Source organism: Variovorax sp. P1_G12, from assembly GCF_056405555.1.
Genome location: NZ_JBFUBW010000005.1, coordinates 55993 through 112692, shown reverse-complemented (window position 1 = coordinate 112692; position 56700 = coordinate 55993). Strand labels below are relative to the sequence as shown.

The following is a 56700-nucleotide window of genomic DNA, read 5'->3' as shown; positions in this document are numbered from 1 at the left end:
GCCCGCGCCCACCTGACGCACGGACGGAATCCGGCATCATGGCGGGATGGAAAACATTCCCCCTCGCCCGCTCGCGATCATCAAGGTCGGCGACACCTTCGACGCCCTGCGCGAACAGCGCGGCGACTTCGAACACTGGATGGCGGCCGGCCTCGGCGACACCCGGCTGCCGGTGGTGGTGCTCGATCCGCGCCGCGGCGACAAGCTGCCCGCGCCCACCGAGATCTCGGGCGCCATCGTGACCGGCTCGCATGCGATGGTCTCGCACCGCGAGCCATGGAGCGAGGCCACCGGCGCCTGGCTCGCACAGCTGGTCGGCCACGGCACGCCGGTGCTGGGCGTCTGCTTCGGCCACCAGTTGCTGGCCGATGCGCTCGGCGGCGAAGCCGGCGATCACCCGGGCGGCCTGGAGATCGGCACGGTCGAAGTCGAGCTCCGGCCCGAGGCCGCCGCCGATGCGCTGATGCACGACCTGCCGGCCCGCTTCGAGGCCCAGGTCGTGCATCGGCAAAGCGCGCTGCGGCTGCCCGAAGGCGCCGTCCGGCTCGCGGGCAATGCCTTCGAGCCGATCCAGGCCTTCCGGGTCGGCGAGAACGCCTGGGGCCTGCAGTTCCACCCCGAGTTCGACGCCGAGATCATGCGCGGCTACGTCGACCACCTGGCCGACACGCTGCGCGCCGAGGGCAGCGACCCGGCGGCGCTGCGCGAACGCGTGGCCGCGACCGCGGCGGCGGCACAGCTGCTCGGCCGCTTCGCCCGGATCGCCGAAGCCCACGACGCCTTGGCGACAGCGCCCCCGGGTTAGCACGTATCGCGGTCGGGGGCCCGCAACATGTAATCGACGGCTCGTTTCCACTCCGAAGCCTCGATACATGAATGCCATGACAAGCCCGCGCTGCGCTCCAGGCGCCTCCAGCGCCGTTGCCCTCGCGCTCGCCGCCCTGCTCGCCGGCTGCGCCAGCACGCCGGCCCCCGGCACGCGCAGCGTGACGATCGAACGCACCACCTATGGCATTGCCCACATCACCGCGCCCGACTACGAGGGCGTCGCCTACGGCGTGGGCTACGCCCATGCCCAGGACAACGTCTGCCAGACCGCCGAGCACCTGCTGACCGTGCGCGGCGAGCGCTCGCAGTTCCTCGGCGCCGACGGCACGGGCGAGCTCGGCCTGGGCCGCGCACCGAACGCGCAGATCGACCTGTTCATCCGCGCGCACATGGACGACGCCGCGCTCGCACGCGCCGCCGCCGATCTCAAGCCCGACGTGCGCGCCTCGCTGAGCGGCTATGTCGCCGGCTACAACCGCTATCTGCAGGACGCCGGTCCGAACGGCCTGCCCGAGGCCTGCCGCGGCAAGCCCTGGGTACGGCCGATGACGCAGGCCGACCTGGCGCGCGCCACCGAGATGTCGATGATCCAGGGCGGCATCGGCGCGCTGGCCGGTGCAGTGCTGGCCGCCGCGCCGCCGGCGCCGGGCACCAAGACCTCGGCCGCCCCAGTCGACCTGCCGCAGGCCGTGGCGGAGATCTCGCGCCACAGCTTCAACGCCAATCCCGAAGGCGGCGAATTCGGCTCCAATGGCTGGGCCTTCGGCCGCAACGCCACGCCCGACGGCCGCGGCCTGCTGCTCGGCAATCCGCACTTCCCGTGGACCGGCACCAACCGCTTCTGGGAGCTGCACCTCACGATCCCGGGCAAGCTCGACGTGATGGGCGCGACCGGCGGCCTGAGCCCGGTGGTGTCGATCGGCTTCAACAAAGACGTGGCCTGGACCCACACCGTCTCGACCGGCAAGCGCTTCACGCTCTATGAACTGAAGCTCGACCCGGCCGACCCGACCGTCTACATCGTGGATGGCCAGCCGCGCAAGATGACCGCCAGGACTGTCGTGCTGCCGGCCGCTTCGGCCAAGGCCGGCACGCCGCCGGCGCAGAAGACCTTCTATGCCACCGAGTGGGGGCCGGTCATCTCGATGCCGCGCGCCGGCCTCGACTGGGGCGCCACCAAGGCCTACGCGATCCGCGACGTCAACACGCTCAACACGCGCTCGGCCCAGAGCTGGATGCAGATGGCGCTGGCGCGCAACGTGGCCGAGCTGCGCGCCGCGATGGGCAACCAGGGCATTCCGTGGATCAACACCCTGGCGGCCGACCGCGAGGGCAATGCGATGTACGCCGACCTGTCCGTGGTGCCCGACGTGTCGGCCGAACTGCTCAAGTCCTGCGCCCCGTCGCCGGCCGCCGCTGCGCTGCTCGCCGCGGCCGGCCTGCCGGTGCTCGACGGCTCGCGTTCGGCCTGCGCCTGGACGCGCGACCGCGCCGCCGCGATGCCCGGCGCGATCCCGCCGGCGCGCATGCCGGTGATCGTGACGCCGGACTGGGTGCAGAACAGCAACGACAGCTTCTGGCTCAGCAACCCGCGCATCGCGCCGCCGGCCGGCATCTCGCCGCTGGTCGGCTTCACGGGCACGACGCAGCGGCTGCGCACCCGCAGCGGCATCATGGAAATCGAGAGCCGGCTCGCCGGCAGCGACGGCCTCGCGGGCAACAAGATGGGCGGCGCCGAGCTGCGCAGCGTGATCTTCCGCGACAGGAACCTCGCCGGCATGCTGGTGATGGACGATCTTGCCGCGGCCTGCGGCGCCAACGCCGCGGCGCTAACGCCGGACCAGGCGCAGGGCTGCCGCGTGCTCGCGGCCTGGGACCGGACCAGCAACAGCGCCTCCAAGGGCGCGCCGCTGTTCCGCGAATTCTGGCGCAAGGCCAAGGAGGTGCCGAAGGTCTGGCGCGTGCCCTTCGATCCGGCCCGTCCGGTGGTCACGCCCAGCGGCCTCGAGATGGCCACGCCGGCCACGCGCGATGCCGTCTTCAAGGCGCTCGGCGATGCGGTCGGCATCGTGCGCGTGGCCGGCTTCACGGTCGACGCTCCGCTGGCCGAGGTGCAGACGCGCATGGTGCGCGGGCAGAAGGTCACGATCCCCGGCGGCGACGAGTTCGAAGGCGTGCTCAACAAGGTGGAAAGCCAGGGCCAGGCCACGCTCGACCCGAAGGGCTACAACATCAACTACGGCAGCAGCTACATCCAGACCGTGGGCTTCGACGAGCGCGGCCCGGTGGCGCAAGGCCTGCTGACCTATGGCCAGAGCAGCGATCCGGCGTCGCCGCACGCCTACGACCAGCTGCCGCTGTTCTCGGCCAAGAAATGGCATCCGCTGCCCTTCCACCGCGCCGACATCGAGGCCCAGCGCGTGGGTGCGCCGCTGCAGCTGGCCTATTGAGCGCGCAAGACCGGGCGCGGAGGGGCCTGGCGGAACCGGCCTCCCGCGCGGCATCGGAATGCGCCTTCCCGCGTCCGCCCGGTTACGCTCGGGTGCGTCGCAGTTTGTCCACGGAAGCCACCATGCCCACTCCAGCCCCCGCCCCCGCGCGCAAGCATTTCTCGATGATCCGCGGCTTCCACCTGGCCGATGCGTTCACGCTCGGCAACGCGGCCTGCGGCGTCGGCGCCATCTTTCTCGCGATGGCCTACATGCGCAGCCAGTCGCTCGCGCACTTCCTCTGGGCGGCGGCGCTGGCGCCGGCCGCGTTCGTGTTCGACGTCTTCGACGGCCGCATCGCCCGCTGGCGCCAGACCCATTCGGCGCTCGGCCGCGAACTCGACTCGCTGGCCGACGTGATCTCCTTCGGCGTGCTGCCGGCCGCCCTGGCCTTCGCCGCCGGCCTGGACGGTGGCTGGGACTGCGTGCTGCTGATCTATTTCGTCTGCTGCGGCGTCAGCCGCCTGGCGCGCTACAACGTCACGGCCGAAGCGCTCTCCGAGGGCGCGGACAAGGTCAAGTACTTCGAGGGCACGCCGATTCCGACCAGCGTGGTCCTGGTCGGCGTGCTGGCGCTGGCTGCCTGGCAGGGCCGCATCGGCGATGCGATCTGGGGCGGCGCCTGGATGATCGGGCCCTGGGTGCTGCACCCGCTCGGCCTGCTGTTCGGGCTCTCGGGCACGCTGATGGTCAGCAAGACGCTGCACATTCCCAAGCTGTAGCGGCGCCAGGGCCCGGCCCCGATCTGCCTAGAATGGCCGAACTCTTTGCGGGAAACGCGCCGTGTCCACCTTTGCATCACGCGTCCTCATCGTCTTCCTCTTCGGCTTGCTCGTCACGGGCTGCTCCAGCCTGCCCGCGAACGTCGACCGGACCGAGACCCAGGCCGTCGCCAGCACGAGCGATACCCGACTGGCCAAGGCCTTCGGCCCCGCCGTGTCGGCCCATCCCGGACGCTCCGGCATCCATGCGCTGGCGGCGGCGGAAGATGCCTTCGCCGCCCGCATCCTGCTCGCGCGCCATGCGGATCGCAGCCTCGACCTGCAGTACTACATCTGGCGCAACGACATCACCGGCAAGCTGATGTGGCAGGCCGTCTGGGAGGCCGCCGAGCGCGGCGTGCGCGTGCGCATCCTGCTCGACGATGCCAACACCAGCGGGCTCGACACGACCCTGGCCGCACTCGACGCCCATTCCAACATCGAGATCCGCCTCTTCAATCCGTTCGCGAACCGGGGCTTCCGGGTCAGCGACTTCGCCTTCGATTTCTCGCGCGTCAACCGGCGCATGCACAACAAGTCCTTCACCGCCGACAACCAGCTGACGATCGTCGGCGGCCGCAACATCGGCGACGAGTACTTCGGCGCCAACATGGAGCTGGGCTTCCAGGACCTCGACGTGATGGCGGTCGGGCCCGTGGTGCGCGAGGTCTCCAGCGCCTTCGACCTGTACTGGAACAGCGCCTCGGCCTACCCGGCCGCGCGCCTGCTCGCACCGCCGCCCGCGAACGCCCGCGCCGAACTGCAGGCGGGATGGGACACCCTGCACCAGGACCCCCAGGCGCTGCGCTACCGCGAGGCGGTGCGCCAGACCCCGCTGGTGCGCGAACTCGACGATGGCCGGCTCACGCTCGACTGGACCACTGCGCACGTGATCCACGACAACCCGGCCAAGGTGCTGGAGCCGACCGATCGCCGCGACCTGCAGATGTCGCCGCAGCTCGAGGCGGCCTTCGGCCATCCTAGGCGCGAGCTGGACCTGGTGTCGCCCTACTTCGTGCCCGGCAAGGACGGCACCCGGTCGCTGGTGACGATGGCCAGATCGGGCGTGAAGGTGCGCGTGCTGACCAACTCGCTGGCGGCGACCGACGTCAGCCCGGTCCATGCCGGCTACTCCAAGTACCGCAAGGAACTGCTCGAAGGCGGCGTCCAGGTCTACGAGCTGAAGCCGGGCGACGCGGTGCCGCCGCCGGACAAGGAAGACAGCAAGGCCCGGGGCCTGCCGGGAAGCGGCAGCTCCGGCAGTTCGGCCGCCAGCCTGCACGCGAAGACCTTCGCGGTCGATCGCGAGCGGATCTTCGTCGGCTCCTTCAATCTCGACCCGCGGTCGGCGCGGCTCAACACCGAGATGGGCGTGATCATCGACAGCCCGCAACTCTCGAGCCGACTGGCCGAGCAACTCGACACCGCGGTCCCGGCCAAGGCCTACGAAGTGCGCATCCAGCCGGATGGGCATGGCATGGAATGGATCGACCGCACCCCGCAGGGCGAGACCCGCTACACCACCGAGCCCGGCGCCGGCGCGCTCAAGCGGGCGTGGATCGAACTGCTCGAGACGCTGCCGTTCGAGTGGCTGCTGTAACCCTTCACCCCGAGACCCGAAATCGATGAATCCCGGCCTCCGCCTGCTCGCCACCCTCGCCGAAGCGCATCCGCTCGCCCCGGCCTGCGACCATTTCTATTTCCTGCGCCACGGCCAGACCGAGTGCAATGCGCGCCGCATCTTCCAGGCGGCCGACGAGCCGCTCAGCGCACTGGGCCTGCAGCAGGCGGCACGCGCCGCCGAACTGCTGGCCGGCGAGCCGATCCGCAGCATCGTCAGCAGCAACGTGCATCGCGCGCTGACCACCGCGCACACCGTATCGGCACCGCACGGGATCGCGCCGCTGGTGCATGAGGGGCTGCGCGAGCGCCACTTCGGCGCGCTGATCGGCAGCTCCTCCGCCCACATCGACTGGGCCTGCGCGCCCGAGGGCGGCGAGACCCTGCCCGAGTTCGTCGAGCGAAAGCGCGCCGCGCTCGAGCAGGCGCTGGCGCAGCCGGCGCCGGTGCTGGTGGTGGCGCACGGCGGCTCGCTCTACGTGCTGGCGGCGTTGCTCGGCGTGCCGGTCGACCTGGGCCTGATGGGCAACGCGCAGCCGCTGCGCTTCGAACGGGACGGCGCCGCATGGCGTGTCAGATCACTGCTGCAGCAGGTCGACGGCGGCGCCGCCATCGCCTGAAGCCCACTTCGCGGATCCACCATGGACTTCAAGGACTACTACAAGACACTCGGCCTCGAGCGCGGAGCCTCGGAGGACGAGGTGCGCAAGGCCTACCGCAAGCTGGCGCGCAAGTACCACCCGGATGTCAGCAAGGAAGCCGACGCCGAGCTGCGCATGCGCGACGTCAACGAGGCCAACGACGTGCTGCGCGACAAGGAGAAGCGCGCCGCCTACGACCAGCTTGCCGACCACGTGGCGCGCGGCGGCAGGCCCGACGGCAGCTTCCAGCCGCCGCCCGGCTGGGACGAAGGCTTCGAGTTCCATCGCGGCCCGAACCAGGGCCCGGCCGACCATGCGGACTTCAGCGAGTTCTTCTCGTCGGTGTTCGGCGCCGCCGAGCGTCGCGGCGCCGAGCGCCGCCACTACCGCGCGCGCGGCGAAGACCACCACGCCGCGATCGAGATCACGCTGGAGGATGCGCTCAACGGCGCCGAGCGCGAGATCTCCCTGCGCTCGCAGGAGATCGACGCCCATGGCCGCCCCGAACTCAAGACCCGCACGCTCAGCGTGAAGATCCCGGCCGGCGTCCGCCCGGGCCAGTACATCCGCCTCGCCGGCCAGGGGATGCCCGGACATGGCGGCGAGCCTGCGGGCGACCTGTATCTCGAAGTGCGCATCTCGCCGCACAAGCTGTACCGGATCGAGGACCGCGACCTCTACATGACGCTGCCGATCACGCCGACCGAAGGCGCGCTCGGTGCGCAGGTGAAGGTGCCGACGCCGGGCGGCGGCGTGGTCGAAGTGACGGTGCCGCCCAATGCGCGCAACGGACTCAAGCTGCGCCTGAAGGAGCGCGGCCTGCCCGGCAAGCCGCCGGGCCATCTGTATCTGCTGCTGGAGATCGCCTTGCCCCCGGCCAGCACCGAGGCCGCGCGCAAGGCCTATGAGCAACTCGCACAGGCCGCGCCCTTCGATCCGCGCCGCCATCTCGGAGTGTGACGATCATGACTTCCTCTGTGTCCATCACGACCCTGAGCGCCTCGCACCCCCTGGCCGCCAACGAACTCGCGCATGCCTGCGGCGCGCAGATCGAATGGGTGGTTCAACTGGTGGAGGTCGGCATCATCGAATCGCAAACGCCGGCCGAMCGGCCGGACGACTGGCGCTTCCACGGCGCAGACCTGCAATCCGCGCTCGAAGCCCGGCGCCTCGAGCGCGACTTCGGCGTCGGCCTCGAGGCGGCGGCGCTGATCCTCGACCTGGAGCACGAGGTGCGGCGCCTGAAGGCCGTGCTGCACGCGCAGGGCCTGGGGCGCGAAATCTGAGGGCGCCCACCCGGCCCGGCTACTGCATCGTCTTCAGGTTCCCGATCCGCACCAGCATCTCGGTGAACATCTGCATGTCCGCATCGAGGTCCGCGATCTCCTTGTATTCCTTGGCGTTGTGCGCCGTGTACTTCTTGCCCGGCATGGCCGGGCCGAAGTTGATCGCGTTGGGCATCAGCTTGGCGGTGGTGCTGCCCGCGGTCGGCACCGGAAGGGCTTCGAGGCCGGTTGTGTCGCCGAAGATGTTCAGCAGCGTCGACAGCCACGCGCCCTTGGGATCGCGCGCCATCCAGTCGCCCTGCTGGTAGTCGATCTCGGCCCGCGCCTGGCTCGCCGCGGCCCAGGCGCTGATCTTTTCCTTGATGCTGGCGGTCAGCTGGTCGGGCGTGCTGCCGCGCGGCATCCGCACATTGGCGGTCACTTCGAGCCTGCCGTCCTTCTCGCGGATCAGGTTGGGCGACATCGTGAGCGGCCCCATGAAGTCGTCCTTGTAGCCCACGCCCATCTTTTCGCCGAGGTAGCCCGTGCCATAGAGATCGACCAGGTACCTGACGGCCTTGGTGTAGTGATTGCCCGCCGTCACGACGCCGGACTCCTGCAGGAAGAGCGCGAGCCGCGGCAGCGGGTTGATGCCCTCCTCGGGGCGCGAGCCGTGCGCCGACACGCCCGTGACCTTCACCTCGATGCTGTCGGCGCCCTTCGCGATGTCGATGCCGAACCTGCCGCCCTGGCTTTCGTACTTCTGGAGGAACGGCCCCTTGACGAATTCCAGCCTCGTCGCCACCTGCGCCAGATCGCCGCCCTTCAGCGTGGCGGTCGCGGTCTGCGGCACCGCGTTGGCTGCCGACGCGCCGGCCATCGCGGTGATGGCCGTGCGCACCGCGCCGCTGCCGTCCGCGTCCTCGACCGGGAAGAAGACCTTCAGGGCGCCCGAGCCCTTCTCGGCGACCACCGCCGGGTACTTGCTGTCGAGCACGATGTTGTATTCGGGCAGCGGCGTCTTCGCCCGGTAGTACTTCATGGCGTCGCCGCCGGTCTCCTCGGTGGTCTCGATCATCAGGCGGATGGTGCGGGCCAGCGGCAGCCCGCTTTCCTTCACCGTCTTCATCGCATACAGCACCGCGGCGATGGAGCCCTTGTCGTCGATGGTGCCGCGCCCGTACAGCGTGTCGCCCACGCGCGTCATCTTGAAGGGATCGAGCCGGGTGCCGTCGTCGAGCACCCACTCGTCGGCCACGGCCGGCACGACATCCGCGTGGGTCAGGATGCCGAACTCGTCGGGGCCGCGGCCCGGCAGCTTGACCTCGAAGATCCGGTTGTCGACATTGCGGTACTGCAGCCCGAAGTCCTTGGCCATCTTCTCGATCAGGCGGCCGAACTCGATGATCTGCGGGCTCTCGTGCGGCGGCACCTTGTCGTCGCGAACGGTCGGAATCGCCACCATCGCCTCGATCGACGCGAGCACGGCCTTCTGGTTGTGCAGCCGGTTGTAGAGGCCGAGCAGGCGCGCGATCTGCGTCAGGTCGTCTCCCGAGAGCGGCCGCTTCGCTTCATAGGCCGCAATGCTCGGCCGGAGCTTGGGATCGGCCTTCGCGGCTTGCGCCAGGAAGGCGCGAAAGCTCGCCGACGGCGCCGCCTGCTGGGCCGCGGCGAGGCGGTCGAGCTGGGGCTTCTTGAGGGTGTCGGCGAGCACCGGTGCAGCGAGGGCCAGCGCCAGGCCCATCGAGATGGCGGAAAGGGTCGATCGGTTCATGGCGAGCGTCCGAAGTCGGAAGTGGGGCACAGGCTTGCAAGTCTACGACCGGCACCGGCGGTGCCGGACCACGTAGGCGCCGGCTGGCAGACATCAAGCGGCCGAATGTGGAAAGTACGGCTTGCCCCCGCCAACCGAGGAGTTCCGATGCCGGTGATCTGCGCCACTTGCCAAACCGAGAACCGCGACGCCGCGAATTTCTGCCACGGCTGTGCCCGCAAGCTGCCCCGCTTCGCCGCCACCGGGCCTTCCCTGCTGGATGCCGTGCGGTCGAAAAGGTTGACCGGCTCGCCGGAGCCGGGTGCCCGGCAGGCCCAGGCCGCGCACCCGGCCGAAGCGCGTGGCTTCTGGACCGGCCTCGGGCTGCTGCTGCTCGCCACCGCGCTCGGCTTCGGGGGCTGGGTCGCCTATGTGACGCGCAAGGTCCCACCGCCGCACGCGTTCGACGCCGCGCAGGCCGTGGTCGCACCACCCGCGCCCGCGGCGTCTGCGCGGCAGCAAGCCCCCCAGGATCCGGAACCCGTGCCGCTGCCGTCGTCGCTGGCGGCGGGCGAGTCGGAGGTGGGCGCCGACCCGCCTGCAGCGCCGCCAGGCTCGGCCGCGCCGACGACAGCGCCCGCGCCGCCCCTGCACCGCCAGCCGCCGCGCGTCGCCATGCCGACGCCCAGGGCGGCCCTCGATCCTCGGCGCGGCTGCGAAAACCTCAACTTCTTCTCCGCCGCGCGCTGCGAGGCCGCGCATTGCGACCAGCCGGCGTACACGCGCCATCCGCGCTGCGACGCCGTGCGCGAGGATCGCCGGCGCGACCAGGCCCGGCGCAACCCGACGCTGGGCTATTGAAGGCCGGCCACCGACCTGCAGGCCCTGCTTGAGGGCGCTGGGGGCCCGCTCAGACCGGCTTCGCCTGCACCAGCTTGATCACGCTCGAGAAGTCCAGCGCCCCATGGCCGCCGAGGCTGTGTGCGGCATACAGGTTGCGCGCCAGTCCGCCCAGCGGCGTCGAAGCGCGCACCGCGGCCGCGTTCTCCTGCGCCAAGCCCAGGTCCTTCAGCATCAGGTCGGTGCCGAAGCCGCCCGCATAGCCCTTGGAGGCCGGCGCGTTTTCCATCACGCCCGGCAGCGGGTTGTACTTTTCGAGCGCCCAGTTGCCGCCCGAACTGCGCCGCATGATCTCCGATAGCACTTTCGGATCGAGCCCGTTGGCGACGCCCAGCGCGATCGCCTCGGAGGTGCCGATCATCAGGATGCCGAGCAGCATGTTGTTGCAGATCTTGGCGGTCTGGCCGGCGCCCGCGGCACCCGCGTGGAAGATGTTGGCGCCCATCTTCTCGAGCACCGGACGGGCCCGTTCGAGGTCGGCCTCCGAGCCGCCGACCATGAAGGTCAGCGTGCCCGCGATGGCGCCGCCGGTGCCGCCCGACACCGGCGCATCGATCACCGCCACGCCGCGCTTGGCGCCCGCCTCGGCCAGCTTGCGCGAGGTCGCGGCCGCGATGGTGCTGCTGTCGATCACCAACGTGCCGGGGGCGATCTTGTCGAGCAGGCCGTCGCTGCCGAGGTAGAGCCCTTCGACGTGCGCGCTGGCCGGCAGCATGCTGATCACCACCTCGGCGCCGGCCACCGATGCGGCGGCCGAGGCGGCAATGGGCAGGCCCTCGGCCGCGAACTTCTTGCAGGCCTCGGCAGAGAGGTCGAAGGCGCTCAGCGTGTGGCCGGCCTTCTGCAGATTGAGGGCCATCGGGCCGCCCATGTTGCCCAGGCCGATGAATGCGATCTTCATGTCGTGTCTCCGTTCTTGTGGAAATGCGTGTTCGTGTTCAGGTCAGCCCGACCAGCTCGGGCGCCATCTCGCCGCGCGGGCGCAGATGGTCTTCGACGAAGGCCGGCGTGATCTCCTCGAGCGTGGCGGGGTTCCACTTCGGGTTGCGGTCCTTGTCGATCAGAACGGCGCGGATGCCCTCCGCGAAGTCCTTGTGAGCACAGAAACCCAGCGAGGCCCAGTACTCGAGCCGGAACACCTCGGCCAGCGACATGCGCTGCACGCGCTGCCAGAGGGCGAAGCTCAGCGCCGCAGAACTCGGTGCGCCCTTGGCGAAGGTCTTCGCCGCGGTCTGCAGCCATGGGTCGTCGCTTTGCAGATGGCGCAGGCGCCTGGCGATGTCGAGCAGGTCGTCGCCCGCCATCAGCGCATTGATCGTGTCGAAGTGCTCGCGCAGCTTCGAGGCGGGCAACGCGGCGCCCTCGCCGGCCTGTGCCAGCACGCGGGACAGCGTGGCACGGTCGGCCTGCGATTCCGCCTGCCATGGGGCCGAGGCGATCGCCTCGAGCACCTGCGCCTTGTTCTCGTGCGGCACCAGCAGATCGGCCAGGCCGCAGAAGAGCGCGTCCGCGGCATTGAGCGGGGCGGCCGTCAGCGCGAGGAACAGGCCGACCCGCCCGGGCATGCGCCGCAGGAACCAGCTGCCACCGACATCGGGGTACAGGCCGATGTTGATCTCGGGCATCGCGACGCGGCTCTGCGCCGTGACCACGCGGTGCGAGGCACCGGCCATCAGGCCGACGCCGCCGCCCATGACGATGCCGTGGCCCCAGCAGAGAAAGGGCTTCGGGAAGTTGTGGATCAGATCGTCGAGCTCGTATTCCTCGCCGAAGAAGCGCTCGGCGTACCCGTTGCGCTCGGGGCCGCAGTCCAGCAGCGTCTGGTAGAGCTGGCGCAGGTCGCCGCCGGCGCAGAAGGCCTTTTCGCCGGCCGCATCGAGCAGCACGCCGACGATGTTCGCATCGGCCGCCCATTCGCGCAGTTTCGGCGTCAGCAGCCGCACCATCGCGACGGACAGCGAATTGAGCGAAGCCGGCGCGTTGAGTGTGGCCACGCCGAAGCGCTTGCCGTTGGCGGCCTGGATTTCTTTGAAGAGAACGACGGAGTCAGTCATCGGATATCGCAATCGCCTTCGAGAAGTTTGCGCGCGACGATCACGCGCATGATTTCATTGGTGCCTTCGAGGATCTGGTGCACGCGCGCGTCGCGCACCAGCCGCTCCAGCGGGAATTCGCTCAGGTAGCCGTAGCCGCCGTGCAGTTGCAGCGCGTCGTTGCAGACATTGAAGCCCGCATCGGTCGCGAAGCGCTTGGCCATCGCGCAATAGGTGCTGGCGTCGGCATGGCCGGCATCGAGCTTGCTCGCGGCCAGCCGCACCATCTGGCGTGCGGCCACCAGTTCGGTCGCCATGTCGGCCAGCTTGAACTGCAACGCCTGGAAGCTCGCGAGCGGCTTGCCGAACTGCTGGCGCTCGTGCAGGTAGCGCCGGGCCGCGTCGAGCGCACCCTGCGCCGCGCCGACCGAGCAGGTCGCGATGTTGATGCGCCCGCCGTCGAGTCCTTTCATCGCGATGCGGAAGCCTTCGCCCTCGCTGCCCAGCAGGTTCTCGGCCGGCACCCGCACGTTGTCGAAATCGATGGTGCGCGTGGGCTGGCTGTTCCAGCCCATCTTGTGCTCCTTCTTGCCGTAGCGGATGCCGGGCGCATCGGCCGGCACCGCCAGGGCCGAGATGCCGCCCGCGCCGCCGCCGCCGGTGCGCGCCATCAGCACCAGCACATCGGTCGACCCGGCGCCCGAGATGAAGGCCTTGCCGCCGTTGATGACGTACTCGCCGCCCTGCAATTCAGCCCGCGTCTTGAGCGATGCGGCGTCCGATCCCGCGCCGGGTTCGGTCAGGCAATACGAGGCCAGCTTGCGCCCGCTGGTCAGCGCCGCGCCCCACTGCGCGCGCACCGCGGGACCGCCCCAGGTGCCGAGCATCCAGGTCGCCATGTTGTGGATCGTGATGAAGGCCGTGGTCGATGGGTCGACCGCGGCCATCTCCTCGAACACCAGCGTCGCATCGAGGCGCGGCAACGCCAGGCCGTCGATGCTCTCGGGCGCATAGAGCCCGCAGAAGCCGAGCTCGCCGGCCTTGGCGATCGCTTCCCTGGGGAAGATCGCCTCGGCGTCCCAGCGCGCCGCATGCGGCGCGAATTCGTTCAGTGCAAAGTCGCGCGCCGTCTGGGCAAAGGCGCGCTGCTCTTCCGAAAGTTCAAAGTTCATGGCAACCGACGAAAAGCTCACAGCCTAATCGGGAAACATCGCGGAACCGGCTTTGCCGGGCCGCTGGTGTTGCCCCCGGCAGGGGGGTGGGCGGGCTACACGAAGTGAGCCCAACCTGGGGGGGAGCAACAGTGCCACCGCGGAACCGGCTTCGCCGGGCCGCTGGTGTTGCCCCCGGCAGGGGGTGGGCGCCCGACACGAAGTGCGGGCAACCTGGGGGCGAGCTTAAGCTCACTTGAGACTGATCGTGGTATTGAGGCCGTGGGCGGTGCTGTCGTCGAACCAGCGTTCGGTCACCGTCTTGGTCTGGGTGTAGAACATGATCACCTGCTTGCCGTACGGACCCAGGTCGCCGAGCTTGGAGGCGCGCGAACCCGTGAACGAGAACATCGGCACCGGCACCGGGATCGGCACGTTGATGCCGACCTGGCCGACGTCGATGTCTTCCTGGAACCGGCGCGCCGCAGCGCCCGACTGCGTGAAGATCGCGGTGCCGTTGCCGTTCGGGTTGGCGTTGATCATCTCGATCGCATCGTCGATGCTGTCGGCGTTCGCCAGGCACAGCACCGGGCCGAAGATTTCCTGCTCGTAGATGACCATGCCGGGCTTGACGTCGGCGAACACCGTCGGGCCGACGAAGTTGCCCTTCTCGAAGCCGGGCACCGTCGGCTTGCGGCCGTCGAGCGCCAGCGTTGCGCCGTCCGCCACGCCGCGTTCGATCAGGCCGTTGACGCGCTCATAGGCCGCGCAGGACACCAGCGGTCCGACGTCGACGCCCTTCTCGGTGCCGGCGCCGATCTTCAGCGTCTTGGCCTTCTCGACCAGTTCAGGCACCCACTTCTGGGCCTCGCCGACCAGCACCGCGACCGACACCGCCATGCAGCGCTGGCCCGCGGCGCCGAAGCTCGCGCCGGCGATCGCATTGAGGGTCTGCTCCTTGTTGGCGTCGGGCATCACGATGGCGTGGTTCTTCGCGCCCATCATGCATTGCACGCGCTTGCCGGCCAGCGTGGCGCGGTTGTAGACGTGGGTGCCGACCTTGGTCGAGCCGACGAACGAGATCGCCTTGATGTCCTTGTGATCGCAGATCGCGTTGACCACCGCCTCGCCGCCGTGCACGACGTTGAGCACGCCGGCCGGAATGCCGGCTTCGAGCGCGAGTTCGCACAGGCGCATCGTGACCATCGGGTCTTGTTCAGAGGGCTTCAGCACGAAGGTGTTGCCGGTGACGATCGCCATCGGGAACATCCACAGCGGGATCATGGCCGGGAAGTTGAACGGCGTGATGCCGGCGCAGACGCCCAGCGGCTGCAGCAGCGTGTAGGTGTCGACGCCGTTGGCGACGTTGTTGGCCAGCTCGCCGAGTTGCAGGTTGCCGATGGAGGCCGCGTGCTCGACCACCTCGAGGCCGCGGAACACGTCGCCCTCGGCATCCGGCAGGGTCTTGCCCTGTTCGGCCGTGAGGATCGCGGCCAGTTCGGCCATGTTCTCGCGGATCAGTTGCTGGTACTTGAGGAAGATGCGGGCCCGTGCGCCGATCGGCGTCTTGCGCCAGGTCTTGAAGGCCTCCTTGGCGGAAGCGACTGCGGCATCGACCTCGGCCGGCGTCGCGAACGGCACCTTGGCGAGCACTTCCTGCGTGGCCGGATTGACGATGTCGCGCCACTCGGTGGTCTTCGACTCGACGAACTTGCCGCCGATGAGCAGCTTGACGGTGGCGACCTGGGTCGCGGGCGTGGTGGTGGCGTCCATGTGAACTTGTCTCCTTGGGGAATAGGGGTGCAGCAGGGTGATGCTAGCTTTGCACTTTTGCGATGGCAATAGACAAATTCGCACCTCCGATCTGCATAATTGCAGATCATGGATTGGGACAACCTGCGCTTCTTCCTCGAGCTGGCGCGCTCGGGCACGCTGGTGGGCGCGGCCCGCCGGCTCGCGGTCGACCACACGACCGTGGCGCGGCGCATCCAGGCGCTCGAAAAGCAGGTCGGCACCGCCCTCTTCTCGCGCGAAGCCGACGGCCATCGCCTGACCGAGGCCGGCCGGCGGCTGCAGCCGCAGGTCGAATCGATGGAAAACGCCTTCCTGGCCGTCGAGAGCGCCGCGCCGGGATCGCAAGAGGGTCTGTCGGGGCTGGTGCGCATCGGCGCGACCGAAGGCTTCGGCACCGTCGTGCTGGCGCCGAAGCTGGCGCTGTTCGCACAAGCGCACCCCAAGCTCGTGATCGACCTGCTCGCCATGCCGCGCCTGGTGCACCTGTCGCGGCGCGAGGCCGACATCGTGATCTCGCTCGAACGCCCGGCGCGCGGGCCCGTGGTGGTGACCAAGCTCACCGACTACGTGCTGCACCTCTACGCATCGAAGGACTACATCGCGCGGCGCGGCGCGATCCGCACCCGCGAAGACCTGCGCGGCCACACCTTCATCAGCTACGTGGACGACCTGCTGTTCAGCAAGGAGCTGCAGTATCTCGACGAGCTCTACAAGCCCGATTCGTTCGCGCTGCGCAGCACCAGCATCCTCGCGCAGCACCAGGCCGCCCTGGCCGGTGCCGGCATCGCGGTGCTGCCGGCCTTCATCGCGGGGCGCGACAAGTCGCTGCGCCGGCTGCTGCCGGCCGAGGCCAGCTTCACGCGCACCTTCTGGATGTCGGTGCCGGCCGAGACGCGGCATCTCGCGCGCATGAAGGTGGTGTGGGATTTCCTGCGCGAGACCGTCGTGGCGCAGCGGGAGGTGTTGATGCCGCCGGGGTCGGTGGGCTGAAGGCTTGCGGCGGCCCCCAGCGCATCCTCAATGCGTTTGCGCGCGCGCCACTACGGCTCGTCGGTGAGCCGTAGCACCACCCGACCCTCGATTTCGCCCTTGCGCATGCGATCGAGGATCAGGTTGATGTTCTCGATGCGGTCCTCGCTGTACACGGTATGCACCTTGCCCTCGCCGGCAAAGGCCAGCGCTTCCTGCAGGTCCTTGCGAGTGCCCACGATAGAGCCGCGCACCGTCTTTGCGTTGAGCACCATATCGAAGATAGGCAGGCCGAAGTCGCCCGGCGGCAATCCGACCATCGACATCGTTCCCCGCTTGTGCAGCATGCCCAGCGCCTGCGAGAAGGCGGCGCGCGAGGCCGCCGTGACGAGTACGCCGTGCGCGCCCTTCAGTTCGCGCTGAAGCTCCTTGGCCGGATCGGCATGGGTAGCGTTGACCACCATGTCCGCTCCTACTTGTTTGGCCAATTGGAGCTTGGCATCGTCGATGTCCACCGCCGCCACATGGAAGCCCATAGCCTTGGCGTACTGCACCGCCAGATGGCCCAGCCCTCCGACACCGGAGATCGCCACCCAGTCGCCTGGCTTGCAGTCGAGCACCTTGAGCCCCTTGTAGACCGTGACCCCGGCGCAGAGAATGGGCGCGAGCTCGGAGAAGCCGCGATTGGCCGGCAGGTGCCCGATGTAGCCTGGGTCGGCCAGCACATATTCCGCATAGCCTCCGTCGACGGTGTAGCCCGTCATTTGCTGCCCATCGCACAAGGTTTCCCAGCCAGTGATGCAGTGCTCGCAGTGGCCGCAGGCGGTGTGCAACCACGGCACGCCGACGCGGTCGCCTTCCTTCACATGCTTCACGCCGGCGCCCACGGCCGCCACATGCCCCACGCCTTCGTGACCGGGAATGAAGGGCGGCGATGGCTTGACCGGCCAGTCGCCGTCGGCGGCGTGCAGGTCCGTGTGGCAGACGCCCGAGGCCGCCACTTTCACCAGCACCTGACCCGGCACCACCTCCGGCACCGGCACTTCATCGATCACAAGCGGCTTGCCGAACTCATGGACCACTGCGGCTTTCATCATCTGCATTGCGACCTCCAGTAGGTTGTGGGTAGTAGCGCAGGCAAGGTTGAATTGTCGATGGCCGCAGCGTACGCCACAACCAGAGGGGCGAGGGCAAATACCGACGTTGCATTTCGGTACGAGGGCCGCGGTTTGGGCCGAAGCCGAAGCCCGCCCGGAAACTCGAGTCGATCAAGACGAATTGCCACGTCACCGGCCGATCCATGTGCCTGCCGCCGGTCCAGGAACTGACAAACGTCAATTCACAAGCATGCGTGATGGGCAGACAATTTTCCCCAGCGTCGTGTCAGAGGCGTCTCGCCGTTTCTGGTTCGGTCGAGAGCGAACATCTTGGATCTCTGGAGGGAATATGCGTGCAATGACCATCCGATTCGTGCGTGCCGTGATGCTCGCCGCTTCGTTGCTCCCGGCCCTGACGGGCGCGCAGTCACCGCCGAACTTCTCCAGGGAGCAGCTCGACCAGATGATGGCGCCCATCGCGCTGTATCCGGACGAACTGCTGTCGCAGGTTCTGATGGCCTCGACCTATCCGGCCGACGTCGCCGATGCGGCCAAATGGTCGAAGGCGAATCCGACCCAGAAGGGCGATGCGGCGCTGAAGATGGTCGCGAACCAGCCCTGGGACCCGAGCGTGCAGTCGCTCGTGGCATTCCCGCAGGTGCTGCAGACGATGGGCGATCAGCCTGACTGGGTGCAGAACCTGGGCGATGCCTTCCTCGCCTCGTCCAAGGACGTTCTCGACTCCGCCCAGCGACTGCGCGGCCAGGCCCAGAAGACAGGCAGCCTCAAGAGCACCGAGCAGCAGAAGGTGATCGTCGAGCAGGAGCCCCAGACGCAGCAGACGATCATCAAGATCGAGCCCACCAACCCGGAGGTGGTGTATGTGCCGGCGTACGACCCGACCGTGGTGTATGGCGCCTGGCCCTATCCGGCCTATCCGCCCTACTACTACCCGCCGGCGCCTTACTACTATGGCTACTACGGCGGCTACTACCCCGGCGCGGCGCTGGCGACGGGCATCGCCTTCGGTATCGGTGTCGCCGCCACGGCGGCGCTCTGGGGCAACTGCAACTGGGGAGGCGGCAACGTCAACGTCAACGTGAACCGCTACAACAGCGTGAACACCAACCGGCAACTCGCTGCGAACCAGACGAACTTCCAGCACAACGCGGGCAACCGGCGCGGCGTTCCCTACCGGGACTCGGCAAGCCGGCAACAGTTCGGCAAGGACGTCGGCGGCGCGAACCAGCGCAACGATTTCCGCGGACGCGATACGGCTGCTCGTGACGCGCAGCGCCAGCAGGCGCAATCCCAGTTGCAGCAGCGCGGGATGGACCCGGCCCAGGGCCGAAACCAGTTGCGCAACGACCCGGGCACTCGCGAGCGCGCGCAGGCGGCTGCGCGAGACACCGGCCGCGATCGAGCGGGTGCGGGCCCCGGTGACCGCGCGGGCGACCGGGCCGGCAGCCGAGCCGGTGACCGCGCTGGTGATCGGGCCGGCGATCGAGCAGGAGCCGGAGCCGGAGCCGGAGCAGGAGCAGGAGCAGGAGCCGGAGCAGGCGACCGCGGCGGCGCGGGCGGGCGCGGTGGTGCCGACCAGGGACTGTCGCGGACGCAGCACAGCGGCGGCGACAACGCATTGCGGGGTTCGGGCGATGTCGGTGGCCAGACCCGTCAGCAGACCAGTCGCGGCGACGCGAGTCGCCAGTCCATGTCACAGAACCGTGGCGGAGGCGGGGGGGCACAGATGGGTGGCGGCGGTTCGCACATGGGCGGTGGTGGAGGCGGCGCCCGCATGAGTTCCGGCGGAGGCGGCGGTGCACGCATGGGCGGAGGCGGCGGCGGCGGCGGCGGGCGCGGCGGCGGCGGCGGTCGTCGCTGAATGGGAGGCCCACATGACGCAATCCACCTGTTCGGGAGTCCGGACGATGTCCTTCGCCGCCCTATCCCTGAAGACGCTTGCGGCCTCCGTGGCGCTGTCGCTCGCCTCGGTCGCTTCATTCGCGCAAAAGGCCTTTCCCACGCCCGATGCCGCGGCGCAGGCTTTCGTCGATGCCCTGTCGCGCAGCGACGTCGAGGCATTGCGCAGCGTGCTCGGACCCGAATGGCGGCGCTTCGTGCCGGAGGGCACCGTCGATCAGGATGACGTCTATGAATTCCTCGGCGCATGGGCCAAGCAGCACAAGGTCGTGCTCGAACAGCCGGACATGGCGCTGCTCGCCGCCGGCCCCGGAGACTGGACACTGCCCGTGCCCATCGTGAAGAGCGCCGCCGGCTGGCGCTTCGACCCGAGAGCGGGCGTCGATGCCATGCGCACTCGTCGCATCGGCCGCAACGAGCTCCATGCGATGCAGGCCGCGCTGGCGTACTTCGACGCCCAGAAGGAATACGCGCAGCAGGACCGCGACGGCAACAGCGTGCTCGAGTACGCGCAGAAGTTCGTGAGCTCTCCCGGCAGGCACGATGGGCTCTACTGGCCGGACGCGACCGGCCAGGACCTGAGTCCGCTCGGACCTCTGTATGCCGGGCAAAGAGGCGGCGAGGGCTACCACGGCTACCACTTCAAGATCCTCAAGGCTCAAGGCAAGGACGCGCCGGGTGGCGCCTACGACTACGTGATCGGCAACCGCATGCGAGGCGGATTCGCCCTCATCGCCTGGCCGATCCGCTACGGCGACACAGGCGTGATGAGCTTCATCGTCAACCACGACGGCGTGGTGTACGAGAAGGACCTCGGCCCCGGCGGCGAGACCGCTCCCCAGACCATGACGCGCTTCAATCCAGATGCAAGCTGGCGCAAGGTCGACGCGCCTGGCGGTTGATCAGGGGCTCGCGTTCCCGATACCTCTTCACCTGGAAGCCGAGTCATTCGCCGCTCCCTTGTGTGTGCCGGCGAACAGTACAAGAATGGTCGGCTGCCGGCCTGCTGTGAGGGGCCAATGGAGAATCACATGCTCGAATACTCGATGAAGCAGCCAGAAGGCATCTTGGTGCTGAGACCCAGCGCCCCGCTGAGCAAAGAGGATTTCGCCGGTCCCGGCGCTGCGGTCAATGACTATCTCTCCGACCACGCAAAACTCCGAGGCGTGCTGATTCACTCCAAGGGCTTTCCCGGGTGGGAGAGTTTCGGGGGCTTCGCCGCGCACATGCGCTTCGTCCGAGAACACCACAAGGAGGTCGAACGCGTAGCCATCGCGACGGACAGTCACTTTGCGGACATGGCCGAATTGCTCGGCAGGCACTTCACATCGGCCGAAGTGCGGCATTTCCCTTTCTCGGAGGAGGCGAAGGCACTGGCCTGGCTGGAAAGCGCGTGAGACGCAGGGCACACGTGACGGGGTGGGTGTTTCATGGTCGCCTCTGAGGTATCCAGGTCCAAGGTCGGACGGCCTCGAAGCCAGCGCCTATGGCCTATGGTCATGCGAAGCAAAAAGATCTAATCTCTGCGCCGCCGCGTTCGTACGCGGACGATCCGAGGCTCAGGGCCGGCGCGTCCGGCTCTGGCAACAACAACAACAAGGCCTGTGGGCCCCGAGGAGACGCAATGACATCCAAGAAAGGTCTGGCGGCCGCATGGGCCGTGTGTGCAGTGCTGCTGGCTTCCTGCGGCGGGAGCAGCGGTGGCGGAGGCTCCGGATCGGGCGCAAGCGCCGGCACGGGCAGTGCGAAAGTCAGCGCCGAGAGCAGCACCGCGCAGCAGGCGAAGGTGCTCAACGACAAGGAGAACGGCAACAGCGTGCGCCTGCGCGTGCTGTCGAGCGCGCCAGAGTACGTTTCGGGCGGCGATGCGCGCATCGAGGTGCGCGCCGCGCCGGGCCTGCGCGACCAGCTCGAGCTGTGGCTCAACGGCATGCGCCTCGATGTGACGCTCGCCGAAACCGCGGCCGGCCTCGAAGGCGTGATCGGCGGCCTGAAGCTGGGGGCCAACACGCTGGAGGTCCGCCATCGGAGCGGCAATGGCCCGCCGCGCGACCAACTCACGCTGACCAACCACCCGATCACGGGTCCGATGTTCACCGGGCCGCAGCAGACGCCCTTCGTCTGCACCACGATCCAGGGGGCGGTGGGCAGGCAGCCGCGGGTGGACAGCGCCTCGCCGCCGGGTTACCCGGTGCGCGATGCCCAGAGCACCCTGCTGGGCTACAGCCGCGACTGCTCGATCGATACCTTCGTGAGCTACCAGTACCGCAGCACGGCGGGCGGGCTCATGCCGCTGCCGGCCGACGGCTCGCGGCCGTCCGACATGGCCCAGGCGACCCTGGCGGACGGGCGCACGGTGGACTTCGTCGTGCGGCGCGAGATCGGCAGCATCAACCGCTTCCTCTACAGCATCGCGATGCTGGCGCCCATGCCGGCGGCCGACAACGGCACGCAGACCGACACCTCGCTGTGGAACGGCAAGCTGCTGTACTGGTTCCAGGGCGGCGTGGCCATCGGCCACAGCCAGGGCACGGTGCATGGCGGCTCGATGAACCTCGACGTGCTCGGCCGCGGCTGGGCCATCGTGCACTCCAGCGGCAACAACACCGGCACGCACTACAACATGAACCTGGCCGGCGAGACCGCGATGATGACGAAGGAGCGCTTCATTGAGCGCTACGGCGTGCCGCTCTACACCGTCGGCCTGGGCGGCTCGGGCGGCGCGATCCAGCAGTACATGATCGCGCAGAACAACCCCGGCGTGCTCGACGGCCTGCTGCCCGTACAGAGCTACCCCGACATGGTCACGCAGACCATCCACGTGGGCGACTGCGAACTGCTGGAGCACTACATGGACGCGACCGACCGCGCCAACGGCAAGTGGCGCGTGACCAAGAACCGCAGCTGGCTGGTGGGCATGAATGCCGAGGAGAACCCCGACGGCGGGCCGAACACGCGCGTGAACGATGCGCTCGCGCCGCTGAAGATCGCACTGGGCTACAGCACCGCCAAGGGCACGACCGAGTGCGTGCCGGCCTGGCGCGGCCTCACGCCGCTGTCGATGAACCCCTGGTACGGCCAGGCGCCCAACCAGCAGCTGTACGAGCCGCAAAGCGACATCGCGGCCATCCGCTGGACCCACTACGACGACCTGCGCAACGTCTACGGCGTGGACGCCAACGGCGCGGCCCGGCCGACCTGGGACAACGTGGGCGTGCAGTACGGCCTCAAGTCCTTGCTGGCGGGCCACATCGCGATGGACGAGTTCGTGCACCTGAACTGGCACGTGGGCGGCTGGAAGCATCCGAGCGCCATGGTGCAGGAAGGCTTCCCCTTCTTCGGCACGACGCAGGCCGAGATCGGCAAGGCGCTATCCCAGCCCGGCTATTTCGACCCCTGGAGCCGGCGCAACATGCGGCTGGCCGCGGCCGATGCGCCGGCACCGCGCACGGCGGGCGACCCGATCGCGATGCGGGCGGCCTACGCCTCGGGCCATGTGTTCACGGGGCGCCTGGACGTACCGGCCATCGATCATCGCCAGTACATGGAGCGCGAGCTGGACATGCACAACAGCCACCAGTCCTTCGCCGTGCGCCGGCGCGTGCTCCAGAAGATGGGCCACAGCGACAACCTGGTCGTGTGGTTCACCAACACCATGCCCGGCACGCCCAAGGCCAGCCAGTCGATGCAAGCACTCGACGTGATGGACCAGTGGCTCGCGAACATGCGCAGGAACCCCGCGGACGGCATCGCCGGCAACAAGCCTGCCGAGGCGGAGGACGCCTGCTTCGACCTGCAGGGCCAGCGCATGAGCGCGGGGGCCGGCGTGTGGGGCGGCATCCTGGACAGCCAGCCCGCGGGCGCGTGCACGCAGGCCTTCCCGCTCTACGGCACGTCGCGCACCGTGGCCGGTGCGCCCATCGAGGGCGGCATCTACCGCTGCACCCTCAAGCCGCTGGACCAGGCCCTGGCTGACGGCACCTATGGCAATTCGGCGCCCAGTGCGCAGCAAGTCGAGCAGCTCAGGCGCATTTTCCCCGAGGGGGTGTGCGACTACACGCAACCGGACCAGGCGCGGCCCGCTGCCGGGTGAGCGACGTCTCTGGAAAAAGGGAAACGGGGGTCAGGCGCGCGCGCGTTGCGGACCGCCCAGCTGGAAGACGCCAACGACCCGCGAGAGGCTGCCCGCCTGTTCCTGCAGCGATGCGGCGGCGGCGGCGGCCTCTTCCACCAGTGCGGCGTTCTGCTGGGTCACCTGATCCATCTGCGTGATGGCCTGGTTGATCTGCTCGATGCCCGAGGTCTGCTCCTGACTGGCGGCGGTGATCTCGCCCATGATGTCGGTCACCCGCTTCACGCTGGTCACGATCTCTTCCATCGTCTTGCCGGCTTCGGCCACCTGCTGGCTGCCCACCTCGACCTTGCCCACGGAGTCGTCGATCAGGCCCTTGATTTCCTTGGCTGCCGCGGCCGAGCGCTGCGCCAGGCTGCGAACTTCCGATGCGACGACGGCGAAGCCGCGACCTTGCTCGCCAGCGCGGGCAGCCTCTACGGCCGCGTTCAACGCCAGGATGTTGGTCTGGAAGGCGATGCCGTCGATCACGCCGATGATGTCGACGATCTTGCGCGACGAGGTGTTGATCGAACCCATCGTGTCGACCACCTGGCTCACGACGCTGCCGCCGCGAACGGCGACTTCCGAGGCGGATACGGCGAGCTGGTTGGCCTGGCGGGCGTTGTCGGCGTTCTGCTTGACCGTCGAGGTCAGCTCCTCCATCGAAGCCGCCGTCTGCTCCAGCGAGCTGGCCTGCTGCTCCGTGCGCGACGAGAGGTCCTGGTTGCCGGAGGCGATCTGACTCGATGCCGTCGCGATGGTGTCGGTGCCATTGCGCACCTCGCCCACCACCTTGTACAGACTGTCGTTCATCGACTTCAGCGCCGTCAGCAACTGCCCGACCTCGTCGCGCGAGCCCGCGCTCACCTGGGTGCTGAGGTCGCCGGAAGCCACCTTCTCCGCCAGTTCGACCGCGCCACGCATCGGCTTCACGATGCCGACGGTCAGCCGCCACGCGAACAGCGCACCGACCAGCACCGCCACGCCCGACAGGATGATCAGCATCAGCCGGCCGCTGCGGTGGTTCTGCTGGATCTCACCCGCCATGACGTCGATCCGCGCACGCTGGGCGTCGGCGATATGGTTCACCGCCTGCTTGTAGACGACCAGGGCTGCCTGGTATTGCGTATCGGCGAGCTTGCTGGCGCCTTCGCGATCCCCGGCGGCCTTCAGCTTGTTGATGCCCGCCAGGTGCTCCAGCACCAGCTTTCGCGCGTCCGCCACGGCCTGGAAGAGCTTGCGTTCTTCCGGCTCGGTGAGCAGCTTGTCCATCTGCTGCTGCACCGGGTTGATCGATGCAATGCCCTCGCCGAGATTCTTCTTGAAATAGGCCTCGTTCTCGGGGTCGGCGGCCTTCGCCAGACCGAAGGAGTGGACGATGCTGGGGCCGAGCAGGTTGGCCCACTGGTTGGCCAGGCGCTCCTTGACCAGCGCCTCCTCGACCATGACGGAGGTCGACCCAGCCACGGCATCGAGCCGCAGGATGCCGATGCCGGAGATGAACACCATGAGCAGCAGCATGGCAGCAAACCCGCCGCCAAGGCGCACACCGATCTTGAGATTTCGCAGATTCATGGCTCTACTTTCTTGAGAGGAAGACGCGTCGACGAGGGCTTGGCCCACGGGCCGGCGTCGCACTGAGCGATGCAACGGCCCGATACCACGTCCGGATATCGGCAGCGAAGACAAAACTTGAAGTCCTCGCCGTCATAAATCAGGCGCCGGCCGCACGAGGCGGAAAACGCCGATGGCCTGCGACACCAGTGCGGCGTTCTGCGGGTCACCTGATCCATCTGCGTGATGGCAGGCCCCAAGACCTCCGCAGTGACTCCACGCCCTGCCACCCCAGCAGAACCTCCGTCGAGGCCCGCATACGCAGGGGCTAGTTCAAGGATGCGTGTCGATACTCGGCGTATGCAGTGGGTCGAAAATCACGCACCGGCACCGTTCGCTCTTCATTGGAAAGAGCGACGCGAACGTGGGCCTCCTCGCGCACCCAGCAGCCACGGGCTGTCTGTCCATCCCAAGTCGCCAGGAAGCAGACCCGGCGCGGCGCAGGGCATTCCCCCTGAGCGTCGGTCAGTTGCAGCAGGCGAAGCGGGCTTCCATCCGCGACGAAGAGGACGCTTGGCGTGAGGTCGCAGCCGACCACACAAGCGCAGCAGGCGAAGACTGCCGAAAAATGCCACAGCGAAAGGTTGTCCGGCTGTCCCGCGTTCGCCCGCCAGGACAGCAAACACCGCGTCAAGGAATTGAGATTGAACATGATTCAGGTCCAAAAATGCAAAAAGGCAACGAGCTGAACTCGTTGCCTTTGAGTGGGGGCGTCTGGCGAATTGAGAGGGCTAACTGCCCAACATCATTCGACCGCGCTGCTCGCCGGCAACGAAGGTGCGAAAGCTCAAAATCGACAGGTGCATGGACACGATGAATGCGTTCAATGTGACTGGTAGAAAACAGTCTAGGCCGGCGGCCGGCAATTGTCTACGTGAAAATTGCCCGCGGAGTTCCTCTTCAGTGCGGCCCGTTGCGCAGCGGATCGACGTTCGCGGGCAGCGCATTGAAGTCGATCGCCTTCCACACATAGTCTTTCTGCTGCGGCGACAACAGCGCGTAGCGCGGCCAGAAGAAGAGGTAGTCGGCCGATGACATGTACGAGGTGTTGTCGAAGATCATGCGCTTCGCGCAGCAGGTGAAGTTGGTCCAGTCGGGCCAGGGCGTCTGGCCGTCGAACAGCTGCGTGGGCGCACCGGTGCGCGCGAAGGTCGAGAAGTGCTTGATGAAGCGGTCCGACAGTGCCTGGCGGCTGGCCGCGTTGCTGGCGTCCCAGGCGAAGTGCATGAAGTTGGGCTCGCTGGTGACGAAGTTGCCGAACAGCGAGCCGATGTCGATGCCGTGGAAGGCCGAGAAGGTGTCCTTCCAGGGCTGCGGCGTGTCGTTCCAGTTGAAGTTGTAGCGGTAGATGCCGCCCTGCTGCAGGCGCAGCAGGCGCACGACGTTGTCGATCACGTTGTCCAGGGCGTAGCTGATGGCCTCATGCGTCTGGGTGTAGATCGGCTGGAACTCCGGCTTGATCAGGTCGTTGACCGTGACGGTGCCGGGCGCCGCGTAGTTGGCCAGTTGCCAGTACTCCTGAGCGCTCGGCTTGCCCATGCCGAAGGAGTAGGCGAAGTACGAACCTTCGTCGTGCGTGGAGCCGATCATCAGCGGCATCTTGTTGTAGTTGCCCGCCACCAGCCCCACCAGGCCACTCGCGCGGATCACCGTGCCGTCGGTGAAGTGGCCGGGCACCACCGGGTACGGCGTGAACTTCATGATCTGCGCCGCCGTGGAGCCGCGCAGCAGCGCCGCGACCTCGGCAGGGCTCATGCTCAGGCGCTGGGCCGCGGCCTGCTCGGGCGTGGACGCACGGCCGCTGTCGACCAGCAACTTGTTGACCAGATCGTCGGCGGCCAGCTGGCCCACGGCCGACGGGTAGCCATTGGGGATCCCGGACATGCACAAGGCCCGCTGAAACTTGCCGGCCGCCAAGGGCGACTGCAGCAGGCCCCAGGTGTTGATACAGCCGGCCGACTGCCCGGCCACCGTCACCAGGTTGGCATCCCCGCCGAAGGCGCCGATGTTGGTGCGCACCCAGTCCAGGCCGCGCACCAGGTCCAGCGTGGCGTAGTTGCCCGAGTCGTCCCTGGCATCGCCGCTGGCCAGCGCCGCATGCTTGAGCCACCCCAGCATGCCCAGCCGGTACTGCACCGTGACCACCACCATGTTGGCCTTGGCCGCCAGGTAGGCGCCGTTGTAGAGCGGCTCGCGCGCCGAGCCCTTGAGGTTGCTGCCGCCATGGATCCAGAACAGCACCGGCAGCTTGTCGGCGCTGGAGTTGGGCCGCCAGACGTTGAGGTAGAGACAGTCTTCGCTGCCCACCGGCTGGTCGAAGGTGGCCGGGTCGGGCTCGCCGAAGAAGCTGCCGACCTGCGCGCACATGGACGCAAAGCTGGTGGTCGCGCGCGAGCCGCTCCAGGGCACCGGCGGCTGCGGCGCACGCCAGCGCAGCGCACCCACCGGCGGCTGCGCAAAGGGCACGCCCAGGAAGGCCTGGGTGTTGCCGGCATCCGCCTTGCCGTAGATCTTCCCGGCGTCGAGCTGACGGGTCAACTGCTGGTCATAGGCGGCCAGCGCCGGGCTCAGGCCCAGCAGGGCTGCGATGAAAACCGCGCCGGCCAGGGCCAGGCGCCGCCAACGCGCCAGCGGCGCGTGCAGTGGATCGAGGTTCACAGTTGTCTCCTTGTTGTTGTCGCGCGGGAACGCTGCCGGCTCACGTGAGCATTCTGGAAACAATCGAAGGGTCGGGCCTACTGGTCAATCCCCAACTGCGCCTCGGAATCGGCTGATTGACAAATGCGCGCCTGCGCGATAGCAGGCTCAGGGCACCAGGTCGTTGCGCACCGCGTAGAGCACCAATTCGGCCGTACTCCCCACGCCCAGCTTCTGGAAGATGTTGCTGCGATGCGTACTCACGGTCTTGCCGCTGATGCCCATGCGCGCGCCGATCTCGGTGTGCGACAGGCCCTTGATCAGCAGCGGCAGCACCTGCTGCTCGCGCGCGCTCAGGCGCCGGTGCGGCGGCTGCGCGACGTGCCCCCGCGGTGTCGTGTCCATTGTGGGGCCCAGGGCCGCGGCAATCTGGCCGACGGCGTCGACCGTCTGCCGCGTCAGGGCCAGCAGCCGCTCGGTCAGGCCTTGCAACTCGCCGCCCTGGGCGCCGTGCAGCACGCGCGCCGCGTCGGTGCGGATGCTGCTCAGCATGCCGCCCAGCACCTCTTGCACTTCGCGCGCGAAGGCGCTGCGCTGCGCCTCGAGCCTGGCGGCCGTGCGGCTGCTGAAGGCCTGCACCTGCGCCAGCAGGCGGCGCAACTCGGCCTCGTTGTGCATGCGCTCGGTGACGTCGACCCCCACGCCGATCACCGCCGGGCGGCCTCGAAAGTCCATCCGCGAACCGTGCACCTCCACCAGCACCACATGGCCGTCGCGATGCAGCCCGCGGGTGATGAAGTGCATGCTGGGCGGATCGCCTTGCAGGCGGGCCTGCACCCGCTGGCGCACCTCGTTCAGAAAGTCCGGCGGCACGATGCGAGAAAGCGGCATGCCGATCACCTCTTCCCGTGCATAGCCGGCGATGGCGGCCCAGGTGCTGTTGGCGTAGACGAAGCGGTCGTCCTGGATCACGTAGATGCCGGCGACCGACTGCTCGACGATGGCTTCGAAGGGAATGACTTCCGCGGAATTCATGAAACGGACTGATCCACGGACCTGGCGATGGACCGGCACCCGCTGTCGGTCATCGTCCGAGGCCGCCAGCGGCGGCGATGATCTGCGCCGCATTCGGGAAGATGGAGAGGCTGTTCGGCCCATCGACCGCCTCGATTTGTACCCAGCGGACGATGCCTGCCGCATCGACCAGAAAGTGTCCGACCAACTGGGTGGCGTGGCTCGCAAAGATGGCACTGTCGATTTCGTCCAGCTCGAACCCGTCCTTGGCGTTGAGGGCGCTGTTGGCTTCCAATGGCTGCGTCGGCGCGGACAGCTCGCCGGTGGGGTTGATTCGCGCCGCGGCGAACTGCGCCATGCTCGCGCGATAGGGCCACTCGGGCTGGCCGTTGTCCCCATCAGGCAGGAACTCGAGATGCGGCACGCCGAAGGCCTGGTGCGTGAGGCAATCGGGATCGCACAGAAGCGTGACCGGCGTCGGCCGGTACTTGAAATACAGGGTGGCGCGGTCCAACTGCGTGTTGATGACGGCAAGGGTCTCCACCCCCATGGCGCGCAACGGCGGCTCCACGCTCGCGAGCTGCAGCACATGGCGCCGGCAGAACGGGCAATGCAGACCCCGATAGAAGCCGATCAGGAATGGACGACCGCGCAAGCTGTCCAGGGAGACCGTTCCTTCGCCGTTGGCCGCGGGAAGCGTGAACGCGGGCGCTGGCTCTCCCGGTGGCAGGGGGCGTCTTTGGTCTCCCATGGAATATCTCCTTTGGGTGTCGCCCGGTTGAACGACGGCATTCGACCGTATCACCTGTCGCTGGTGAGCACAACGCTCCACGTCGGATGCTGCGTGCAGCTCGGCGTGATCAGAGATGCCCGTTCCAAGGGCATGCTCCAAACCCCTACTTCGACGCCACGATTCCCGGTGGCTTCCACGTGCCTTCGCCGGCCGGCAAGATCGAAGGCGGTGTTTCCTTCGGGTAGTACAGGCGCATCACCATGAAAAGGGTGTCGTTCGGTGCAGGCAGCCAGTTGGATTCCAGCGCCTTGCCTGGCGACTCTTTCTGGACGTAGAGAGTGAGCGATCCATCGGCGTTCTTCTTCATCGCGGACAGCATCGGCGAATTCACGAGGTATCGGTTGATCGGGTTCTTGACCAGGAACTGGCTCTTGCCGTCATACATCGTCACCGACCAGAAGGCGTTCACCGGTGGAAGTTGCCCGGCTGGAAACGTGATGGTGTAGTTGTGCTTGCTGCCGTCGAGCACCTCGCCCTTCGAGTCGGCACGTGTAAACGGATACACCGCTTCCACGGCATCGTTCCCGTAGAGCCCACCCTTGGCCGCAGCGGCACGCTTGAGCCAATCGCCCTTGAAGAAAGCGCCGTCGCCGAAGAACGCGCCGATGTTCCAGCCGTTGATATTCCTGACGCCGCTGGCGAGGAACTTGTCCACCTTCTCGTCACCCTCCTTCAGTCCCAGACCGACGGCCGCCTTGTGCTCCAGCGAAAGATCCTTGAATTCGAAAGTCTTGCCCGGGCCGATGCCGATACGGGCGAGCCGGGCACGGACATCCCGGTCTTCCGGCGTCTCGGGGACAAACCGGAGCGCGGAATCCAGATACGCCAGGTAGTTCTCCTTGATCCCCTTGGTGGTGGCGGGGAGGAAATCGATCGTCGGCGCCGCCGTTGGAGCCGGCTGATTGAGGAAGGCGGACAAAGGCTGCGCCTTGTAGCCCGCCTGCACCTTCACCACGTTCGGCATGTCCTTGGCGTTGAAGAGCTGAGTCCGAATGGCGCTCAAGGCAAAGGGAGTGGTCGCGGTGAAGACCTTCTTGATCCCGGGGGGCGTCGCGCCTTTCCAGTCGGGACCGACCACCATGTAGTGGCCCGGCTCGCTGCCCGTGGCACGGCTGCCGATGTAGCCGTAGTTGTAGGTGTTGCCGTCGATCAACTGCACCGAGTAGTAGCGCCGCTTGTCCACTGCCGGCACCGAGACCACCATCGGCTCCGCGCGCAAGTCCAGCCAGACAAACGAGTACGGGGTATCGCTGTTGGGCGTGATGATGGCCGTGTCTTGGTAGGTGTAGACGCGAGCCTCGTTCTTGATCTGGTTGAACGGCGCCTTGAATTGCGGGCCGCCCTTGTCCACGGCATATTCATACATCACGGCATAGTTCATGACCAGCGGCAGCCCGTAGATGAAGGCCTCCTCCGCGATGGTCTTGGTCTCGGCGATGCTGGGCGCGGCGATGCCCTTGGCAGCGTCCGCTCTCGCGGCCTGGGCCACGGGGTCGTTCTTGCTGGCGCAGCCCGCAATCAAAGCCACCGCGGCAGTGGCAATCGCTGCCCACCTCGCGAGTGAAGGAAAGTCCGCTTTCATGTTTGCCCTTCTGTCTTGAAGATCGTGATCCGTGCACCGTTGCAGCGGCCCGCGCGATGATGACAGCAGCCTCGATGGGTTGACAACTGCCCTAAAGGGCAGTGTCGATGCCCCTTGAACCTGGGTATCGCCTGCCGGTTCGGTCCGTTGAGGCACGCCAGGCGCTTATCTGCCACTTGACGCGCAGTCCGGCTGCGGGCTCCGCGACTTTCGGCCGGCCAATGCACATCGTTCGGATCAGCGTCGTCGGGAAGCACCTGTGACTCGAACAGTCCGAAGGCATGGTGCGTGTGCACGTCGGGGTCGGCGGCGAGCAGGATCGTCCTCCGGGCCGGAGGCCCTCTGCGCGATGGATCTGGCTGATCACCGGTGTGAGCTCGGGTGATTCAGGTACTGGCGATGCGCGCGCGGACTGACTATGCTGGCAGTAGCGCTGACGCCGCCTGGCTCCAGCGCGGGCTTCACGAAAGGAGTGTGCGCCATGGAACACCCGCTCGACAGTCAATCTCTCCCGCCGTCAATGGAGGCGCCCGCCGTGCGCCGGGTTGGCGCGATGCGGCCCTTCGCCTGGCTGCGCTTGGGCGCACGCGATCTGGCGTTCCTGCCAGGCTTGAGCCTCGGCATCGGTGTGCTGGTTGCGTTTGCAGGCCTGGCCCTGACAACCGCGACCTGGGAGGCCACCTACCTTGCGCCAACTCTGCTCGGCGGCTTTTTGCTGGTGGCACCCTTCGTCGCGATGCCCCTGTACGCACTGTCGCGCCAGCGGGAGCAGTCCGCCGCGCCGGACTCCGCATTGGCTCTTCTCGCGTGGCGCGGCAACGCCGGCTCGATTGCGCTGTTCGGATTGGTGCTCACGCTGGCGTACTTCGCCTGGGAGCGCCTGGCAGCGATCGTCTTCGCATTGTTCTTCACCGAGCAAGTGCGGCACGCGGCGCACCTGCCCGCGGCGCTGCTGCTGTCAGGCCAGCCGGTCGGTCTTGTGGTTGCCTTCTTCGCGGTTGGCGCCGCGGTGGCAGCGCTTGTCTTCGCGCTCGGCGTCATCAGCGTGCCGCTGTTGGTGGATCGCCCCGTGGACGTGATCACCGCCGCCCTGACCAGCCTGCACTGCTGCGCCCGCAATCCCGTGGCCATGCTGCTGTGGGCTGCGTTGATCGCAATGCTGACGGCCCTCGGATTTGCGACGTTCATGCTCGGGCTCATCGTCATCTTCCCGTGGCTGGCACACGGGAGCTGGCACGCCTATCGCGAGATGGTGGACGGGTGATCCTGCGCGGGCACCGTTGACGAGGGTCGCATGCGCGGCCACCATAGCGAAACCTCGCCAAAGCCCAACCAGGCGGCGGCTCGGTTGGAGAAGCCTGGCCAGCTCTGGAATGAGGGGGGGGCAAGGGCGCCGTTCAGAACTTTCAAGGGGGTCTCATGGCTGAGAGCGACAAGGTGTTCGCGGGCTCGATCCCGAAGTTCTACGACACGCTGATGGTCCCCCTGATCTTCGAGGCCTATGCCGCCGACCTGGCGGAGCTTGTCGCTGCCTCCTCGCCCGGCTCGGTGCTTGAAACGGCGGCCGGCAGCGGCGTGGTCACGCGGGCGCTGGCGCCCAAACTCGGCGCCGCCGCGAGCTACGTGGTGACCGACCTCAACCAGCCCATGCTCGACTATGCCGCCAGCCGGCAAGGGTCCGACAGCCGAATCGAATGGCGGCAGGCGGACGCGCTCGACCTGCCGTTCGAAGATGCCTCGTTCGACGTCGTTTGCTGCCAGTTCGGCGCGATGTTCTTCCCCAACCGGGTCGCCGGCTACGCCGAGGCGCGTCGCGTGCTGAGGCCAGGCGGGCGCTTTGTCTTCAATGTCTGGGACCGCATCGAAGAGAACGCCTTTGCCGACGACGTCACCCACGCCGTCGCCGCGGTGTTTCCGCACGACCCTCCGCGATTCCTCGCCCGCACGCCGCACGGCTATCACGACATCGCACTGATCCGCGAGGAATTGCGCCGCGCAGGCTTCGCCGACATCGAGGTCGAGACGCGCGAGAAGCTGAGTCGCGCGCCCTCGGCACGCGACGTCGCCACTGCCTATTGCCAGGGAACGCCGCTGCGCAACGAAATCGAGGCCCGCGATGCCGGCCTGCTTCAACTCGCTACGGACCGCGCGACGCAGGCGATCGCCACCCGCCGTGGCGAAGGCCCGGTGGCCGGCAAGATTCAGGCGCATGTGATCGTGGCGGCGGGATAGCGGAGGCCGAAATTCCCCCGCGCCGGGGCTGGGCATCCGCAGCCCCTTCGACCACACGCCATCACTCGAGCGTGATGTTGCGCTCGCGGATCACCTTGCCCCAGCTGCTGCGGTCGCGCTCGATGTACTGGTTGAGCTCGGCGTCGGTGCGCGGCGACTGCACCAGCAGCGACTGCGCCTCGACCAGGCTGCGGAACTGGGCGCCCTGCATCACCTTGTGGATGGCCGACTGCAGTGAAGCCGACACCCCGGCAGGCGTGGCCGCCGGCACGGCCACACCGAACCAGGTGGCGGCATGGAAGCCGGGGAAGCCGGCCTCGGCCACGGTGGGGACCTCGGGCAAGGACTTCACCCGCTCGCCGGCCGTGACCGCCAGCGCGCGCAGCTTGCCGGCGCGGATGTGCGGCAGCGAGGTGCTGACCACGTCGATCATCAACTGCGTGTCGTTGCCCAGCAGCGCGGCCAGCGCAGGCGCGGAGCCGTTGTAGGGCACATGCACCAGATCGATCTGCAGCTCGCTCTTGAGCATCTCGCTGGCGAGCTGCAGCGGGTTGCCCAGCCCGACCGAGCCGTAGTTGAGGCGCCCGGGGTTGGCCTTGGCATAGGCCTGGAACTCCTTGAGCGTACGCGCCGGCGCGCTGTCGTTGGTGACCACCACGAGCGGCGCTTCCACCGCCACGGCCAGCACGCGGTAGTCCTTCTGCGGCACGTAGCTCATCTTCTTGTAGAGCTGCGGGTTGAGCACCATGCTGGCGCTGCTGGCCAGCAGCAGCGTGTAGCCGTCGGCCGGCGCGCGCGCCACGGCGCTGGCCGCCACCATGGTGTTGGCGCCGGGCTTGTTGTCGACCACCACGGCCTGGCCGATTTCCTTGGCCAACCCGGTGGCGAGCGCGCGCCCGACGATGTCGGCCGAGCCGCCCGGGGTGTAGGGCACGACGAGCTTCAGAGCGCGGTCGGGGAAATCGGCGCGTGCCGAAGCGGCCAGGCCCGCGAGCAGGGTCAGCGAGAGCGCGATGCCGCGCAGGAGAATCTTCTTCATGTCTCTTCCAGTCTTTCTTCTTGAGGTGTCGGGAGGGGTCTAGACGCGGCGCGTCTGGCCCTGCCAGTGCCGGTCGCGCAACCGGCGCTTGGCGATCTTTCCGTTGTCGTCACGCGGCAGCGGCGCCATGTCGATGCTGCGCGGCACCTTGAACGACGACAGACCGGCTTGCAGCCATTCACGCAACGCCGCGGGCTGCAGCTCGGTGCCAGGCACGGCCTCGACCACGGCATGCAGCCGCTCGCCATACTCGGCGTCGGGCACGCCGAACACCGCGCAGTCGGCCACGCCGGGAAACGCAAGCAGCCGGTGCTCGATCTCGGCCGGGTAGATGTTCACGCCGCCGGAGATCACCATGTCCGACGCACGATCGCAAACGTAGAGGTAGCCGTCGGCGTCCAGGTAGCCCATGTCGCCGAGGCTGATCAGGCCGTCGCGCTCGATGGCCTTTCGTGCGGCGTCGTTGTGGCGGTAGCTGAAGTCGGGGTACGCGGGCTGGCGCACGTAGATGAGGCCGATCTCGCCCGCAGGCAGCGCCGCGCCCTGCTCGTCGAGGATGCGCACCTGCGCGTCGAGCACCGGGCGGCCCGCGCTGCCCGGGCGCGCCAGCGCCTCGGGAGCGCTGATGGAGGTGATCATGCCGGCCTCGCTCGAGGCGTAGGTCTCGTGGATCACCGGGCCGAACCACTCGATCATGGCGCGCTTCACGTCGGGCGCGCAGGGCGCGCCGGTCGAGGCCACGAAGCGCAGCGACGACAGGTCGTAGCGCGCGCGCACCTCGGGCGGCAGGCGCAGCAGCCGCACGTACATGATGGGCACGAGGTAGACGGTGTCGATGCGGTGGCGCTCGATGGCGGCGAGCAGTGCCTCGGCGTCGAAGCGGGCCATCAGCACCACGCGCTCGGCCAGCAGCAGCGCGTTCTGAAGAAACAGGCTCGGGGCGCTGTGGTACAGCGGCGCAGGCAGCAGCGCGCGGCAGCCGGCGCGCAGGCCGAGGGTCTGTTCGACCACCTCGCGGATGCGCGCCTGGCGCATCTCGAGCTCGGCGACCGGGATCGGATGGCGCACCACGCCCTTGGGCCGCCCCGTGGTGCCCGAGGTGTAGGCCATGTGGCCGCGCGGCGAGACCGCCGGGCCGTCGTATGGCGCCTGCGCGGCAAGCCAGCTTTCGTAGGGCCGGGCACCGGGCGTGCGCGCCTCGCCGACGGCCAGCAGCGCCATGCCCTCGGGCACCGCGCGCGCCACCGCGTCGAGCAGGTCGCCGTGGGCCAGCAGAGCGCGCGCGCCGCTGTCGCGCAGCAGCATGCCAACCTCGTCGGGCGTGAAGTGCCAGTTGATCGGGCAGAAGTAGATGCCGGCCTGGCGGCAGGCGTGCACCACGTCGCACTGCGTCTCGTCGTTGCGCAGCAGCACGGCCAGCACGTCGCCTTCGCGCAGGCCCAGGCGCAGCAGGCCGCCGGCCAGGCGCGCGCCGCGCGCCAGCTGCGCGTCGGCATCGAGCACGCGGCCTTCGAAATGGAACTCGGATGTCACGGGCATCATCATGCGGCGCCGCGCTGCGCCTTGTCGGACGCGTTCAGGGCCTGGATCTTCTCGCGCGCGGCCAGCCAGTCGGCGTCGCCCCATTCCTGGTACTGGGTGAAATAGGCGCCGTTGGCGAGCGCGTCGGCGCCGTCGAGGGTGATGGTCTGGCCGTTGATCCAGCTGTTCTGCGGCGCCAGCAGGAAGGCGGCCAGCCGGCCGATGTCGCTGCCTTCGCCGAGGCGGCGCGTGGGGTTCTGCCTGGCCATGGCGTTCTCCTGGCTGTCGACCGGGCGCAGGCGGCCCGAGGCGCCGGCGGTCGGGATCACGCCGGGCGCAATGGCGTTGAGCCGGATGCCCTTGGGGCCCCACTCCACCGCCAGCGACTTGGTCATGGCGTCGATGCCGGCCTTCGACATGGCCGAGGGCACCACGAAGGGCGCGCCGGTGGCGACCCAGGTCACCACGATCGACAGCACGCTGCCACCTCGGCCGGCGGCAATCCAGCGCTTGCCCGCGGCCTGCGTGGCATAGAAGGTGCCGCGGAAGACGATGTCGGAAATGGCGTGGAAGCCGTTGGGCGACAGGTCTTCGGTGCGGCTGATGAAGTTGCCGGCGGCGTTGTTGACCAGGCTGTCGAGCGGGCCGTGGCGGGTCCAGATGGTTTCCATCATGTCGTCGACCGCCTGCGGCGAGCGGATGTCGAGCACGTGCGTGCCGACGGTGATGCCGAAGCGCGTGCGCAACCCCTGCGCGGCCTCGTCGAGCACGCTCGCGCGACGGCCGCACAGATGCAGTTCGGCGCCCAGCGCGGCCAGTTGCTCGGCCATTGCGAAGCCGAGGCCGGTGCCGCCGCCCGTGACGAGCACGCGCTGGCCGGCGAACAGGCCATCCTTGAATATGTTGTCTGTCGTCTCCATGGGGTCTTTCGGGGAATCTGGTGGCCTCGATCTTTATCGTTCACCTCGATTCGTACAATTCCCCAACAACGACTCACTCTGTATCACTGGCGTTGACAATCCGATGGACTTGGACCTGAACCTGATCCGCACACTGGTGGACATCGTGGACGCCGGCAACCTGAGCGAGGCCGCCCGCCGGCGCGACGTCACGCGCTCGCAGATCAGCAAGGAACTCAAGAGCCTGGAGCGGCAGGTCGGCGCGACGCTGCTGCGCCGCACGACGCGCCGACTGGCGCCCACCGAGCAGGGACACACGCTGTACGAGCACGGGCTGCGCATGCTGGCCGAGGTGGAGTCGGCGCGTGCCGCCATTGACCGCTTGGGGCAGTCGGTGCGCGGACATGTGCGCATCAGCATCCCGACCGGGCTTGGCGAGTTTTTCGTGGGGCCCAGCCTGCTGGAATTCCAGCGCGCGCACCCGGAGGTGTCGCTGCGGGTGCTGTTTTCGAACCGGGTGTTCGACCTGATCGGCGCCGAGATCGACATCGCACTGCGCATCACGTCCGAGCCGCCGCTGGACCAGGTGGCGCGGCGCATCTGCGCGATCCGCTGGGGGCTCTATGCGGCGCCTTCGTATCTCGCCGCACGCGCGGCCATCGCCGAGCCGGAAGACCTGGCCGCCTGCGTCGTGCTTTACGTGCCGGGGCCGGAAAGGCACTTCATGATGCCGATGCACCGCGGTACGCAGCGGCGCGAACTGCGGCTGAAGCTGAACCTGCAGACCGAGCACTTCCCCTATCTGCGCAGCGCGGTGCTGGCGGGCACGGGCATCGGCCTGCTGCCGCGCTACGCGATGACGGACGACGTGCGCGCCGGACGCGCCGTGCCGGTGCTGCCGCAGTGGGAGCCCGAAGGGCTGGGCAATGCGCTCTACATCCTGAGCATGCCCGACCGCCATCCGTCGCACGCGGCAGCGGCGGTGATGGACTACCTGCGCGAAGTGCTGGCGTCGATGGACGACGGCGGCGCGCCGGCGGCGACGCCGCCATCTGGCGCGCAGCGGTGACGGGCCCGTTGTTCAACAGGTGCAACTGCATGTCTGCGCCCCGGCTGATCCAGGCCCAAGCCTGATTCGCAGCGAGAAGCCCGGGACTTCCTGCGCGGGCCGGACAAGCCCGGCCCGCCGACTTCCGAAGACCCCACAGAAATCAGGCCACTCGACGGCCTTGTGCCTTCGGCGCGGGCAGAATCCGCGCGGTCCATCGCCGCGCCCCGGCCCCCATGAACACGCCGTCCGAACCACTCAGAGCTCGACCCGCACGCGGGTGGCAGGGTCACGCGTGGTTGCCTTGCGGGCTCCTGCTCGCGACCTTGCTGCCGCTGGTCGCCCTCGGCCACGACGGCCGGCGCGTCGGCCAGCTCATGGTTCTTGCGCTGCCGGTGGCGGTGTGGCTTGTGTGGCCCGTGCAGAGCACGTGGGCGCACCGGCTGCGCGCCGCCGTCGCGTGGCTCTGGATGATGGCGTTCGCGCTGGACGGCGTCGCCCGCGCCTATCTGCTCGACGCCTACCAGGCCGCGCCCGACGGCGCGATGGTCCTCGGCGCCGTGGCCAACACCACCGCACGCGAGAGCGGCGAGTACCTGTCGATGCACTGGCGTGCGATGGCGATCGGCTCGGCGCTGCTCGCGGCCGCCGGCCTCGTGCTCGGCGCGTGCGTGCGCCGGGGTGCCCGGCGGCCGTCGCGGACGCGCTGGCAGACGCCCCTGGTCTGGGTGCTGGTCGCGGCCGCCACCCTGGCCTACGCGAGCAAGCCGTGGCGCAGATTGCATCCGTTCATGTTCTGGCCGAAATGGACGCAGTCCGTCCAGGCCCTGCGCGCGGGCTGGGTCGACCAGCAACAGATGCGCGAGCTCGCACTCGGCCGCGCCAAGGCCGCGGCACCGGTCGTGGTGCGGGACGGCCCCGCGACGGTCATGCTGGTCATCACCGACAGCATCAACCGGGACAACATGGCGCTCTACGGGTACGGCCGGGCGACGACCCCGCGCCTGCTGGACCACAAGGCGCAGTTGAACGACGAGATGCTGGTGCTGGGCAACGCCTGGTCGGTCGACGCGAGCACGTTGCCCGCCCTCAGGAACCTGTTCAGCTTCGGCCGGCCCGAGGCCGAGAGCCCGCCCCACGTCCTGGCGCTGGCACGGGCCGCCGGCTACAAGACCTGGTGGATCAGCAACCACGACGATGTCGCGATCGAGCAGACCCATGCGCGGCTCGCCGACGTGGTGGACATGGTCAACCGCACGCCCGGAAGGGCCAGCGCCTCGCTCGACGGAGAAATCCTGGATTGCGTCCAGGAGGCCCTGCAGGATTCGGCCTCGCGCAAGCTGATCGTGGTGCACCTCATGGGCGCCCATCCTCACTATCGCCTGAGGTTTCCGAGCGGCGCCAATCCCTTCGATGACGACGTCGACGCCGTCGAAACGAAGCTGGCGAAGGATGGCCGCTCTGCCTGGGTACGCCGCTTCCGGCAGGAGTACGACGCCGCCCTGCTGTATCACGACTTCGTGGTGTCCGAACTGCTTCAGATGACACGGGCCGTTGAGGACAAGGCGGAATACCGGGCGTGGATGTACGTGTCCGACCACGGCCAGGAAGTCGGCCATGGGAGCGACCGTGCCGGCCACAGCCCGTCGACCGCGTCGGGCTATCGCATCCCGACGATCATCTGGCGCAATCGGCAGCCCCCGCACCCGCGACCGGGCATCGCCGCACAGCCCTTCCGCTCGGACTGGACCGGCTGGGTGCTCGCGGACCTGCTCGACATCCGCTGGACCGGCAACGAACCGAGCCGGAACATCCTGCGCGACGACTACGTCTGGCGGGCTCCCGCACTTCCGGTGACGGTGCCCTCGTTCACGCGATAGAACTAGCCCGCCAGGCCCGCATACACGTTCTGCACGTCGTCGTTCGCATCGATGGCCGCCAGGAAGGCCTCGACTTCCTCCAGTTGTGCTGCGCTCAGGCTCGCAGGATCGATCGGGTTCTTGGGCTTGTATCCCAGCTTCGCGGACACGACCTGGAAACCCTGGGCCGGCAGTGCGCGGCTCACCAGGTCGAGATCGGCGGGGTCGGTCAGGAAGGTCGCCGTGCCGGCTTCCTCGCCGCGTTCGAAGTCCTGGGCGCCCGCCTCGATGGCGGCCAGTTCGGGATCGGCACCGGCCACCGTCGCCTCACCTTCGATCATGCCCAGATGGTCGAAGTCCCAGGCCACCGAGCCGGAGGCGCCCAGTTGCCCCTTGCGGAACAGCACCCGCATCTCCGGGGCGGTGCGGTTCACGTTGTCGGTCAGGCATTCGACCATCACGGGCACCCGGTGCGGCGCGAAGCCCTCATAGATCACGTGCTCGAAATGCACCGCCTCGCCCGTGAGGCCGGCGCCTTTCTTGATGGCCCGTTCCAGGGTGTCCTTGGGCATCGAGACCTTGCGGGCCTGCTCGACCACCAGCCGCAGGCGCGCGTTCGACGCCGGGTCGGCGCCGCTGCGCGCGGCGATCATGATTTCCTTGGCCAGCTTGCCGAACAGCCTGCCCTTGGCGTTGGCCGCCAGGTCCTTGTGCTTGGCTTTCCATTGCGCGCCCATATCTGATGTTCCTTCAAGTTTCGGCGTTACCGCCGGTACGGAATTCTGCCGCACGCCCAGGCGCGCGGCTGGATGCGTCCGCTAGACCTGCGCCGGCCACTGCGGCGGATCGCTCCCCGGCGGCACCGAGGGCCGCGTCCACCCTGCCGGCGTCCGCGACAACTGCGCGCTGTGCCGCAGGGCGCACAGCGCGCCGAAACCCGAGGCCGAGGTCTCGAGGTACGGCGTCCGGTCGGGCGGCGCGATCTTCAGTCCGGCCTCCACCCGGCCCAGCCCGCGCAGCCATTGCCCGGTCTGCGCCAGCGAGACCTGCACCTGCCAGCTGCCGCCCTCGCGCCGCTGGCGCCACAGCGCGGCCGCCGCGCCCATCGCGATCAGGTAGCCGGTCGCCTCGTCGAGGATCTGCATCGGCAGCGGCCTGGGCTTGCCGTCGCCGGCCGCTTCGCCCTCGGCCCGGTTGAAGCCCATCGCGGTCTGCACCAGCGAATCGAAGCCGCGGCGCTGGGCCCAGGGGCCGATCGTTCCATAGGCCGACAGCGAGACGTGGACGATGCCCGGTCGCATGCGGGCCGCCTGGGCGGGACCGAAGCCCAGCGCCGCGATGCCGCCGGGCCGGTAGCCCTGGACGAACACGTGCGCTTGCGCAATCAGCCCGGCCAGCGCTTCTCGCCCGGACTCGGTCCGCAGGTCGATCTGCGCCGACAGCTTGCCGCGGCTGGTGTCGGCGATCGCCTCGATGTTGGGCAGGTGCGGCGAATTGACCAGCATCACGTCCGCCCCATAGGCTGCGAGCGCCTTCCCGCCCACGGGGCCGGCGAGGATGCGCGTGAGGTCGAGCACGCGCACACCGGACAGCGGCCGCGCGCCATCGGGCAGAGGCGGCAGCGCGATCGGCGGCGCATCGCCGATCCGCTCGATCGTCAACAGGGGTTGCGCCTGCAGCGCCCTGCCCTGGGGCGTCGCATCCCATTCGTCGAAACGCCGCAGCGCCGTGGCGACCAGGCCGTGGGCGGCGGCCGCATCCTCGAAGTCGCGCGACTTCCAGGCCCGCATCGCGGCCTCGGCATCGGTGCGCTGCGCGAGCTTCGGGTCCAGCCCCAGCAGCCGCAGCGCACCTTCCCGGTGGTGGGCGAAATTGGCGTGGATCCTCACCCATCCGTCCGCCGCGCGGTAAAGGCCCGAAAACGGATCCCACAGGTCCGGCACCCGGCCGTCGATGCTGAACCAGCCGGTGCACTCGAGCGCCGCATGCCGCATGTCGACGCCGACCTGCTGGCGCGGCGCGCCCCGCGCATGGCCCAGCTCGCAGGCGGCCAGCGCGGCGGCGGCGATGGTGCTCTGCGCCGCCGCACCGACCGCGAAGGACGACGGCAGCACCGGGTCGGCCCCGGCGAGCTGTGCGAATGCCAAGGCCTCGGGCGGCAGCCCCGCAGCCTGCCAGAGGGCCTTCAATGCTTCAGTCGCATCCATGTCATGCACTCCCAAATGAAAAAGGCAGGGCACGTTCGCACGGCCCTGCCCTTGGTGCGCTACGTCGCGCGTGCCGTCACCGGATCAGCTTGGCGCCGGTCTTGGACTGCAGCGTCTCGAAGCTCACGCCGGGCGCCAGCTCGATGACCTTGAGGCCTGCGGGCACCACGTCCATCACGGCCAGGTCGGTGATGATGCGGTCGACCACGCCCACGCCGGTGAGCGGCAGCGTGCAGTGCTCGAGGATCTTGAGGTCCTCGGTGCCGTCCTTCTTTTTCGCGACGTGCTCCATCAGGATGATCACGCGCTTGACGCCGGCCACCAGGTCCATCGCGCCGCCCATGCCCTTGACCATCTTGCCCGGGATCATCCAGTTGGCGAGATCGCCCTTGCTGCTGACCTGCATGGCGCCGAGGATCGACAGGTTGATCTTGCCGCCGCGGATCATCGCGAAGCTGTCGTGGCTGCCGAAGATGGCCGAGCCCGGCAGGGTCGTCACGGTCTGCTTGCCGGCGTTGATCAGGTCGGCGTCGACCTGGTCCTCGGTCGGGAACGGGCCGATGCCCAGCATGCCGTTCTCGCTCTGCAGCCAGACTTCCTTGTCGCCGACGAAGTTGGCGACCAAGGTCGGAATGCCGATGCCGAGATTGACGTAGAAGCCGTCTTCGAGTTCTTGCGCCGCGCGTGCGGCCATCTGGTCCTGGGTCCAGGGCATCTCAGGCTCCTTTGGTGGTGTTCTTGACGGGCGTGGGCACTTCGCTGCCCACGGCGGCCTGCGCGATCGCGGCCTGCGCCTGGACCTTGGCGGCGACCGCGTCGACCGGCGCCTCGGCGCTCACGGTGCGCTTCTCGATCCGCTTCTCGGGCGTGGCGTTGAGCACGATGCGGTGCACGTAGATGCCCGGCAGGTGGATGTCGTCGGGCGCGAGTTCGCCGACCTCGACGATCTTCTCGACTTCGACGATGCAGATCTTGCCGGCCATCGCAGCGGCCGGATTGAAGTTGCGGGCCGTCAGCCGGAAACGCAGGTTGCCGGACTTGTCGGCCACGTCGGCCTTGACCAGCGCCACGTCGGGCACCAGCGAGCGCTCCATCACGTAGGTCTCGCCGTCGAACTCGCGCAGCTCCTTGCCCTCGGCGACCTGGGTGCCGACGCCGGTCTTGGTGAAGAAGGCCGGGATGCCGGCCCCGCCGGCGCGCAGCTTTTCCGCCAACGTGCCCTGGGGCGTGAATTCGAGTTCGAGTTCGCCCGCCAGGTACTGGCGCTCGAACTCCTTGTTCTCGCCCACGTAGCTCGCGACCATCTTCTTGATCTGGCGCGTGCCGAGCAGCCTGCCGAGACCGAAGCCGTCGACGCCGGCGTTGTTCGAGATGCAGGTCAGGTTCTTGACGCCCGAATCGTGCAGCGCGTCGATCAGCGCCTCGGGAATGCCGCAGAGGCCGAAGCCGCCGACGGCGAGGGTCTGGCCGTCGGCCACGACGCCCTTGAGCGCCGCGTCGGCGGAAGGATAGATCTTGTTCGCCATGGTTCCTCGCTGGGTGATGGTTGAAATCCGAGCAGAGACGATACTACGTACTGGCATACGTAGTATTTCGTAATGGACACCCCCGACGCGCCCCTCGCCGCCATCGACTACCGGCTTGCCTTCGAGCAGGCGCCGGTGGGCATGGTGCTGTCGCGGCATCGCATCATCGTCGACTGCAACACGCGCCTGTGCGAGATGTTCGGTGCCACGCGCGGCGCGCTGGTCGGCCAGTCGTTTCGCGTCCTGTACCCGAGCGTCGCCGAATTCGAGCGCATCGGCAAGCGCATGGAGCCGATCCTGAACGCCAGCGGCCGCTACGCCGACAACCGGATGATGAAAAGGCTGGGCGACCTGCACGGCGCTTTTGCAGGCGAGACCTTCTGGTGCCACGTGAGCGGCCAGGCGCTCAACCGCGAGGCGCCGCACGAGGCCGGCATCTGGGTGTTCGAGGACCTGGGTTCGCGCCGGGCGGCCAAGGCCGACCTGACGCCGCGCGAGCGCGAGGTCGCGGCCCAGGTGATGAAGGGGCTGACCTCGAAGGAAATCGGCCGCGCGCTGGCCATCAGCCACCGCACGGTCGAGATCCACCGCGCCCGCCTGATGCGCAAGTACGCGGCGGCGACCACGGCCGAACTGGTGCAGAAACTGATCGCCGGATAGAGTCCATACGCACCCGATGAACCCTTACCACGACCCCGGCAAGCCCCATCACCGCCCGCGCGGCTTCCAGAACAACTACCTCGACTTCCAGCCCAAGAGCCTGTCCGAGCTGTTGCGCTGGCGCCGCGAGGCCGCGCGCCAGCAGCTGCCGCCGCCGCCGCTGGCCCCGACGCCGAGGGTCGCGCCCGAGCTGGCCTGGCTGAACGCCAACGCGCGCGCCGGCGCGGCGATGGAGCCGGCCGTCACCTGGATCGGCCACGCCACCGCGATGGTGCAGATGGGCGGGCTCACGCTGCTGACCGATCCGATGTTCTCGCCGCGCGCCTCGCCGCTGCCGCTGGTCGGCCCGAAGCGCCATGCGGCCCCGGGGCTCTCGCTGGCCGAGCTGCCGCATGTGGACCTGGTGCTGGTGTCGCACAACCACTACGACCATCTCGATGCCGCCTCGGTGGCGGCGCTGGCCGGCCAGCCCGGCGGCTCGCCGCTGTTCGTGGTGCCGCTGGGCCTCAAGCCCTGGCTGGCGGCGCGCGGCATCGCGCACGCGGTCGAGCTGGACTGGTGGGATCGCCATCGGGTGGCCGGCCCCCGGGGCGAGGTCGAGGTGGCGCTAGTTCCCGCCCAGCACTGGTCCTCGCGCAGCCCCGGCGATGCCATGGCCACGCTGTGGGGCGGTTTCGCGGTGCTGGCGCCGGACTGCCACCTGCTCTTCACCGGCGACACCGGCTACTCGCGCGATTTCAGCGACATCCGCGCGCACTTCGAGGACTTGCAGACGCCCGAACGCGGCGGCGGCTTCGACCTCGCGCTGATCCCGATCGGCGCCTACGCGCCGCGCTGGTTCATGCGCAACCAGCATGTGGACGTGGAGGAAGCGCTGCGCATCCATGCCGACGTCGGCGCCAAGCGCTCGCTCGGCATCCACTGGGGGGTCTTCCAGCTGACCGACGAGGCGCTGGACGAACCGCCGCGCAAGCTGGCGGAGTTGCGCGGCGCCCAGGGCCTGCCGGCGGACGCCTTCTTCGTGACGGCGATCGGCGAGACGCGCAGGCTCGCGCCCCGCAGCCCGATCAACCCGCGCGCCGAAACGTCAGATTGACCCGGCAGCCGCCGAGCAGCGGATGCTCGCCCTCCTTGACGGGGAGCACGCCGTGGAAACGCAATCGGGCCGGCCCGCCCCAGACCACCACGTCGCCGTGGACCAGCGGCACGCGGCGCGCCTTGTCGTCCCGCTTCGCCCCGCCGAACAGGAACACCGCGGGCAGGCCCAGCGACACCGAGACGATCGGCTGGCCGAAGTCGCGCTCGTTGCGGTCCTGGTGCAGCGACAGCCGGGTGCCGGGCGCGTAGCGATTGACCAGGCAGGCATCGGGCGCGAATCCCTCGAAGCCGGCCACGGCCGCGGCCTCGGCGGCCAGCAGCGAGAACGCCTCGGGCATCCGCGGCCACGGCCGACTGCTGTCGGGGTCGATGGCGTCATAGCGGTAGCCCGTGCGATCGCTGAGCCAGCCCAGCGCCCCGCAGTTGGTCATCGCCACCGACATCCGGAAGCCGCCCGGCGTCTCCAGGCAGCGCAGCGGTGCCTGCGCGATCACGCCCTGCACGGCGGCCAGCAGGGCCGTCTCGTGCCGGCACGCGAAGCGCCGCAGCACCATCGCACCGGGCTCCAGCGGCTCCAGCGTCGGCGCGTCGGGTTCGAACAGGTCCAGGGTCATGGTTCAGGCCGCGTCGTGGAAGATGATACCCAGCGTGTGCCGCCTGCCGGAGCGCACGCGGCTCACGCCGTGCCGCAGGTTCACCCGGTAGACGCCGCGCGTGCCCTGCACCGGCCGCTGGTGCACCGCGATCACCGCCGCGTCGCCCTGGCGCAGCGGCAGCACCATCGGCCGCGACTGCATGCGCGGCCGCTGCTCGGTCATGACGAATTCTCCGCCTGTGAAATCGCGGCCCGGCTCGGACAGGAGGACCACCAGCTGCAGCGGAAAGACCTGCTCGCCGTAGAGGTCCTGGTGCAGGCAGTTGTAGTCCTCCGGCCCGTACTGCAGCAGCAGCGGCGTCGGCCGCGATTGCCCGGCCGCATGGCAGCGCGCGATGAACTCGGCATGCTGCGGCGGATAGCGCACGTCCAGGCCCATCGCCTGGTTCCAGCGGTTGGCGATCGGCGCGAGCTGCGGATAGACCGTTTCACGCAGCCCCGCGACCAGGCCCGGCAAGGGATAGTCGAAATACTTGTACTCGCCGCGCCCGAAGCCATGCCGCTCCATCACGACGCGGCTGCGGAACGGCGCTTGCTCGGCATAGAGCGCGGCCATCGCTGTGCATTGATCCGGCGTCAACAGTCCCGGGATCAGGGCACTGCCCTGCGCGTCGAGATCGACGCCCACCGCCGCCCAATCGACCGTGCTCACCTCACGTGCGCTCATTGGCCAAGCTCCGTGCTGCGGTGCGAGCGGCGCACATGCTCCGCCTCCCGCCGCAGCAGCGCCCCCTTGCGCTCCACGCCCCAGCGGTAGCCCGAGAGGCTGCCGTCGCTGCGCACCACGCGATGGCAGGGGATGGCCACCGCCAGCGCATTGGCGCCACAGGCCTGCGCCACGGCGCGCACCGCCTTCGGCGCGCCGATGCGCTCGGCAATCTCGCTGTAGCTGGCGGTCGCCCCGGTGGGGATTTCGCGCAGCGCCTGCCAGACGCGCAACTGGAAAGCCGTGCCGCGCAGGTCCAGCGGCAGATCGAGGCCGAGGCCCGGCGCCTCGACGAAGCCGACCACCTGGGCGACCAGCGCTTCGAAGCCGGCATCGCCCCCGATCAGGCGGGCCTTCGGGAAGCGGTCCTGCAGATCGCGCGCCAGGGCGTCGGGATCGTCCCCCAGCGCGATCGCGCAGACACCGCGCGCGCTCCGGGCGACCAGGATCGCGCCGAGCGCGCACTCGCCGATGGCGAAGCGGATCTCGGTGTCGGCCCCGCCGTCGCGCCAGGCGGTGGGCGTCATGCCCAGCATCCCGTCGGCGTTCTCGTAGAAGCGCCCGTTGGAGTTGTAGCCGGCGTTGTAGATCGCGCTCGTCACCGTGTCGCTGCGGCCCAGTTCCTCGCGCACGCGGCGGGCGCGATGCGCGGCCGCATAGGCTTTCGGCGTGAGCCCCGTGACCTCCTTGAAGAGGCGGTGCAGGTGCGAGCTGCTGAGACCGGCGCGCTCGGCGAGCGCGTCCAGGGTGGGCGCCGGCTCCGCGCCCTCGATGAACCGGCACAGCTCGGCGATCCGCGCCGCTTCGCGCTCGGCGCGTACCGGCTGGTCGGGCTTGCAGCGCATGCAGGGCCTGAACCCGGCGCGCTCGGCCTCGGCCGCGGTGGCATGGAAGTCCACGTTCTCGGGGCGGGCCGGCCGCGCGGCGCAGGACGGCCGGCAGTACACGCCGGTGGTCCGGACCGAATAGACGAAGCGGCCGTCCGCCGCCGGATCGCGTGCGGCAACCGCCGCCCAGCGCGGATCGCTCGCCGTGGCGAGCGCCCGCATTTCATTGGTGTTGCTCATGTTCATCTGCGTCCTCGTGGTGTTGCGGTGAATCGATGCGTTCACTGTAGGGAACGACGAAAGACAACGCACTCCGTGTCTTGCTTTCGAATTCGCATGTAGGACGACGCCTGCACCACCGGACCTGGATTTTGTTTCAGGGCCCCGGCCTACGGGCTGCCGGCCGCCGCCTCGTTACCATTTGGCCCACATGATCGACCGTCGCTCACTCCTCACCGCCGGTGGCGCCTCGCTGGCGCTCGCCGCCCTCGGACTGCCTGCCGAAGCCCTCGCGGCCAACGGCCTCAAGCTCAGCCAGCCGAGTCCTTTCTCCTTCGAACGCCTGGTCGCCCGGGCGAAGTCGCTGGGCGCCGCGCCCTTCGTCGGCGACACCTCGCTGCCGGCCGACGTGCTGGAGCGGATCGACTACGACGCCCACGGCAAGATCCGGTTCAACACCGACCACGCGCTGTTCCGCGACGGCCCGGGCCCGTTCCCGGTGACCTTCTTCCACCTGGGGCGCTATTTCCAGGTGCCGGTCCACATGTACGTGCTCGAGAACGCGAGCGGCGACGGCTTCGCGCGCGAGATCCTCTACGACCCGGCCTACTTCACGATGCCCGACGACAGCCCGGCCAAGAAGCTGCCCGACGGCGCCGGCTTCGCGGGCTTCCGGCTGCAGGAAAGCCGCCTCGGCGACCAGGCCAGGCTGCCCTGGCAGAAGAACGACTGGGCCGCCTTCCTCGGCGCTTCGTACTTTCGCGCCATCGGCGAGCTCTACCAGTACGGCCTGTCGGCGCGCGGCATCGCGCTGGACGCCGCGATGCCCGATCGGCCGGAGGAGTTCCCGACCTTCACGCGCTTCTACTTCGAGCCGCCGGCCCAGGGCTCGGATGCCATGACGATCTATGCGCTGCTCGAGGGGCCCAGCATCACCGGCGCCTACAAGTTCGTCCTGCAGCGCGGCAAGGGCGTGCTGATGGACATCGAATGCCGCCTGTTCCTGCGCCGCGACGTCGGCCGCTTCGGGCTCGCGCCGCTGACCTCGATGTACTGGTACTCCGAGACCGTGAAGCCCACCGGCATCGACTGGCGGCCCGAAGTGCACGATTCGGACGGCCTGGCGATGTGGAACGGCGCCGGCGAGCGCATCTGGCGGCCGCTCAACAACCCGACCCAGACCCGCGCCTCGTCCTTCAGCGACAACAACCCGAAGGGCTTCGGCCTGCTGCAGCGCGACCGCGGCTTCGACCACTACCAGGACGGCGTCTATTACGAGAAGCGGCCCAGCCTGTGGGTCGAGCCGCTCGGCGCCTGGGGCGAGGGCTCGGTGCAGCTGATCGAAATCCCGACCGACGACGAGATCCACGACAACGTGCTCGCCTGCTGGGTGCCCAAGGCGCCGGCCACGGCGGGCTCGAGCGTGACGCTCAAGTACCGGCTCTACTGGACCGCGGAGGAGCCCTTCCCGTCGCCGCTCGCGCGCTGCGTCGCCACCCGCCTCGGGCGCGGCGGCCAGCCCGGCCAGCCGCGGCCGCCGGGCGTGCGCAAGTTCATGGTCGAGTTCATTGGCAAGCCGCTGGAGTCGCTGCCCTTCGGCGTCAAGCCCGAGCTGGTGCTCACCGCCTCGCGCGGCAAGTTTTCCTACATCTTCGCGGAAGCCGTGCCGAACGGCGTGCCGGGCCACTGGCGCGCGCAATTCGACTTCACGGCCGAAGGCAACGAACCGGTCGACATGCGGCTCTTCCTGAAGAACGGCGACCAGACCCTGTCAGAAACCTGGCTCTACCAGTTCCAACCCTTCTGACGGCGTTGCCTCCCTTCCAGGAATACCGCGGAACCGGCTTCGCCGGGCCGCTGGTATTGCCCCCGGTAGGGGGTGGGCGGGCTACACGCAGTGAGCCCAACCTGGGGGCGAGCTATTTACTTGCTTTTGACTGAGATCAGCTCGATCTCGAAGTTGAGGGTGGCGTTCGGGGGGATCACGCCACCGGCGCCGCGCGTGCCGTAGGCGATCGCGGGCGGGCATGTGAGCTTGGCCTTGCCGCCCGGCTTCATCAGCTGCACGCCCTCGGTCCAGCACGGAATCACGCCGTTGAGCGGGAACTCGGTCGGCTCGCCGCGCTTGTAGGAGCTGTCGAACTCCTTGCCATCGGGGAAGGTGCCGCGGTAGTGCACCTTGACCACGTCGGTGGCGGCCGGCGAGGCGCCCTTGCCGTCGGTCAGCGACTGGAAAACCAGGCCGCTCGGCTTGGTGACCGGCGCGGACTGCGCGAAGGCGCTCGGCAGGACGAACAACGAAACGACGGCGGCACAAAGAACTGATCGCACGGCAAACCCTTGGTTGAATGGAAGAACGGGTTCATTATTGCCGCGGCGCGGCGCAGCGGGCACTGCGCTTGCACCTCGTTGCCACCGCCCTTCCCTACCCCTTCCTCCACGATGCGCTATCGCACCACGATCGATTCCCTGGTCTTCGAATTCGACGACCTCAAGCAGGTCATGGCCATGGCCAGCCCGGCGCGCTCGGGCGACTACCTGGCCGGGATCGGTGCGGCCACCGCGCAGCAGCGCATGGCGGCCCGCCACGTGCTGGCCGAGATCCCGCTCAAGCGATTTCTGACCGAGGCACTGATCCCCTACGAGTCGGACAACATCACGCGCCTGATCATCGACGGCCACGATGCGCAGGCCTTCGCGCCCGTGTCCCACCTCACGGTCGGAGACTTCCGCAACTGGCTCCTGTCCGAGCAGGCGAGCAGCGCCGCGCTGGACGCGCTGGCGCCCGGCCTCACGCCCGAGATGGCGGCCGCCGTCTCCAAGCTGATGCGCAACCAGGACCTGGTCGCGGTCGCGCGCAGGTGCAGCGTGGTCACGCGCTTCCGCGACACCATCGGCCTGCCGGGGCATCTCTCGGTGCGGCTGCAACCCAACCACCCGACCGACGACCTGCGCGGCGTCGCGGCCTCCACGCTCGACGGCTTGCTGATGGGCGCGGGCGATGYCGTGATCGGGCTCAACCCGGCTTCCGACAGCATGCCGGTGCTGGGCGACCTGCTGCGCCTGCTCGACGAGGTGATCCAGCGCTTCGAGATCCCGACGCAGAGCTGCGTGCTGACCCATGTCACCAACACGCTGAAGCTGGCCGATTCGGGAGCGCCGATCGACCTGGTTTTCCAGTCCATCGGCGGCAGCGAGAAGACCAACCTCTCCTTCGGCGTCACGCCCGAGCTGCTCGACGAGGCCCACGCCGCGGCGCAATCGCTGAACCGCGGCACGGTGGGCCGCAACCTGATGTACTTCGAGACCGGCCAGGGCAGCGCGCTGTCGGCCGATGCCAACTTCGGCGTCGACCAGCAGACCTGCGAGGCACGCGCCTACGCGCTCGCGCGGCGCTACCAGCCGCTCCTGATCAACACCGTGGTCGGCTTCATCGGGCCCGAGTACCTCTACGACGGCAAGCAGATCATCCGCGCCGGCCTCGAAGATCACTTCTGCGGCAAGCTGCTGGGGCTGCCGATCGGCTGCGACATCTGCTACACCAACCATGCCGAGGCCGACCAGGACGACATGGACACGCTGCTGGTGCTGCTCGGCACCGCCGGCATCAACTTCATCATGGGCGTGCCCGGCGCCGACGACGTGATGCTCAACTACCAGAGCACCTCCTTCCACGACGCGCTGTTCCTGCGCGAGACGCTGGGCCTGAAGCGTGCGCCCGAGTTCGAGGCCTGGCTGCAGCGCATGCAGATCAGCGACGGCGCCGGCCGGCTGCATCCGCCAGCGGCCAACCGCCTGCTGGCAGACATGGGCGCCCTGACGGCATTGACTCGATGAAGGACATCGTCACCGCCAGCCCCTGGGGCGCGTGGCGCAGCGCCACGCCGGCGCGGCTTGCGCTGGGCCGTGCCGGCACCGGCATGCCGACCGACGAGGTGCTGCGCTTCGGCTGGGCGCATGCGATGGCGCGCGATGCGATCCATGCGGCGCTCGATGTCCCGACGCTCGAGTCCGCGCTGCGCGACGGCGGCTGGGAGGTCGCGCACGTGCGCAGCCGAGCGCCCGACCGCACCGCCTACCTGCGACGCCCCGACCTGGGCCGGCAACTCGATGCCGAAGACGCGCAGCGGCTGCGTGCCCATGCCGGCCCGCCCGTCGACCTGTGCATCGTCATCGGCGACGGCCTGTCCTCGCTGGCGGCGGCTCGCCATGCCGTGCCGCTGCTGGCGGCGCTGCGAGACCATGTGCCCACCGGCCTGTCGCTGGCGCCGGTGGTGATCGCCACCCAGGCGCGCGTCGCCCTGGCGGACGAGGTCGGCGAGGCCTTCGGCGCGCGGCTGTCGATCATGCTCATCGGCGAACGCCCGGGCCTGAGTTCGCCCGACAGCCTGGGGATCTACGTCACCCATGCGCCGCGGCGCGGCCGCCACGACGCCGAGCGCAACTGCATCTCGAACGTGCGGCCCGAAGGGCTCGCCTACGCGACGGCCGCCTTCAAGCTCGGATGGCTGCTGCGCGAGGCGCTGCGCCGCGGCTTGACAGGGGTCGGGTTGAAGGACGACAGCGAACTCCATCTTCCCCATTCCCTATGATCGGGCCGAGCCCCAAGAAACAAGGGAACAAGGAGACTTCATGACCGATCGCTATCCCCTGGCCGAACTCAAGGACCTGCCCGACGACATCCGCGCCGCGGTGCTCCAGGTCCAGGAGAAGGCCGGCTTCGTGCCCAACGTGTTCCTCGGCCTCGCGCGCCGACCGGCCGAGTGGCGCGCCTTCTTCGCCTACCACGACGCCCTGATGCTCAAGGAAGAAGGCTCGCTCACGAAGGGCGACCGCGAGATGATCGTCACCGCCACCAGCGCGGTGAACCGGTGCCTCTATTGCGTGGTGGCGCACGGCGCGCTGCTGCGCATCTACGAGAAGAAGCCGCTGGTGGCCGACCAGGTGGCCGTCAACTGGCGCCGCGCGGACATCACGCCGCGCCAGCGTGCGATGCTCGAGTTCGCGATGAAGGTCTGCGAGCGATCGCACGAGATCGACGATAGCGACTTCGCGCCGCTGCATGCCCACGGCTTCGACGACGAGGACATCTGGGACATCGCCGCCATCACCGCCTTCTTCGGTCTCTCGAACCGGTTGGCGAGCTTCAGCGGCATGCAGCCTAACCCGGAGTTCTTCCTGATGGGGCGGCTGCCGCGCGAGAAGAAGTAGCGACCGCGTCGCGCCCGCGGCAGGACGCCAGGGCGTCGAGTGCGGGCTGGTAGGTGGGCGTCGCCACATCCATCACGCCCAGCACCGTGTGATAGAGGTTGTCGTGCGTGAGCGGCGTGTCCAGGCCCGACGCCATGCAGGCGCTCGACAGCTGGCGCCGCGCTTTCATGCCTTCGCTGAACCAGGTCACCATCGGCACGTGCTTCTGCACCTCGGGGGCGAAGCCATAGGGCACGCCGTGCAGGAACAAGCCGTACTCGCCCAGCGATTCACCGTGGTCGCTCAGGTAGAGCAGCGCGGGATCGAACTGCCTGGAATGGCCCTTGAGCCAGTCGATGGTCTTGCCGAGGAAGCGGTCGGTGTAGGCGATCGAGTTGTCGTAGCCGTTCAGCAACTCGAAGTGGCTGCATTCGGCCAGCGCGTTGCTCTTGCACTCGGGCAGGAAGCGCTTCGCATCGGGCGACGAACGCTTGAAGTACGAGGGGCCATGGCTCCCCATCTGGTGCATCACGAGCACCACGCCCCTGGCGCGGCGCTCGGCGGGCAGCAAAGCCAGACGTTCGTCCAGGCCCTTGAGCATCACGTCGTCGAGGCATTCGTCGCCATCGCACAGCGCGCTCTTGACGCCTTCGCCCAGAGGATCGAAGGCCGACGCATGGGGGATGCGGTCGCACACGCCCTTGCAGCCACCGGCCTGGTTGTCGAGCCAGAACACGGCCAGGCCGGAGGCCTGCAACACATCCATCAGGTTCTCGTGGTCGTCCTTGCGGGCCTCGAAGGCCTGCTTGCCCAGCGGCGAGAACATGCAGGGCACGGACGCCAGCGTATTGGTGCCGCAGGAGCGCACGTCGCGGTAGCTCAGCACCTGCCGCGCCGCGAGTTCCGGCGTGGTGTCGCGCGCATAGCCGTTGAGCCCGAAGTGGTCCGCCCGCGCCGTTTCGCCCACCACCAGCACGAACAGCGGCGGCTTCACCTGGCCCGCGTAGCTGGAACCCAGCGCGGTGCCGCCGGCCACCGGGATCAACTTGCGGCTGTGCTGGAACGTCGGCCCGGCCATGACCGTGGCCGCCGAGTAGAGGCTGGCCAGCGGGTTCATCATGTAGCGCAGGTGAGCGTTGTTGCGCATCAGCGGCGCCAACTGCCGGTTCATCGCCAGCGCGCCGCCGGCGGCGATGGCCGCCACCGCGAGCAGCAGCACGACGTTGCGCCAGGCCTGCGAGAGAACAGGCAGCCGCTCCACGCGCACGCGCCATAGCGCCCAGGCCGGCAGCGCGCAGACCAGGAACACGTTGAACGCCAGCCGCCAGTTCAGCAGGTCGCGCACCTCGTTGGCATCGGTCTGCACCGCATTGGCCAGCATGCTGGGGTCCATCACCACGCGATAGCTCAGCATGTAGTGCTGAACCACCGCGGCCAGCACCACGACGCCGAACCAGATCGGCTTCATCCAGCGCGACCAGGCCATGAACGACAGCAGTGCCACGGTGCCGCACACCGTGAGCAGCGCCATCGATGCGATCGAAGTCAGATAGACGCTCGGAGCACCGCCGATGCGGGCGAGTTCGATCCACAGCGGCCAGTTGGCGACGAGGGCGAGATAGAGACTCAGCCAGACGATGACCCTGCGCGCCGACCGGGGGCGTGCTAACCACTCATCGACGACCCGCCAAGGGGTTGCGGCGGAGGCCCCGGAGGGGCTGGGGGTGGAGGAACCTGCAGTGGCGTGATCGTGAGGGAGACAGACGGATTGCGCAGGGGAACCAAGCATCCGGCGAGCCTAGGCTGCCGGACTGAAATCTCCCTGAATGACTTGGTCAGGAATCGTTCAGTTTCGGTAGAGCGGCCAGCCTGGCACGCCGGGAGACGCGGCGCGAATGGGCCGAACGCGCCAGCGCATCGATCGCGAAGGCAACCACCCAGCACACCCATGCCGTCCACAGCGTATGGCTCATGTAGTGGGCGCCGCGAAGCTGCTGCGACAGGCCGAGCGCCAACCCGGCAACCAGCGTGCAGGCGAGCCAGATACGCGCCACGGCGGGCGACGAGCGCCGAAACGCGAAATACCCGCCCAGGTACGCGAAGGCGGCCGAGGCGTGGCCGGCCGGGAAGCAGTGGCCCGACCCGCCGTCGCTGGTGCCCCAGGCCCAGTGCGACACATGTCGAGCCACGCCGCCGAAGGTCTGGAGCTCCCAGGGACAGCTGGTGTTGCTCCAGTACTTGATGAGCGAGATCAGCAGGACGGACAGGAGCGCCGTGACTGCAAGCTGGATTCTTTCGCCGGGATTCAGCCGGCGCAGCACGCCGACGGGCCACCAGATGGCGGCGAACAGCGCGATCACCAGCACCCAGCTCAGGGACTTGGCGCCTTCGTGCATCACCTTGACCAGGAACCAGTGGTCGCGCCACGGGAAGCCCATCGGGGTGCCCGCCAGCCTCGCCAGCGCCAGGTCGAGGCCGCTTGCATCCCACAGGAGCAGCAAGGCCAGGGTGATCAGGGTCAGGGCGAGCGGACGCGCGGCGGTAGGTCGAATCATCCGGCGCGAGCTTAGATTTCGCGGCTGAACCCAGCCTGAAGCTGGCACTAGACTCCTTCTTTTGAAAAGGACGGAGCCCGTGCGCATTTTGCTGGTCGAAGACGATACCGCCTTGGCAAGCGCGGTGTGCAGCTACCTCGAGGCGAAGGCCTTCGTGGTCGACGTGGCGCCCGGCTTGGCCGAAGCCCGCGCCGCGCTGGCCGCGGTGCAGTACGCCGCCGTGCTGCTCGACCTGCACCTCGGCGACGGCGACGGCCTCTCGCTGCTGCCCATCGTGCGCGCCCTGCGCGACCGTCCGATCGTGATCGTGCTCACCGCTCGCGACCAGGTGACGGACCGCATCCGCGGTCTCGACGCGGGCGCCGACGACTACCTGATCAAGCCCTACGACCCGGCCGAACTGCTGGCCCGGCTGCGCGCGGTCGAGCGCCGGCGCAGCACCAGCAGCGCCCCGGTGCTGCAGCTTGGCACGCTCGAGATCGACCTGGCGCGCGACCTGGTGCGCAAGGACGGCTTCCCGGTCACGCTGACCCAGAAGGAATGGGCGCTGCTGCGCGTGATGGCGACCCGCCCCGACCGCATCCACACCCGCGAGAACCTGGCCGACGCGCTCTACGGCTTCGGCGACGAGGCCGACAGCAACACGCTGGAGGTCTTCATCAGCCGGCTGCGTCGCAAGCTCGGGCGCAACCACATCCAGACCCTGCGCGGACTGGGCTACCGGCTCTCGTTCACGCCGGGCGAAGAGGAAGAATGAATCTCAAGCTGCTGCAGCAGACCGGCTTCGAACAACTGGGCCGGCGCGATTCGCTCGCGGGCCGGCTCACGCGCACCCTGATCGTGTGGGTCGGCGGCGTCTGGCTCCTGTGCGTGCTCGGCGTCGTCTGGTACGTCGACCGCGAGATCAACCACAACTTCGACAGCGAACTGATCGAGGTCTCGCACCGCATGTTCGACATGGCGGTACAGGAACTCGACAAGCTGCAGCGCGAGAACCCCGATGCGCGGCAGCCGCTGATCGCCCCGCCGCAGCTGTTTCCGACCGACGCCGTGATCTACCAGGTGGTCAACCTGCATGAACGCGTGCTGCTGCGCTCCGCCGAGGCGCCGGGCGACGCCTTCGACGTGCCGCTGGCACCCGGCTTCGCCAACTCCGACGCCTGGCGCGTCTACACCGTGCGGCATCCCGTGCGCGAACTGTTCATGCAGGTCGCCGATCCGCTGGACGAACGCCGCACCGCGCTCAACCGCACCCTGTTCGGCCTCATCATTCCGCTCGGCGCGGTGTTGCCCGTGCTGGCGCTGGTGCTGCGCAATGTGGCGCGCACCGAGTTGCGGGCGCTGCAGCAGCTCGCCGGGGAGATCGAGCAGCGCAGCGGCACCGACCTGCGGCCGATCGGGCTGCAGGGCCTGCCGAAAGAGCTGCAGTCGGTGGGCGACCACGTCAACCAGCTGCTGGAACGCCTGTCGCAGTCGCTGGACGT

The 56700-nt window shown here is 68.6% G+C and carries 50 protein-coding genes (1 of these 50 only partly in view); 25 read left to right on the top strand and 25 right to left on the bottom strand.

The annotated features are described in order from the left end of the window. Positions 1 to 46: 46 nt before the first annotated feature. From AC1D2O_RS07570 to AC1D2O_RS07540, 7 genes are all read left to right on the top strand, one after another. A complete protein-coding gene (locus AC1D2O_RS07570) occupies positions 47 to 805 on the top strand; it encodes a glutamine amidotransferase (RefSeq protein ID WP_478156639.1) in 759 nt (252 codons plus the stop codon). 67 nt (positions 806 to 872) lie between these two features. Further along, on the top strand, positions 873 to 3278 hold the full coding sequence (locus AC1D2O_RS07565; protein WP_478156638.1) for an acylase: 2406 nt from the start codon (positions 873 to 875) through the stop codon (positions 3276 to 3278). Positions 3279 to 3400: 122 nt separating this feature from the next. Further along, on the top strand, positions 3401 to 4039 hold the full coding sequence (locus tag AC1D2O_RS07560; protein ID WP_478087107.1) for a CDP-alcohol phosphatidyltransferase family protein: 639 nt from the start codon (positions 3401 to 3403) through the stop codon (positions 4037 to 4039). Positions 4040 to 4100: 61 nt separating this feature from the next. Beyond that, on the top strand, positions 4101 to 5678 hold the full coding sequence (locus tag AC1D2O_RS07555) for a phospholipase D family protein (protein ID WP_478156636.1): 1578 nt from the start codon (positions 4101 to 4103) through the stop codon (positions 5676 to 5678). Positions 5679 to 5703: 25 nt separating this feature from the next. After that, complete coding sequence (locus AC1D2O_RS07550) at positions 5704 to 6318, top strand: histidine phosphatase family protein (RefSeq protein ID WP_478087111.1); 615 nt, start codon at positions 5704 to 5706, stop codon at positions 6316 to 6318. 21 nt (positions 6319 to 6339) lie between these two features. Continuing rightward, on the top strand, positions 6340 to 7299 hold the full coding sequence (locus AC1D2O_RS07545; protein ID WP_478087113.1) for a DnaJ C-terminal domain-containing protein: 960 nt from the start codon (positions 6340 to 6342) through the stop codon (positions 7297 to 7299). Positions 7300 to 7304: 5 nt separating this feature from the next. Then, positions 7305 to 7625 carry a chaperone modulator CbpM gene (locus AC1D2O_RS07540; protein WP_478156634.1) on the top strand — a complete coding sequence of 107 codons (321 nt, stop codon included), beginning with the start codon at positions 7305 to 7307 and terminating at the stop codon, positions 7623 to 7625. 19 nt (positions 7626 to 7644) lie between these two features. Here AC1D2O_RS07540 and AC1D2O_RS07535 read toward each other — a convergent pair whose 3' ends face one another. Beyond that, on the bottom strand, positions 7645 to 9378 hold the full coding sequence (locus AC1D2O_RS07535) for a dipeptidase (RefSeq protein WP_478156632.1): 1734 nt from the start codon (positions 9376 to 9378) through the stop codon (positions 7645 to 7647). Positions 9379 to 9525: 147 nt separating this feature from the next. Here AC1D2O_RS07535 and AC1D2O_RS07530 point away from each other — a divergent pair, with 147 nt between their 5' ends. After that, entirely contained in the window at positions 9526 to 10218 is a 693-nt protein-coding gene (locus AC1D2O_RS07530; protein ID WP_478087117.1) for a hypothetical protein, read from the top strand. Between the two features lie 49 nt (positions 10219 to 10267). Here the strand turns inward: AC1D2O_RS07530 and mmsB are convergent, their stop codons facing one another. The 4 genes from mmsB to AC1D2O_RS07510 form a co-directional block, all read right to left on the bottom strand. Continuing rightward, complete coding sequence (gene mmsB / locus AC1D2O_RS07525; protein ID WP_478087118.1) at positions 10268 to 11158, bottom strand: 3-hydroxyisobutyrate dehydrogenase; 891 nt, start codon at positions 11156 to 11158, stop codon at positions 10268 to 10270. A gap of 37 nt (positions 11159 to 11195) precedes the next feature. Next, the gene (locus tag AC1D2O_RS07520) at positions 11196 to 12311 is read right to left on the bottom strand and encodes an enoyl-CoA hydratase/isomerase family protein (protein ID WP_478087120.1); all 1116 of its coding nucleotides are present in this window, start codon (positions 12309 to 12311) and stop codon (positions 11196 to 11198) included. Continuing rightward, a complete protein-coding gene (locus AC1D2O_RS07515; RefSeq protein ID WP_478087121.1) occupies positions 12308 to 13462 on the bottom strand; it encodes an acyl-CoA dehydrogenase family protein in 1155 nt (384 codons plus the stop codon). Before AC1D2O_RS07515 ends, AC1D2O_RS07520 begins: the two co-directional genes overlap by 4 nt. A 231-nt stretch (positions 13463 to 13693) precedes the next feature. Beyond that, positions 13694 to 15214: a CoA-acylating methylmalonate-semialdehyde dehydrogenase gene (locus AC1D2O_RS07510; protein WP_478156631.1), complete on the bottom strand. Its 1521-nt coding sequence runs from the start codon at positions 15212 to 15214 to the stop codon at positions 13694 to 13696. 108 nt (positions 15215 to 15322) lie between these two features. Between AC1D2O_RS07510 and AC1D2O_RS07505 the strand changes: the two genes are divergently transcribed. Next, positions 15323 to 16225, top strand: coding sequence for a LysR family transcriptional regulator (locus AC1D2O_RS07505; protein WP_478087124.1), 903 nt, complete (start codon positions 15323 to 15325; stop codon positions 16223 to 16225). Between the two features lie 50 nt (positions 16226 to 16275). On the opposite strand, the gene adhP is transcribed toward AC1D2O_RS07505, so the two are convergent. Continuing rightward, the gene (gene adhP, locus AC1D2O_RS07500) at positions 16276 to 17307 is read right to left on the bottom strand and encodes an alcohol dehydrogenase AdhP (RefSeq protein WP_478087125.1); all 1032 of its coding nucleotides are present in this window, start codon (positions 17305 to 17307) and stop codon (positions 16276 to 16278) included. 352 nt (positions 17308 to 17659) lie between these two features. Here adhP and AC1D2O_RS07495 point away from each other — a divergent pair, with 352 nt between their 5' ends. The 4 genes from AC1D2O_RS07495 (at position 17660) to AC1D2O_RS07480 (ending at position 23314) form a co-directional block, all read left to right on the top strand. Next, positions 17660 to 19183: a DUF3300 domain-containing protein gene (locus tag AC1D2O_RS07495; RefSeq protein ID WP_478087127.1), complete on the top strand. Its 1524-nt coding sequence runs from the start codon at positions 17660 to 17662 to the stop codon at positions 19181 to 19183. A gap of 46 nt (positions 19184 to 19229) precedes the next feature. Next, entirely contained in the window at positions 19230 to 20123 is an 894-nt protein-coding gene (locus AC1D2O_RS07490; RefSeq protein ID WP_478087128.1) for a DUF2950 domain-containing protein, read from the top strand. A 129-nt stretch (positions 20124 to 20252) separates the two neighbouring features. Further along, positions 20253 to 20618 carry a SpoIIAA family protein gene (locus AC1D2O_RS07485; protein ID WP_478087130.1) on the top strand — a complete coding sequence of 122 codons (366 nt, stop codon included), beginning with the start codon at positions 20253 to 20255 and terminating at the stop codon, positions 20616 to 20618. Between the two features lie 227 nt (positions 20619 to 20845). Beyond that, positions 20846 to 23314 carry a DUF6351 family protein gene (locus AC1D2O_RS07480; protein WP_478087131.1) on the top strand — a complete coding sequence of 823 codons (2469 nt, stop codon included), beginning with the start codon at positions 20846 to 20848 and terminating at the stop codon, positions 23312 to 23314. Positions 23315 to 23344: 30 nt separating this feature from the next. Here AC1D2O_RS07480 and AC1D2O_RS07475 read toward each other — a convergent pair whose 3' ends face one another. The 6 genes from AC1D2O_RS07475 to AC1D2O_RS07450 form a co-directional block, all read right to left on the bottom strand. Beyond that, positions 23345 to 24910, bottom strand: coding sequence for a methyl-accepting chemotaxis protein (locus tag AC1D2O_RS07475; RefSeq protein ID WP_478156629.1), 1566 nt, complete (start codon positions 24908 to 24910; stop codon positions 23345 to 23347). A 307-nt stretch (positions 24911 to 25217) separates the two neighbouring features. Next, positions 25218 to 25601: a hypothetical protein gene (locus AC1D2O_RS07470; protein WP_478087135.1), complete on the bottom strand. Its 384-nt coding sequence runs from the start codon at positions 25599 to 25601 to the stop codon at positions 25218 to 25220. Positions 25602 to 25849: 248 nt separating this feature from the next. Beyond that, a complete protein-coding gene (locus AC1D2O_RS07465; protein ID WP_478156627.1) occupies positions 25850 to 27607 on the bottom strand; it encodes a carboxylesterase/lipase family protein in 1758 nt (585 codons plus the stop codon). A gap of 147 nt (positions 27608 to 27754) precedes the next feature. Then, complete coding sequence (locus tag AC1D2O_RS07460; RefSeq protein ID WP_478093493.1) at positions 27755 to 28621, bottom strand: PAS domain S-box protein; 867 nt, start codon at positions 28619 to 28621, stop codon at positions 27755 to 27757. Between the two features lie 49 nt (positions 28622 to 28670). Then, a complete protein-coding gene (locus AC1D2O_RS07455; protein WP_478093491.1) occupies positions 28671 to 29492 on the bottom strand; it encodes a peroxiredoxin-like family protein in 822 nt (273 codons plus the stop codon). 4 nt (positions 29493 to 29496) lie between these two features. Beyond that, positions 29497 to 31131 carry a DUF1254 domain-containing protein gene (locus AC1D2O_RS07450; RefSeq protein ID WP_478156625.1) on the bottom strand — a complete coding sequence of 545 codons (1635 nt, stop codon included), beginning with the start codon at positions 31129 to 31131 and terminating at the stop codon, positions 29497 to 29499. A gap of 325 nt (positions 31132 to 31456) precedes the next feature. On the opposite strand from AC1D2O_RS07450, the gene AC1D2O_RS07445 reads away from it, so the two are divergent. After that, positions 31457 to 32239: a DUF2189 domain-containing protein gene (locus tag AC1D2O_RS07445; protein WP_478089910.1), complete on the top strand. Its 783-nt coding sequence runs from the start codon at positions 31457 to 31459 to the stop codon at positions 32237 to 32239. A gap of 155 nt (positions 32240 to 32394) precedes the next feature. After that, positions 32395 to 33207: a class I SAM-dependent methyltransferase gene (locus AC1D2O_RS07440; RefSeq protein WP_478089909.1), complete on the top strand. Its 813-nt coding sequence runs from the start codon at positions 32395 to 32397 to the stop codon at positions 33205 to 33207. Between the two features lie 61 nt (positions 33208 to 33268). Here AC1D2O_RS07440 and AC1D2O_RS07435 read toward each other — a convergent pair whose 3' ends face one another. From AC1D2O_RS07435 to AC1D2O_RS07425, 3 genes are read right to left on the bottom strand one after another with little or no spacing between them, the layout of a single operon-like run. Further along, a complete protein-coding gene (locus tag AC1D2O_RS07435) occupies positions 33269 to 34246 on the bottom strand; it encodes a Bug family tripartite tricarboxylate transporter substrate binding protein (RefSeq protein ID WP_478089908.1) in 978 nt (325 codons plus the stop codon). 39 nt (positions 34247 to 34285) lie between these two features. Continuing rightward, a complete protein-coding gene (locus AC1D2O_RS07430) occupies positions 34286 to 35785 on the bottom strand; it encodes an AMP-binding protein (protein WP_478156623.1) in 1500 nt (499 codons plus the stop codon). A 2-nt stretch (positions 35786 to 35787) separates the two neighbouring features. Beyond that, a complete protein-coding gene (locus AC1D2O_RS07425; protein WP_478089913.1) occupies positions 35788 to 36669 on the bottom strand; it encodes an SDR family oxidoreductase in 882 nt (293 codons plus the stop codon). A 127-nt stretch (positions 36670 to 36796) separates the two neighbouring features. On the opposite strand from AC1D2O_RS07425, the gene AC1D2O_RS07420 reads away from it, so the two are divergent. Both AC1D2O_RS07420 and AC1D2O_RS07415 read left to right on the top strand, forming a co-directional pair. Then, positions 36797 to 37735: a LysR substrate-binding domain-containing protein gene (locus tag AC1D2O_RS07420; protein ID WP_478089912.1), complete on the top strand. Its 939-nt coding sequence runs from the start codon at positions 36797 to 36799 to the stop codon at positions 37733 to 37735. A 305-nt stretch (positions 37736 to 38040) separates the two neighbouring features. Next, positions 38041 to 39594 carry a sulfatase-like hydrolase/transferase gene (locus tag AC1D2O_RS07415; protein ID WP_478089906.1) on the top strand — a complete coding sequence of 518 codons (1554 nt, stop codon included), beginning with the start codon at positions 38041 to 38043 and terminating at the stop codon, positions 39592 to 39594. A gap of 2 nt (positions 39595 to 39596) precedes the next feature. On the opposite strand, the gene AC1D2O_RS07410 is transcribed toward AC1D2O_RS07415, so the two are convergent. The 4 genes from AC1D2O_RS07410 to AC1D2O_RS07395 all read right to left on the bottom strand — a co-directional run bounded on the left by AC1D2O_RS07410 (position 39597) and on the right by AC1D2O_RS07395 (position 43306). Next, positions 39597 to 40310, bottom strand: a complete 714-nt coding sequence (locus AC1D2O_RS07410; protein WP_478089905.1) for a YebC/PmpR family DNA-binding transcriptional regulator — start codon at positions 40308 to 40310, stop codon at positions 39597 to 39599. A gap of 81 nt (positions 40311 to 40391) precedes the next feature. Next, a complete protein-coding gene (locus AC1D2O_RS07405) occupies positions 40392 to 41780 on the bottom strand; it encodes a CoA transferase (RefSeq protein ID WP_478089904.1) in 1389 nt (462 codons plus the stop codon). A 76-nt stretch (positions 41781 to 41856) separates the two neighbouring features. Continuing rightward, positions 41857 to 42495, bottom strand: coding sequence for a 3-oxoacid CoA-transferase subunit B (locus AC1D2O_RS07400; protein WP_478089903.1), 639 nt, complete (start codon positions 42493 to 42495; stop codon positions 41857 to 41859). A gap of 1 nt (position 42496) precedes the next feature. Further along, complete coding sequence (locus tag AC1D2O_RS07395; protein WP_478089902.1) at positions 42497 to 43306, bottom strand: CoA transferase subunit A; 810 nt, start codon at positions 43304 to 43306, stop codon at positions 42497 to 42499. 72 nt (positions 43307 to 43378) lie between these two features. On the opposite strand from AC1D2O_RS07395, the gene AC1D2O_RS07390 reads away from it, so the two are divergent. Together AC1D2O_RS07390 and AC1D2O_RS07385 are read left to right on the top strand one after the other, a co-directional pair. Beyond that, positions 43379 to 43966: a LuxR C-terminal-related transcriptional regulator gene (locus AC1D2O_RS07390; protein WP_478089901.1), complete on the top strand. Its 588-nt coding sequence runs from the start codon at positions 43379 to 43381 to the stop codon at positions 43964 to 43966. 16 nt (positions 43967 to 43982) lie between these two features. Then, positions 43983 to 45062 (top strand): MBL fold metallo-hydrolase, encoded by a 1080-nt coding sequence (locus tag AC1D2O_RS07385; protein WP_478156621.1) that lies wholly within the window; start codon positions 43983 to 43985, stop codon positions 45060 to 45062. Here AC1D2O_RS07385 and alkB read toward each other — a convergent pair. Genes alkB through ada form a run of 3 tightly spaced genes read right to left on the bottom strand, consistent with a single transcriptional unit; the run spans position 45034 to position 47498 of the window. Continuing rightward, entirely contained in the window at positions 45034 to 45678 is a 645-nt protein-coding gene (gene alkB / locus AC1D2O_RS07380) for a DNA oxidative demethylase AlkB (RefSeq protein ID WP_478156619.1), read from the bottom strand. The genes AC1D2O_RS07385 and alkB overlap by 29 nt on opposite strands. A gap of 3 nt (positions 45679 to 45681) precedes the next feature. After that, positions 45682 to 46386: a 2OG-Fe(II) oxygenase gene (locus tag AC1D2O_RS07375; RefSeq protein ID WP_478156618.1), complete on the bottom strand. Its 705-nt coding sequence runs from the start codon at positions 46384 to 46386 to the stop codon at positions 45682 to 45684. After that, on the bottom strand, positions 46383 to 47498 hold the full coding sequence (ada, locus tag AC1D2O_RS07370) for a bifunctional DNA-binding transcriptional regulator/O6-methylguanine-DNA methyltransferase Ada (protein ID WP_478093982.1): 1116 nt from the start codon (positions 47496 to 47498) through the stop codon (positions 46383 to 46385). Before ada ends, AC1D2O_RS07375 begins: the two co-directional genes overlap by 4 nt. Before the next feature lie 184 nt (positions 47499 to 47682). On the opposite strand from ada, the gene AC1D2O_RS07365 reads away from it, so the two are divergent. Further along, positions 47683 to 49278, top strand: a complete 1596-nt coding sequence (locus tag AC1D2O_RS07365) for an OpgD/OpgG family glucan biosynthesis protein (RefSeq protein ID WP_478156616.1) — start codon at positions 47683 to 47685, stop codon at positions 49276 to 49278. 116 nt (positions 49279 to 49394) lie between these two features. Here AC1D2O_RS07365 and AC1D2O_RS07360 read toward each other — a convergent pair whose 3' ends face one another. Then, on the bottom strand, positions 49395 to 49802 hold the full coding sequence (locus AC1D2O_RS07360; protein WP_478156615.1) for an FKBP-type peptidyl-prolyl cis-trans isomerase: 408 nt from the start codon (positions 49800 to 49802) through the stop codon (positions 49395 to 49397). Positions 49803 to 49913: 111 nt separating this feature from the next. On the opposite strand from AC1D2O_RS07360, the gene AC1D2O_RS07355 reads away from it, so the two are divergent. From AC1D2O_RS07355 to AC1D2O_RS07345, 3 genes are read left to right on the top strand one after another with little or no spacing between them, the layout of a single operon-like run. Further along, positions 49914 to 51308 (top strand): ethanolamine ammonia-lyase subunit EutB, encoded by a 1395-nt coding sequence (locus AC1D2O_RS07355; protein WP_478156613.1) that lies wholly within the window; start codon positions 49914 to 49916, stop codon positions 51306 to 51308. Continuing rightward, positions 51305 to 52063, top strand: coding sequence for an ethanolamine ammonia-lyase subunit EutC (eutC, locus tag AC1D2O_RS07350; RefSeq protein ID WP_478091985.1), 759 nt, complete (start codon positions 51305 to 51307; stop codon positions 52061 to 52063). The genes AC1D2O_RS07355 and eutC overlap by 4 nt, the downstream gene beginning before the upstream one ends. 40 nt (positions 52064 to 52103) lie before the next feature. Beyond that, on the top strand, positions 52104 to 52682 hold the full coding sequence (locus AC1D2O_RS07345) for a peroxidase-related enzyme (protein ID WP_478156612.1): 579 nt from the start codon (positions 52104 to 52106) through the stop codon (positions 52680 to 52682). On the opposite strand, the gene AC1D2O_RS07340 is transcribed toward AC1D2O_RS07345, so the two are convergent. Beyond that, the gene (locus AC1D2O_RS07340; RefSeq protein WP_478091989.1) at positions 52633 to 54450 is read right to left on the bottom strand and encodes a phosphoethanolamine transferase; all 1818 of its coding nucleotides are present in this window, start codon (positions 54448 to 54450) and stop codon (positions 52633 to 52635) included. The genes AC1D2O_RS07345 and AC1D2O_RS07340 overlap by 50 nt on opposite strands. A gap of 46 nt (positions 54451 to 54496) precedes the next feature. Continuing rightward, complete coding sequence (locus tag AC1D2O_RS07335) at positions 54497 to 55216, bottom strand: phosphatase PAP2 family protein (protein ID WP_478091991.1); 720 nt, start codon at positions 55214 to 55216, stop codon at positions 54497 to 54499. Positions 55217 to 55295: 79 nt separating this feature from the next. On the opposite strand from AC1D2O_RS07335, the gene AC1D2O_RS07330 reads away from it, so the two are divergent. Both AC1D2O_RS07330 and AC1D2O_RS07325 read left to right on the top strand, forming a co-directional pair. Next, on the top strand, positions 55296 to 55973 hold the full coding sequence (locus AC1D2O_RS07330; protein WP_478091993.1) for a response regulator: 678 nt from the start codon (positions 55296 to 55298) through the stop codon (positions 55971 to 55973). Then, positions 55970 to 56700, top strand: the 5' portion of a protein-coding gene (locus AC1D2O_RS07325; RefSeq protein ID WP_478156610.1) for an ATP-binding protein. 640 nt of this gene lie beyond the right edge of the window; the window shows 731 of its 1371 coding nt (coding positions 1-731); it begins with the start codon at positions 55970 to 55972; its stop codon lies off the right edge, out of view. The genes AC1D2O_RS07330 and AC1D2O_RS07325 overlap by 4 nt, the downstream gene beginning before the upstream one ends.

Bases quoted from the DNA above. Each gene is read 5' to 3' on its own strand.
- AC1D2O_RS07510 (WP_478156631.1), bottom strand. From the start codon at position 15,214: ATGGACGCCACCACCACGCCCGCGACCCAGGTCGCCACCGTCAAGCTG.
- AC1D2O_RS07340 (WP_478091989.1), bottom strand. From the start codon at position 54,450: ATGCTTGGTTCCCCTGCGCAATCCGTCTGTCTCCCTCACGATCACGCC.
- AC1D2O_RS07495 (WP_478087127.1), top strand. From the start codon at position 17,660: ATGACCATCCGATTCGTGCGTGCCGTGATGCTCGCCGCTTCGTTGCTC.
- AC1D2O_RS07530 (WP_478087117.1), top strand. From the start codon at position 9,526: ATGCCGGTGATCTGCGCCACTTGCCAAACCGAGAACCGCGACGCCGCG.
- AC1D2O_RS07550 (WP_478087111.1), top strand. From the start codon at position 5,704: ATGAATCCCGGCCTCCGCCTGCTCGCCACCCTCGCCGAAGCGCATCCG.
- AC1D2O_RS07440 (WP_478089909.1), top strand. From the start codon at position 32,395: ATGGCTGAGAGCGACAAGGTGTTCGCGGGCTCGATCCCGAAGTTCTAC.
- AC1D2O_RS07365 (WP_478156616.1), top strand. From the start codon at position 47,683: ATGATCGACCGTCGCTCACTCCTCACCGCCGGTGGCGCCTCGCTGGCG.
- AC1D2O_RS07405 (WP_478089904.1), bottom strand. From the start codon at position 41,780: ATGGATGCGACTGAAGCATTGAAGGCCCTCTGGCAGGCTGCGGGGCTG.
- alkB (WP_478156619.1), bottom strand. From the start codon at position 45,678: ATGACCCTGGACCTGTTCGAACCCGACGCGCCGACGCTGGAGCCGCTG.
- adhP (WP_478087125.1), bottom strand. From the start codon at position 17,307: ATGCAGATGATGAAAGCCGCAGTGGTCCATGAGTTCGGCAAGCCGCTT.
- AC1D2O_RS07335 (WP_478091991.1), bottom strand. From the start codon at position 55,216: ATGATTCGACCTACCGCCGCGCGTCCGCTCGCCCTGACCCTGATCACC.
- AC1D2O_RS07520 (WP_478087120.1), bottom strand. From the start codon at position 12,311: ATGACTGACTCCGTCGTTCTCTTCAAAGAAATCCAGGCCGCCAACGGC.
- AC1D2O_RS07390 (WP_478089901.1), top strand. From the start codon at position 43,379: ATGGACACCCCCGACGCGCCCCTCGCCGCCATCGACTACCGGCTTGCC.
- AC1D2O_RS07490 (WP_478087128.1), top strand. From the start codon at position 19,230: ATGTCCTTCGCCGCCCTATCCCTGAAGACGCTTGCGGCCTCCGTGGCG.
- AC1D2O_RS07475 (WP_478156629.1), bottom strand. From the start codon at position 24,910: ATGAATCTGCGAAATCTCAAGATCGGTGTGCGCCTTGGCGGCGGGTTT.
- AC1D2O_RS07430 (WP_478156623.1), bottom strand. From the start codon at position 35,785: ATGCCCGTGACATCCGAGTTCCATTTCGAAGGCCGCGTGCTCGATGCC.
- AC1D2O_RS07485 (WP_478087130.1), top strand. From the start codon at position 20,253: ATGCTCGAATACTCGATGAAGCAGCCAGAAGGCATCTTGGTGCTGAGA.
- AC1D2O_RS07535 (WP_478156632.1), bottom strand. From the start codon at position 9,378: ATGAACCGATCGACCCTTTCCGCCATCTCGATGGGCCTGGCGCTGGCC.
- AC1D2O_RS07395 (WP_478089902.1), bottom strand. From the start codon at position 43,306: ATGGCGAACAAGATCTATCCTTCCGCCGACGCGGCGCTCAAGGGCGTC.
- AC1D2O_RS07375 (WP_478156618.1), bottom strand. From the start codon at position 46,386: ATGAGCGCACGTGAGGTGAGCACGGTCGATTGGGCGGCGGTGGGCGTC.
- mmsB (WP_478087118.1), bottom strand. From the start codon at position 11,158: ATGAAGATCGCATTCATCGGCCTGGGCAACATGGGCGGCCCGATGGCC.
- AC1D2O_RS07445 (WP_478089910.1), top strand. From the start codon at position 31,457: ATGGAACACCCGCTCGACAGTCAATCTCTCCCGCCGTCAATGGAGGCG.
- AC1D2O_RS07400 (WP_478089903.1), bottom strand. From the start codon at position 42,495: ATGCCCTGGACCCAGGACCAGATGGCCGCACGCGCGGCGCAAGAACTC.
- AC1D2O_RS07545 (WP_478087113.1), top strand. From the start codon at position 6,340: ATGGACTTCAAGGACTACTACAAGACACTCGGCCTCGAGCGCGGAGCC.
- AC1D2O_RS07480 (WP_478087131.1), top strand. From the start codon at position 20,846: ATGACATCCAAGAAAGGTCTGGCGGCCGCATGGGCCGTGTGTGCAGTG.
- AC1D2O_RS07570 (WP_478156639.1), top strand. From the start codon at position 47: ATGGAAAACATTCCCCCTCGCCCGCTCGCGATCATCAAGGTCGGCGAC.
- AC1D2O_RS07515 (WP_478087121.1), bottom strand. From the start codon at position 13,462: ATGAACTTTGAACTTTCGGAAGAGCAGCGCGCCTTTGCCCAGACGGCG.
- AC1D2O_RS07435 (WP_478089908.1), bottom strand. From the start codon at position 34,246: ATGAAGAAGATTCTCCTGCGCGGCATCGCGCTCTCGCTGACCCTGCTC.
- AC1D2O_RS07345 (WP_478156612.1), top strand. From the start codon at position 52,104: ATGACCGATCGCTATCCCCTGGCCGAACTCAAGGACCTGCCCGACGAC.
- AC1D2O_RS07385 (WP_478156621.1), top strand. From the start codon at position 43,983: ATGAACCCTTACCACGACCCCGGCAAGCCCCATCACCGCCCGCGCGGC.
- AC1D2O_RS07565 (WP_478156638.1), top strand. From the start codon at position 873: ATGAATGCCATGACAAGCCCGCGCTGCGCTCCAGGCGCCTCCAGCGCC.
- ada (WP_478093982.1), bottom strand. From the start codon at position 47,498: ATGAACATGAGCAACACCAATGAAATGCGGGCGCTCGCCACGGCGAGC.
- eutC (WP_478091985.1), top strand. From the start codon at position 51,305: ATGAAGGACATCGTCACCGCCAGCCCCTGGGGCGCGTGGCGCAGCGCC.
- AC1D2O_RS07470 (WP_478087135.1), bottom strand. From the start codon at position 25,601: ATGTTCAATCTCAATTCCTTGACGCGGTGTTTGCTGTCCTGGCGGGCG.
- AC1D2O_RS07560 (WP_478087107.1), top strand. From the start codon at position 3,401: ATGCCCACTCCAGCCCCCGCCCCCGCGCGCAAGCATTTCTCGATGATC.
- AC1D2O_RS07410 (WP_478089905.1), bottom strand. From the start codon at position 40,310: ATGGGCGCGCAATGGAAAGCCAAGCACAAGGACCTGGCGGCCAACGCC.
- AC1D2O_RS07505 (WP_478087124.1), top strand. From the start codon at position 15,323: ATGGATTGGGACAACCTGCGCTTCTTCCTCGAGCTGGCGCGCTCGGGC.
- AC1D2O_RS07460 (WP_478093493.1), bottom strand. From the start codon at position 28,621: ATGAATTCCGCGGAAGTCATTCCCTTCGAAGCCATCGTCGAGCAGTCG.